Below are 56,255 nucleotides of genomic sequence, written 5' to 3' on the forward strand. Positions count from 1 at the left end.
AGAGTTGTAGATCATCTGGCGACTGACATGCGCCTTCATTCGGATGATTATGTCAGTTGGCTTTGCTCGCGAATCAAAGACATCATCGAAAGCAAAGCGCATAAGAGCGGCACGCCCTCTTGGGTTGGCCTCGGTCATTATTGCATAGCAGAGCTTATTATCGAGAAGCCACTTATGCTCCCGAAAGGCCCGCTTGGCCCTCGCGATATCGTCGAACAATGCGATGATGATTGAAAAGGATGTCGCCTGACTGGAAATGCCCCTGATATTGTCCCGCTCGATTGAGTGAACCTCCACGGGGCCAAATGTCTCATTTACGATTTCCTTGATCCGCGGCGGAAGCCGAGGCCCGATCGTAAGGAACCGCGCATTGGCAACGAGGTCACGCAGAGTAACCTCGCCAGCAGCGATCTCAGGCCTCGCCAAATACTCAGATCCCTGACTGCCATTGACCGCCGGGAAGCGGAACACAGGCGCATCCCGGCCTGCCCGAGCGGGTCGACCGAGGTCATTCGCTGGCTTCCGCCCCTTGGGCGACGCGTCAAAGAGAAGATCCGTCTTAACGAAGCTGCACATGGAGGTTTCACAACTTAAATAAAAGATATAACTTCACGCGCTCAGATATCATATCATCACGGTTACCTTTTACCTCGGTTAATTGTGAATTTACATAAGTGCATTCGCCTATAATATTTAGGTGGTTAACTAAAATTTATATAAACAAGTATCACGGTTTTATTGTCATGAAAGATATCGTTTATTGCCTAATATCTCCGTGTAGATTTATCGAATTTTAGGTTATCAGGCCTTCGATTTTCTTGAAATGTGGGTTTATTGGCTGGCAATTGCCAATACGCCGAGGGCCCGCGTAAGCTCGGCTCTTCGCGTCTCCCGGCTTTGGCATAGCTCACAATCCGCCGCACAATCGCTTGACCACAGCGATCACAGGAGACCACCACTGGGGCATGGGTCTCTTCGTCAATGCAGCGGGTGGCGTAACCACCCCGGTCTGCCTATATCGCCTGCAACCACGAGAATGGGGATACGACCATGAGCCTGCTGACCCGCAACCCCACCGGCGCCGACCTGCTCGCCGAGATCGACCGCCTCCGGAAGGAGCGCAATGCGGTGATCCTCGCGCATTACTACCAGACGCCCGACATTCAGGACATTGCCGACTTCGTGGGGGATTCGCTGGAGCTGTCGCGCAAGGCGGCGGCGACCGATGCCGATGTGATCGCCTTCTGCGGGGTCAAGTTCATGGCCGACACGGCGAAGATCCTCTCCCCCCACAAGACCGTGATCCTGCCCGACATGGACGCCGGGTGCAGCCTGGAAGACAGCTGCCCGCCCGAGAAATTCCGCGCTTTCCGCGAGGCCCACCCCGATCACATCGCGCTGACCTACATCAACTGTTCGACCGAGGTGAAGGCGCTGTCGGACGTGATCGTGACGTCCTCCAGCGCCGAGACGATCCTCGCCCAGATCCCGCCGGAGCAGAAGATCATCTTCGGCCCCGACCGGCACCTCGGCGGATACCTCGCCCGCAAGTTTAATCGCGAGATGCTGCTGTGGCCCGGCGTGTGCATCGTCCACGAGGCGTTCAGCGAGACCGAACTGCTCAAGCTGAAAGAGCAATACCCCGGCGCGCCCATCGCCGCGCACCCCGAATGCCCGCCGACGATCATCGACCACGCGGACTATGTCGGCTCGACCAGCGGCATCCTCAAATTCGCGCAGGAATTCGAAGGCGACACCCTGATCGTCGCCACCGAGCCGCACATCATCCACCAGATGGAAAAGGCACTGCCCGAGAAGACCTTCATCGGTGCGCCCGGCGCGGACGGGAACTGTTCGTGCAACATCTGCCCCTACATGGCGCTCAACACGATGGAGAAGCTGTATGTCGCCCTGCGCGATTTGCAGCCGCAGATCGAAATCGAGGAAGGCATCCGCCTGAAGGCGAAGCGCAGCCTCGACCGCATGCTCGAAATGGCGAGCGGGACTGTGGGCATGGGGGACCTGGGGAAGGTTCGCTTCAGCGTGGATTGAGTGGCTTAGGCCTTCGCCCGCGACACCGCCAGCGCCGCGCCCACCAGCACCATCCCGACAATATCCAGCCCGCTCAGCACCTCGCCGAAGGCCAGCCAGCCGTAGAGCGAGGCCACGGCAGGCTGGGTCAGCAGCGCCAATCCCACCACCAGCGGGGGGAAGTATCTGAGCGCGAAGACCATCAGCCCCTGCCCCACCAGCTGGCTCAGCACGAACAAACCCACCACCGGCCCCCACGCCTGCGGCCACACCGGCTCGCCCAGCAGCAAGGCGATCACCAGCAGCACCGGCGCGCCGAACAGGCTCACCCAGACGAGCAGGCTCCATGATCCGAACGCGCCCCGCGCGCCCTGCAAGGTCAGCAGGTACACCGCGTAGAGCAGACCCGCTGCCACGCTGAACAGGTCGCCGATCAGCGTCTCGTCCGAGATCTCCAGACTGCGCCCCATCAGGATCGCCGCGCCCGTCAGCGCGAAGATGATCGCCAGCCATTCCAGCCGTCCCGGCAGCGTGCGCGCGATGATGAAGCCCCAGAACAGCAGCACGATCGACCCGGCATTGCCGAACAGGGTCGCATTCCCCAGCCGCGTCATGCCGATGCCGATGTGCCAGCTGGCAAGATCGAGTGCGAAGGTCACCGCCCCCAGCGCCACCAGCGCGAGGGTCTTGACCGGAATGCCCGTCAGCCGTTGGCCGCTCGCTCGCGCCAGCAGCACGAGGAAGGGCAGCGCGAGGAACAGCCGCCAGAACCCGGCCGCTACCGGCCCCGTGTCCGCAACCCGCACGAACCACGGGCCTATCGCCAGCGCGACATTGCCGGCGAGCAGCGCCGCCAGCAGCGCGATGCTGCGGGGGCGCGCCAGCGCGGCGACAACTTGTGCTTGGGGCGCACCCTCATTTTCCATCCTTGCGCAGTAGCTCTGGTGGGGCCAAGTGAATAGCCAATCGAAACTGGTTCACGAGGATTACCCACATATGCACGATGCCCTGTTCCAGCCGCTCCAGATGGGCGCGCTCCATGCCAAGAACCGCATCCACATGGCCCCGCTCACCCGTGGCCGCGCCGCCGACCCGATGTTCGTCCCCAACGAGCTGATGGCGCTCTACTATCGCCAGCGCGCGGGCGCGGGGATGATCCTGACCGAAGCGACCGGCATCAGCCGCGAGGGCCTCGGCTGGCCCTCCGCGCCGGGCATCTGGAGCGATGAACAGACCGAAGCGTGGAAAGCCACCACCAAGGCGGTTCACGAGGAAGGCGGCCTGATCGTCATGCAGCTGTGGCACATGGGCCGCATCGTCCACCCCTATTTCCTCGATGGCGAGCCGCCCTTCTCGGCGAGCGCCACCACCGCGCCGGGCGAAGCGCATACGCCGATCGGCAAGCAGGCTTACGCGCAGGCGCGCGAGATGACCCATGAGGACATCAAGCGCACCATCGCCGACTATCGCCGCGCGGCTGAAAACGCCAAGAAGGCGGGCTTTGACGGGGTGCAACTGCACAGCGCGAACGGCTATCTGGTTGACCAGTTCCTGCGCGACAAGACTAACCTGCGCACCGACGAATACGGCGGCACCCCCGAAAACCGCACCCGCTTCATGCGTGAAGTGCTCGAAGCGCTGATCGACGTGTGGGGCGCGGACCGCGTCGGCATCCGCCTGTCGCCAAACGGCGATTCGCAAGGCACCGACGACAGCAACCCGCCCGCGACCTTCGGCGCTGCCGCCAAGGTGTGCGAGGAGCTGGGCCTTGCCTTCGTCGAACTGCGCGAGCCCGGGCCGGAGGGCACCTTCGGCCAGACCGACGTGCCCAAGCAAAGCCCGCTGATCCGCCAGATCTACACCGGCAAGCTGATCCTCAATTCGGACTACACGGCCGAGCAGGCCGAGGCCGACGTCACCAGCGGCAAGTGCGACGCGGTGAGCTTTGGCCGCCCCTATATCTCCAACCCCGATCTCGAAAAGCGCATCGCGGCCGGTGCGCACTGGAACCCCAACAAGGACGTGCCCAAGAGCTGGTACTTCCCGATTCCGGAAGGCTACGTCGATTACCCGACGCTTGAGGAAGAACAGGCCGAGGCGGCGGAGTAAGCCGCGCCTATTCGGAAGGTTCGGGGGCCGGGGCGGTAAAGGCTGCTTCGCCCCCCTGGCTTGTGCTAGGATCGTTGATCCCCGGCATCGGGGTGACTTCAGGTTGCTCGGCGTCGATATCAGCCGGACGCGGGCCTTGGCGCGGAGCGAGCGGGGCCTGCGATTCGAGCTGTTCGAGCGGGATCATTGCATCCGAGATCGACCCGGCAAGCACCTCTCCAGAAGCTCTCCCCCCTCGCTCGGCAGGCGCAGCAGCCTGATCCTCGCAAGCAGCAAGAGCAAAGCACAGGGCGGCAAGGAAAACAGCGCGTGTCATCGGCACGCCCTTTTGGCGGCAGCATCCAAGGCGTCAAGGAAATCATCGCTGGTCGCTGTCAGCGCTTCGTCCCATTGATCGGGAGAGACGGTCAGGCCCAGCCGCGCAAGACTGGTGACGCCATATTCGGCAATCCCGCAAGGCACGATCCCACCGAAGTGGCTGAGGTCGGGATCGAGGTTGACTGAAAAGCCGTGCATCGTCACCCAGCGCCGCACGCGCACGCCGATTGCTCCGATCTTGGCCTCCGACCCGTCAATGTCGCGCGTCCATATCCCGACGCGGCCCTCGGCGCGCCAGCTTTCGACCCCAAGGGTCGCGAGCGTGGCGATCACCCAGCCTTCGATCGCATGAACGAAGCAGCGCACATCCTTGCCGCGCTTCGTCAGGTCGAGCACCAGATAGCCCACCCGCTGTCCCGGCCCATGATAGGTGTAGCGCCCGCCGCGCCCAGCCTCGACCACCTCGAAGCGCGGATCGACAAGTTCGGACGGATCCGCGCTGGTGCCGGCGGTGTATACAGGGGGATGTTCGAGCAGCCAGATCAATTCGGCGGCCTCGCCTGCATGAACGCCAGCATTGCGCGCTTCCATTTCGGCCAGAGCCTGCGCGTATGGCACCTGCGCGCTGTCGCGCCGCCACTCGATGGGGAATGCGTGGCCAGAGGCCTGAGCAGTGCTTGCCATGCCGCACCGGTGGGGGCATTGAGCGCCGAGATCAAGAGGCGATTGCGGAGCAATGCGCCGGGCATCAGAAAGGGATCGTGCATGGCAAACCGCAAGCTCGACATGGGGCTGGCCTGGACACAGGCGACAGGAACCGTCGGCGCGAACCGCGATCTGGTCAGCGTATTGGCCGGGTTGTTCCTGTTTATCCCGATGTTCGTGCTGGTGCTGGCACTCGTAGGCAGCGGGATCGATTTCGGCGATGCGGGGAGCGAACCCGATCCCGAACGCATCGCCGAGCAAGTCAACGCCCTGTTGCTGAGTAATTGGTGGGCGCTGCTGCTGGTGGTTGTTGGTCAGCTGTGCGGCAGTATCGCGATCCTTGCTCTACTTGGTGATCGCAGCCGGCCCACTGTACGCGAGGTGCTGGGCATGGTGCCGCGCCTTATCCTGCCGATGCTCGGTGCGCAGCTGCTGGTGGGGCTACTGACCCAGCTGCCCTCAATCGTTTCCGGTATGCTGCCCGAAGCGGCAGGAGCGCTGTTGAGCCTCGTGTCGTTTCCGATCACGCTCTACCTGTCAGTCAAGTTCTCGCTGGCAAGCGCCGCGATCGTTCTGGGTCACCGTCGCAATCCGGTTGATGCGATGCGCCAGTCATGGGCGCTGACCAAGGGCAACTCTTTCCGACTATTCATGTTCTTCGTGATGTTGGTGGTGCTAGGCATGGTGATCGGACTACTGCTGATGCTCGTCATCGGGCTTGTACTAGCGGCAATGGGTGACCGGGTTGCGCTGATCGGCAATTCCGCCTTCGTCGCTGTGCTGGTGGCCGTGTTCTACACCTTGTCATACGCGCTCACTGCTTCGATCTACCGCCAGCTCTCGCCACCTGCGCCGGGCGATGACGCGGATCTTTTCGCGTAAGACGCACGCAACGCATCATGGCCGAGACCGACCGACAGGCAAAGCTCTCCCGACCGGGTGGCTCGGGTGCCAGTACGATCCCGGCGGGGCGCATGGCCCTGCTGTTCATGGTCATGCTTGTCACGGCAGCGGGCAATACCGCGATGCAATCGGTCATGCCTTCGATCGGCACGGCACTGGGTGTCGCCGACGTGTGGATCAGCCTCGCCTATAGCTGGTCGGCGCTTTTGTGGGTCGTATGCGCACCATTCTGGGCGCGGCGTTCGGACAAGCGCGGTCGCAAGGCGATGATGGCGCTTGGCCTTGTGGGCTTCATTACTTCTTTCGTGCTGTGCGGCGCGGCCCTTTGGGCAGGTCTGGCAGGGTGGATGACCGCGTTCTGGACGCTGATCGCCTTTGCCGCCGCACGGAGCCTCTATGGCGGGTTCGGCAGTGCAGCCCCCCCGGCGGTGCAGGCCTATGTCGCCGCCCGAACGCCGCGGTCGGAGCGCACGCAGGCGCTTTCGCTGATCGCATCGAGCTTCGGGCTCGGAACCGTGATCGGCCCGGCACTGGCACCGTTGATGGTGCTGCCCTTCCTAGGGATCGGGCTGACGGGGCCATTCCTGTGCTTTGCCGCAATCGGTGTTGTCGCGCTGGTGCTGCTGCGCTTGCGCCTGCCCGATGACGAACCGCAATTCGCGGCCAGAGGCGAGGCGGTGGCCTATTCATCGAGCGGCTCGGGCGCGCCGGTCGATCCGCAGGACACCTCGGAAAGCGAGGACACGGGCGCGCCCCAAGGCGAGTTGCCGCGCCTGTCATGGCGCGATCCTCGCCTGCGCCCGTGGGTCTTCGCAGGATTATTCGGTGGCCATGCGCAGGCTATGGTTCTGGGCATAGCAGGCTTTCTGGTGCTTGACCGTCTTGGACTGCGCGGCACGCCGACAGAGGGCGCAGGACCAGTCGGGCTGGTGTTGATGAGCGGGGCAATCGCGACGCTGCTGGCACAATGGGGCTTGATCCCGCGCTTCAATCTGGGTCCGCGCGCAGCAACCTTGTGGGGCATCACGGCGGCGGCGTTCGGCACGGTGCTGCTGGCGGTGGCGGGCGATTTGCACCTCATAGCCCTGGGATACGCCATCGCGTCGCTGGGCTTTGGCCTGTTCCGGCCTGGCACCACGGCAGGCACATCGCTTGCCGTCACCCGCAGCGAACAGGGGCAGGCATCAGGCATCGTCGCCAGCCTTGCGGGGGCGAGCTACATTTATGCCCCGGCGCTCGGCGTGTGGCTCTACGGCCATTCGGAGTGGCTAGGGTTCGGTTTGATCGTGGTGCTTTGCCTCGCCGTGCTGGTGCATGGGTGGTTCAAGTTGCAGGCGGACCGTGATCTCACGCGGGAGCGGGCCTAGTTCCCTCACGGTGACGGGCGACCGGGACGCCGCAAGGCGCGACCGCGCGCGCCGTGGGCGCTCAAGCCCGCAGGGTTTGAAACCCACGGAGGATATCCCCGAGGACGCGGCCACGCTAAACTAGAGGATCTCCAGCACAACATCCTGCGGGCGACACAGGCGAACGCCCTTGTCGGTTTCCACCAGCGGACGTTCGATCAGGATCGGGTCAGCCACCATAGCGGCCAGTACAGCCGCATCATCTGCATCAGGCAGGCCGCGTTCCGCTGCATCGGTGCCGCGGAGGCGCAGCCCCTGCTGGGGCCTGATCCCGGCATCACGGTAGAGTTGGGCTAGTTTTTCGGCCGTCGGCGGGGTCTTGAGATACTCTACGACCGTTACATCGACGCGACTGAGGTTCTCGAGGATCGCAAGCGTCTTCCTCGATGTACCACAAGCGGGGTTGTGCCAGATCGTCGCTTTCATTCTCGCCCTCCTCTGATGGCCTAGCGCCACCGCCGATAGATAAGCCGTGGCCCGAATACCACAGTTTGATGATTATCAATTTCAAGGCCTAGCAGAGCTTGCAGATGCGAATTGTTTGCAATAGCCGGTCGCCCAGCTTGTCCAAAAGGCCTCTTCATATGATTCTCGATTTGTCGCGTACCACCTTGCTGCTCAGCTGCGCCAGCATCGCCTTCCCGGCCCTTGCTGAAAGTACCGCGCTTGCGGACGTAAACGAGGCGGCGACCGTAACTTCTGATGCAAGTTCGGATGATGGTGACCAACGCCTGCCGAACATCGTCGTCACCGGCGATGTGCTCTATGCCAACCAGATGAACGCGACGCGCACGCCCACGCCGATCATCGACGTGCCGCAATCGCTCAGCATCACCACCGCTGACCAGATCGTGCGGCAAGGCTTCGATTCCGTCGGCGACATCGTGCTCTACACCCCCGGCGTTACAAATTCCCAGGGTGAAGGCCACCGCGATTCCGTGGTGTTTCGCGGTGTGCGCTCGACCGCCGATTTCTTCGTCGATGGGGTACGCGATGATGTCGAGTATTACCGCGGGCTGTACAACCTCGAACAGGTCGAAATCCTGCGCGGGCCCAACGCGCTGCTGTTCGGACGCGGCGGCACCGGCGGCATTCTCAACCGCGTCGCCAAGAAGGGTGTGGTAGGCGAAACCTTCACCGGCGTGCGTGCCTCAGTCGACACTTTCGGTGCTTTCGACATCTGGGCCGACCTCAACCTTGCAACGAGCGGATCCTCGGCCCTCCGGGTCAACGCAGCCTATGAAAGCCTCAAGAATCACCGTGATCTTTACGATGGTGAACAGATCAGCGTGAACCCCACTTTCCGGGCTGAACTTGGAACGGCGACAACAATCGACCTGTCCTATGAATACCTCAACCACGAACGTTTCATTGATCGTGGCATCCCCACCGACGACAATGGCGATCCGGTACGCGCACTGCGGCGCATTACCTTCGCAGATCCGCAGAACAATTACGCGACCTTCGAAGCTCACGTCCTGCGCGGCACGTTGCAGCACAACTTCTCCGACAACCTGAAGGCCAATTTCACTGCCTCCTGGGGCGACTACGACAAGACCTACGCCAACTACTTTCCCGTCGGCTATAACCCGGCGACCAATGTGGTAGCGATGGATGGGTACATCGACAACGGCCAGCGCCAGAACCTTGTCATGTCTGGCAATCTTATCGGGGAATTCGACACGGGCGAGATCGGTCACACGTTGATCCTCGGTGCCGAATTCATCGACACGAGCAACAACAATGACCGCCTCAACGCCGTTTTCGACACCGCTGTGAGCGATGGCCGTCGGGCCGATGTCGAATTCTTCAACGCCACGCGTCCGCTCGCGATGCGCGGCGGTGTCGGCACGCTGGCGGACGGGCGGACCACACGCTTCGGCTTCACTTCATTGAATGATGATACTGAGGCCGATCTCACCGTGATTTCGGCCTATATCCAGGACGAGGTGAAGGTGGCAGACTGGCTGCGTCTGGTGCTGGGTGCTCGCTTCGATTCCTTCGAGATCACAGTGCTGGATAATCGGACCGGCACGGTGCGCACGCGCAAGGACGAAGAAATTACCCCGCGCCTCGGGCTGATCCTCAAGCCGCAGGAAAACCTCTCACTTTACACCAGCTATTCCGAAACCTTCCTGCCACGGTCGGGCGATCAGTTCGCCGATATCAATCCCCCCAATGACGCGCTCGACCCGGACACCTTCTCCAATCTTGAAGCCGGCGTGAAATGGGACATCCGCCCAGGCCTCGCGCTGACAGCGGCTGCTTTCCAGATTGAGCAGTCATCGCCTCAGCCGGCAGACAACAACCCCGACACGCTCGATGTGATCGACAGCAAGATCCGCGGGTTCGAAGCCCAGCTTCAGGGCCAGGTAACCCCAGGCTGGTTCCTGTCGGCGGGTTACTCCTACCTCGATGGCGAACAGCAGAGCCGCACCGGCCCGACGGGCCGCCGGGTGCGTGAACTGCCAGAGCATATGTTCTCGATCTGGAACAATTTCCAGGCAACCGACAGGCTCGGCATCGGCATCGGCCTGACGGCTCAGGATGAAACCTTCGCCGACAACGGGAATACCGCCACCCTGCCCGCCTATGCCCGTGTCGACCTAGCCGTGTCCTATCAGCTGAACGACAGCCTGCGCCTGCAGGTCAATGTCGAAAACCTGTTCGACGAACTCTACTTCCCCAATGCGCATTCGGCGGATGAACTCACAGTGGCTCCGCCGCTGAACGCGCGGTTCACGATCGTGGGTCGGTTCTGACACATTATTCCGGTGCCGGCTCTGCCACGCGCAGGGCCGGAACGGCTTTGGCGGCGTCTTCGGCACTGATCCCCGGAGCAGGGGCCGCGCTGATGCGCTCTTGCCGCCGGATCACGCGCCCTGCCTGTTCCACCGCCTTGACCAGCCGCGGATAGACCCCGCACCGGCAGATATTCGGCAACGCTGCGTCGATGTCCTCACGCGTGGGCGCGGGGTTGCGCTGAAGCAGTGCAGCGGCCGCAATGACGATCCCTGGCGTGCAATAGCCGCACTGGATCGCTTGCTGTGCCACCATCGCCTGCTGCACTGGGTGAGAGCGATCACGGCTGAGGCCCTCGATTGTGGTGATGATCCGCCCCTCAGCCTCGGCCAGCGTGATCTTGCACGATCTGAGCGCCACCCCGTCGACCAGTACCATGCAGGCGCCGCCGCACTCGCCCCCGCCACACGCCTTGGTGCCGGTGAGGTTCATCGCCTCACGCAGCGCATAGAGCAGCGGCATCCGCGGATCGAGATCAAACTCGACCGGCCGCTCGTTGACGGTCATGCGGGACATCGAAGCGTCCTAGCGGCTTACTGGCGCCAGCTGTCGTCGATCCTGTCGATCTTGCGCTTCCACGCCTCGAAATCGAACAGGCCCGCGCCGCCCTGCCCGCTCATCACCGAAAGATCGCGCTGGTGAACGTCGACCACCTCCTGCGGGACGAGGTTCGGATTGCCCATCGAGAGCGTCGCCACCTGGATCTCGCAGGCGCGCTGCAAGGCCCACATCTTGACGAACATGCCGGGGATGGTGCGGTCCATCACAACCGGGCCGTGATTGCGCAGCATCAGGATCGAATGATTGCCAAGGTTCTGGACCAGCCGCTCGCCCTCCTCGGCGCGCACGGTTACACCCTCGAAATCATGATAGCCGATCTGGCCCTGGAAATTGCAGGCGTAGAAATTGGTCGGCAGCAGCCCATCCTTGTGGCTGCACACCGCCATCGTCGCAGTGGTGTGGACGTGGCAGATCGCCGCCGCCTTGTCGCCCAGATGCTTGTGGAAATAGGCATGCTGCGTGAAGCCCGCCTTGTTCACCATGTAGGGCGAACCGCCGACATTGTTGCCCTCGACATCGATCTTGACGAGGTTGCTCGCCGTCACCTCGTCATAAAGCAGGCCGAAGGGATTGATGAGGAACGTATCCTCCTCCCCCGGCACCTTGACCGAAATGTGGTTGTAGATCGATTCCGACCAGCCGAGGTGGTCGAAGATGCGGTAACAGGCCGCTAGATCCAGGCGCGCCTGCCACTCTTCCTTGCTGCATTCAATTGTGGGCTTGAGCTGGGTGGCCATGAGGTGTCCTCTCCGTCTGTCCTTGCTCGTCCTATCGCACGCTCAGGGAATGCTTTGCAAGCAGCGCGCCCCGCGCTAGGCGTTGGTCGGAATGAACGCGCCCGGCTCATCCTCCGCCCGTCTCGTCAGCGGCAGCATCCCCGGGCATCTTGTCAGCCAGACCTTGCCTGCGGTGATCGGCGTGGCCGCGATCATGTCGATCGGGATTGTCGACGCCTATTTCATCGGTCAGCTCGGCAGCGCGCCGCTCGCCGCGATCAGCTTCATTTTTCCCGTCGCGGTCGCCAGCACCTCGCTGGGCGTGGGGGTGATGGTGGGGATCAATTCGGTGGTCGCCCGTGCGCTGGGTGAAGACGATTTTGAACGCGCCGCGCGGCGCGCCAATTTCGGGATTGTCTTTGCCATTGCCTGCGGCGTGCTGATGGGCCTCTCGCTCTGGCTCGCGATCGACCCGATCTTCACCGCGATGAACGCGCCGGACGCACTGATGCCGCTGATCCGCGCCTATATGACGCCCTATGCCTGCGGTTTCCCGCTGAGCCTTGCGATCATGGGTTTCAACGGCGTGCTGCGCGGTCAGGGGGAGGCCAAGCGCACCAGCACAGTCAGCATTGCCTATGCCGCCGCCAACATGGTGCTCAACCCCATCCTGATCACCGGAGCCTTTGGTTTCAAGGGCTTCGGCATTGCCGGATCGGCCTATGCCACGCTGATCGGCTGGAGCGTAGGCGTCCTGACCGCGCTGTGGCTGCTGCGTGGCACGAGCCTGCCGCTCGACCTTGGTGCCTTGCGCAATTGCAATCTGCTTGATTCCGCCAAGGCGATCACCCGCGTCGGCCTGCCGGCTGCTTTCTCCAATGCCATCAACCCCTTGGGCCTGTCGATCCTGACCGCGCTGGTCGCGCTGGAGGGCGAGGCGGCGGTCGCCGGCTTCGGGGCGGCGGGGCGCTTGCAGAGCTTTGTCATTGTCCCGCTGCTTGGCCTTTCGGGCGCAATCGGGGCGATTGTCGGGCAGAACTGGGGCGCAGGCAGGTTCGACCGAGCGCGCGAGGCGACCCTTTATGCGGGGGGTTTCTGCATCGCCTGGGGCCTGCTGGTGGCCCTTGCCATGATGGCTGGCGGAGCCACGCTCGCGCAGATTTTCACAAGCGATCACAAGGTAATAGCCGAATTCGACCTGTACCTCAAAATCGCTGCATGGGGCTATGCGGGGTTCGGCCTACTGATCGTCGGCAACGGAATCATGAACGCGGTCGACAAGGCCGCCTTTGCGCTGCTGCAATCGGTCGCGCGGGTGTTTCTGGTGATGCTGCCGGTGGCGCTGGTGCTCCAGCCGGGCATGGGGAGCGCGGGCATCTTCACCGCCGAACTCGCGGCCAACCTGTTTGGCGCGGTTTCGGCCGTGGTGCTGGTGCGCCATATTTTCATTGCCAAGACCCCGGCATGGGTCGCGCGCTAGGCGGTTATTAACCAACCCCTGTGCATGAAGCGTCCCGAACGGCAAAAGGGCGCGCAACCTGATGGACGATCTGCTGGCGGAATTCATCGCCGAGACCCGTGAAATGTTGGAAGCCTCCAGCGGCGAACTCGTCGCCTGGGAGACCGATCCAACCGATCGTGCGCGCCTTGATGCGATCTTCCGCTTTGTCCACACGGTGAAGGGCAATTGCGGCTTCTTCGACTTCCCGCGCCTTGCCGCCCTGTCCCACGCTGCCGAGGATGCACTGGCCGATTGCCGCGCTGGCAGGCGCGAGCCGGACAGCGCGCTGGTCACCGCGGTGCTTGCCATCATCGACCGGATCGCGGCGATGGTTGATGCCATCGAGGCGGGCGAGACCTTGCCCGAAGGCGATGATGAAAGCCTGATCGCACGGCTCGATGTTTCACATGAAACACCCGCGAAAACGGGGTACGAAGGGGGGGCTGACGGGGGTCAAGAGGGGGGCAAGCAGCCACCTGACCCCGATCTGACGCCCGCCAAACCCGCGCAAGCCGCCACCAGTGACGATCACGCCGCGCCCACCCGCCGCAGCGATCCCGCCGCCCAGCATGCCTCCGGCCAGCGCACCATCCGGCTGCCGGTGGAGTTGCTCGACCGGGTCATGAGCGGCGTGTCCGACATGGTGCTGGCCCGCAACGATCTTGCCCACCGGCTGCGGCAGGCGGGCAACCAGCCGACCATCGACGGCCCCTTCGAGCGGCTCACCACCATCCTGTCCGACGTGCGCGACGCGATCACCCGGATGCGGATGCAGCGGATCGAAACCCTGATGGGCGTCCTGCCCCGGCTGGTGCGCGATCTGGCCACCGACCTCGGCAAGCAGGTCATCGTCGATCTTGACGGCGGCGAGGTGGAGCTTGACCGCGAGATGATCGAGACCGTCCGCGATCCGCTCACCCACATCATACGCAACGCCATCGACCACGGGATCGAAACCCCGGCAGCCCGCCTTGCTGCGGGCAAGCACGAAATCGGCCTGCTGGCGATTTCGGCGCGCCAGTCGGGCAACACGATTGCGATCGCCATTTCCGATGACGGGCGCGGGCTGGACGAGGAACGCATCGCCGCCAAGGCCATCGCCACCGGCCTCATCACGCCGGCAGAACGCGCCGCGATGAGCCGCGACCGCGTGCTGAACCTCATATTCGAACCCGGCTTCTCCACCGCTGAGACAGTCAGCAATGTCTCGGGCAGAGGCGTCGGGCTCGATGTGGTGCGCCAGAATCTCGAAAAGGTCGGCGGCAGCATCAAGGTGGCAAGCACGCCGGGCAATGGCACCGTGTTCACGCTCCAGATTCCGCTCACGCTCAGCATCATCGCCGGGCTGACGGTCGAAGTCGCCGGACACCGTTTTGCCATCCCGCAATCCTATGTCGAGGAAATCGTCCAGGCCTCGGCCAAGGCGCTCGACATGACCCGCATGGGGGAAACCGCGCTCGTCACCTTCCGGGGCGAACGCGTGCCGTGCCTGATGCTGGGCGAGGTGCTGGGGCTTGCCGCAGACGAATCCGCCGCTGCCGAACCAACCCTCGTGATGCTGCGCCTTGCCAGCGGCGATCTGTTCGCGCTGGCGGTGGAGGGCATCCACAATCACGGCGATCTGGTGGTCAAGCCGCTGGCGCCTGCCGTGATGCGGTCGGGCCTTTATGCCGGATCGACGCTGCTCGATGATGGCCAGCCGGTGCTGCTGCTCGATGTCACCAATATCGCCGCGCAGCATCATCTGCTGAGCGAAAACCGCGCAAGGGTGATCGGCCCGCAGGATGCCGACGCCGACGCCATCGCCGCTGACGCGCCGCGCGCGATGCTGTTCACCGATTTCGCCGGGCGCCGCTGCGCCGTCCGACTTGAGCTGGTGCAACGCATCGAGACCGCACCGACCAGCGCGATCGACCGTTCCGCCGCGCGCCCGCGGGTGGTGATCGACGGGCTGATCCTGCCGCTGATCGGCCTGCCCGAAGGCCCGCTTTCCAACCACCGCGTGCGCCTGCTGCGCCTCAGCGACGGGGCGTGCGAACTGCTCCATGCGGTGCGTGAGGTGGAAGACGCGGTCGAACTGACCGAGGCGCTGACCCCGGTGCCGGAAGATCCGCTGGCCGAGGCGATGACGCTGATCGGCGGCCAGCCGGTGACGCTGATCGACGCGCACGCGCTGTTCGCCCGCCATGGCGAGCCACCGGTTGCAACCGAACGCCCGGCCTGCATCCTGCCGGAAGGCGACTGGGCGCGCACCATCCTTGCCCCGCTGGTGAAGGCTGCAGGCTATGAGGCCGTGACCGCGGATGCCGCAAGGAGCGGCGCGGTGACGATCATGTTCGAAGAAATGTGGGAGGTTGCCGAGGCGCTGGGGCGCAGTATCGAAGGCCCGGTGATCCGCCTGCGCGATCAGCCCGATGCCCCGAAAGGCAGCCCGACGATATACCGCTATGATCGCGACGGGCTGCTCGCCGCGTTGGCCGCAGTCAGCCGAGGCACCGGCACATCCCGGCGTCGATCAGGCCGATCAGGAGGCAAGCCATGACCGGAGAACTTCTCGTCATCGCCCGCATCGCCGGACGCAGCTGCGCGCTGTCGGCGCTGGAGGTGAAATCGGTGATCGAGATCGGTGCCGTCACGCCGATCCCGCGCGCCCCCGCATGGATTGCGGGTATCACCGCGCTGCGCTCTCAGGCGCTGACCGTGATCGATTGCCGCCGCGCGCTGGGGCTGGAGGCGACGATCTGGGCGACCGATCATCGTGCGGTGGTGGTCGCCGAAAGCGGCCATTCCTATGCCCTTATGGTCGACGGAATCGACGACATCACCACCGCAGTCGGCGAAGTCGGCCAAATTCCCGGCGGGTTCGGGGCGGAATGGTCGCGCGTTGCCACGGGCATGATCGAGACCATGGCAGGCCCTGCCCTGCTGCTTGATCTGCCCGCGCTGCTGGCCGGGCCGGACAGCCCGCACCGCGACAAGGAAGCGGCATGACCGTAACCGATCGTGCGCGGCTTTAATCCTATGCTTACCAGATCGACCTAGGTTCAGAGCTCAAACCGCAGGAACCGCCATGAAAACGTGCCTCGTCGTCGATGATTCCCGGGTGATCCGCAAGGTTTCGAGGCATATCCTCGAAACTCTCGGCTTTGCCGTGGAGGAAGCCGAAAACGGCAAGCTGGCGCTGGATGCCTGCGATGCGGCGATGCCCGATGTGGTGCTGCTCGATTGGAATATGCCGGTGATGACGGGGATCGAATTCCTCGGCCATCTGCGCCAGCGTCCCGGCGGCGATCAGCCCAAGGTGGTGTTCTGCACCACCGAGAATGATGTCGCGCACATCCGTCAGGCGATCAGCGCAGGGGCCGACGAATATGTAATGAAGCCCTTCGATCACGAAACCTTGCAGATCAAGTTGCAGCTTGTCGGGTTTGCGTGAGCGCTCCGACCTCTCCTTCGCGCCTGCCTCCGGCTCCGGATGGCAGCGCCCGGCGCGTCCCTGACAGAAGCGGCGGCGCACTACCCGCGATCCGGGTGATGATCGTCGATGATTCGCTGACCGTCCGCACGATCTTCAAGCGCATGGTGGAAAGCGACGCGGCGATGGTGATCGCCGGCACGGCCAGCAGCGCAGAAGGCGCGCTGGCACAGCTGGCCGCTACGCCCGCCGACGTGGTGCTGCTTGATCTGGAAATGCCCGGCATGGGCGGGCTTGGCGCTCTGCCTGCGATCCTCGCAACGCCCGGTCGCCCGCAGGTGCTGGTGGTGTCGTCGCTGACGATGGACGGGGCGGAACACACGCTCGCTGCGCTGGGGATGGGGGCGGCGGACACGCTGCTGAAGCCGCGACCGGGCGGGTTCACCGATGAATATCGCACCCAGTTGCTCGGCAAGATTCGCGCGCTCGGCTGGCACCATGCCGAAACGGCTGCCGCCAGCCCGGGCGGGGGTCAGACCATGCGCCAGACACCGCAGACCGGCGCACCGAGCTTCGTGCGGCCTGGGATTGCCGCGTGCGGCCGCCGGCCTGACGTGATCGCGATCGGCGCTTCGACCGGCGGGATCCACGCGCTCGGCCTGATGCTGCGCCAGATGGGGCCGGGGTTCGATCTGCCGATCCTTATCACCCAGCACCTGCCCGGTTCCTTCATGCCGGTGTTCGCGAGGCAGATCGAAACTGCGTGCGGTCGTCCGGCAGAGATCGCTGCGGATGCAATGGTGCTGACGCCGGGGCGCATCCTGATCGCGCCGGGCCACGGTCACCTCACCCTGCGTCGCAAGGGGGCGGAGCTGGTCACCCGGATCTGCACCGAACCCTCCCCCAGCGGCTGCATGCCCTCGGTCGACCCTATGCTCGCCAGTCTCGCCGACGCCTGCGAAGGGCGCGCGCTTGGCGTGATCCTGTCGGGCATGGGCCGCGACGGGGCGCTGGGCGCGCAGGCGCTGGTCGATGCAGGCGGCGCGATCTTTGCGCAGGATGCCGATACCAGCGCAGTATGGGGCATGCCGGGCGCGGTGGCGCGGGCCGGGCTCGCCAGCCTGATCGCTCCGCCGGACCGGCTTGGCGATGCTGTCATGGCGCGCACCGGTGCAGCACCCGCCCCCACCGCTGCGGCGCTGCGCTAAGGCCCGGACGCGATGGACGCCAGCGAAGCCTCCCACCAGATCATAGCCGATCTGCTCGAAGCCCGCACCGGTCAGCACCTGACCGAGAGCCGGCGCTGGCGCGTCAATTCGGCGCTCGCCGGGATTTTCCGCGCGCATGGCATCAGCAATGTCGATCAGCTCGTCTGCCTGCTCGCTGATCCCGGCACCGCCGACCTTGCACAGGAAGTGGTCGAGGCGCTGCTCAACAACGAGACCTATTTCTTCCGCGACAAGCCGACCTTCGACCAGCTCCCCGCCGAAATCCTGCCCGAACTGGCCGAACGCCGCCGCGACGTGCGCCGCCTGTCGATCTGGTCGGCAGGCTGTTCGACCGGGCAGGAGGTCTATTCGCTGGCGATGATCTTTGCCGAACAGAAGGAACGCTGGCAGGGTTGGACCATCGACATCATCGGCACCGATGTCTCGCACCGCGCGATCAACGCCGCGCGCAGCGGCATCTACAGCCAGTTCGAAGTCCAGCGCGGGCTGGGCGTGACACAGATGCTCCGCCATTTCGAGGAGACCCCGCGCGGCTGGCAAGTGCGGCAGGAGGCCCGCGCGATGGTGCGCTTTGTCCAGCACAACATGCTCGGCCCGCACCCCGGACGGATCCCGTTCGACCTCGTGCTGTGCCGCAACGTGCTGCTCTATTTCGATCGCGCCACCCGCACCGAAGCCTTTGCCCGCCTGTCCGGTGCGGTGATGCCCGATGGCTTCCTGATGCTGGGCGCGGGCGAGACAGTGGTTGGCCAGACCGACCGCTTCGTGCCCACCTCACGCCGCGCAAGCTTCTTTGAACCAGCCTGCGCGCAACCCACCGTAACATTGCGCAAAACGGCCTGAAACGCCGCTTTTCCGGGATTTTCTGCGATCCCGCGTGGCCCGTGCTTTACGCTTCGTTAGCCGCTTATCTTTAGGACAATCGGTTGGCAGCGTGCTCTGACCGGCGCGCGTTTCGGGAAAACCGTTCGTGTTCAAGGCGAAACAACCCCTGCACCTGACGCCCACCGGCCTGGTGGCGATCCCGATCGCGGTGGCCTGTGTCATGACCGGAGCGCTGATGCTGGCGGTCAGCCTATCGGATCGCTGGGTCATCGGATCGCATGGCGCACTGCTGATTTCGGCGATCCTGATCTATGCAGCGGCACTTTTCTTTCTCGGCCGAAGCGGCATTGCCAATGTGCGCGGGCTGGAAAAGCGCGCGATCACCGATCCCCTCACCAATCTTCCCAACCGCCATGCCTTGCACGAAGATGTGCAGCAATTGTCCGAAACTGGCGAGGAAGTCGCGCTTGCGATCATTGATCTCGACAGCTTCAAGCAGGTCAATGATCACTATGGCCACGCTGTCGGCGACCAACTGATCGAAAGATGCGCGCAAATGCTCAGTGCTGTCTGCGGCGATGAAGCGCGCGCCTACCGGCTGGGCGGTGACGAATTCGCGGCCGTGATGGGTGGCAAGGTGGCCGGCACCATCCTTGAAGGGATCTGCCGCACCCTGCTCGATCAGCTCGGCGCGCCGGTCACGCTCGGCCATCGCCATATTGCCGTAGGTGCCAGTATCGGACTTGCCCGGTCGACCCCCGATTGCCGGGTGCCGTCTTCGGAAATGCTGCGCCGCGCCGATGTTGCCATGTCGATGTCGAAGCGTGGCGGGAAGATGCGCTGCACCTGGTTCAACGAAAGCTTCGACCGTCGCCGCGAGCGCATGCGCGAGATCGAGGACGAAATCCGCACCGGCATTGCTGCGGGCGAATTCAGCCTTGCCTATCAGCCGCTGGTCAGCACCGAAGATACGCGCATCGTCGCCGTCGAAGCACTGCTGCGCTGGGACCGGGGGGAACGCGACCCGCTCGGTCCCAATATCTTCATTCCGGTGGCGGAGGAATCGGGGCTTATCAATCCGCTCGGCATCTGGGTGCTGCGTCAGGCCGTGTGCGACGCGCTGCGCTGGGGCGACATCACGCTGTCGGTCAATATTTCGGCCGCACAGCTGCGCAATGCCGAATTCCCGATCAAGCTGGGCGAAGTGCTGGAAGAAACCGACTTCCCCCCGCACCGGTTGGAACTGGAAGTGACCGAGACCTGCCTTGTGCTTGATCCGGTGGTGGCCGAACGCACGCTGGACGTGATCCGCAGCTTCGGCGTGCGCATTGCGCTCGATGATTTCGGCACCGGCTATGCCTCGATCGGCTTCCTGCGGCGCTTCCGGTTCGAAAAGCTCAAGCTGGACCGCAGCCTTGTCGAACTGGCGGGCGTGGATGATGGCAGCCGGGCGATGATGCTGTCCTCGATCGCGCTTGCCCGCGCGCTCGACATGGGGGTGACAGCCGAGGGTGTCGAAACCGAAGAACAGGCCGAACTCGTCCGTCTTGCCGGGTGCGACCAGATTCAGGGCTGGCTTTACTACCGCGCACTGCCTGCGGCCGAGATCGACCGGCTGATCGCGGCGCAGGACGCCGCAACTGCTGCCGGCGCCGCCGGGCAGAGCCGCAAGGGCGGGCAAGCGGCATGAGCGCGCTGCAGGATATCGCTCTCAATCTCGAAGCCGAAGCGGCGGAAAGTCTCGCGGCGGCTCCCGCTGGGCAGGCCACCCGCAGCGGCCGCTTGCGGCGCGGGTTCGATGCGCTGTCGATCGGCAGCAAGATCACGCTGTTCTTCAGCGTCAACCTAGGCCTTGCATTGCTGGCTGGACTGTTCGTGGTCGGCGGCTATGTCGAACTCGGCCAGCGGGCCGAACGCAGCCGGATCACACATGATCAGGCGCTCAAGGCCGAACGCCTGCTGGTGCAGCTGAGCGAAAGCCAGCGCCATGCCGAAATGCTGGTTGTGGATGGTAACATTGCCCGCGCCCGTGCTGCGCGCGAGGCGCTCGACCGCGCCGGTGTCACCGCTGCGGCACTGACCGATGATGCACGCAGCACCAGCATCATCGCCGATGACCGCCTCGTCCAGATCCGCCAGGGTATCGTCGACCTCAACCGTCAGGTGACAGCATTCGACCCGGAAACCGGCGATAGCGCGAGCCGTCGCCGCGATGCTGCCGCCATTGCCGCGGCCAGCGGCGCGGTGCTGGAAACGGCCCGCACTATGACCGCCACGCTGGGCGAGCAGGCGGCCACAATGGCTGATGACGGCGCTGCGCTGATTTCCAACCTTTTGGCCATGTGGATCGCTCTGGCGACAGTTCTGACGCTTATCACTCTGTTCGCGCAGCGCTATTTCAACCGCAATGTCGGGATGACACTGACCGAGATGGCACGCCAAATGTCGGCCATTGCGGCAGGACAGCGCGATATCGCGATCATCGGCAAGGACCGGCTCGACGAAATCGGCGCAATGGCGCGCGCCACCGAAGTGTTCCACCGCGCCGGCGTGCGGCTGGAAAAGCTCAGCCGTGAACGCGCCGACCGCGCCCGCGCCGAGCTTGACGAACAGGCGCGAATGCAGGTCATCGCCGAAGAGGCGCGGCTTGAACGCGACCGGGTGCTGCAAGGCATCGCTGAGCAGTTCGAACGCACCGTTGGCGAAGTCGTCACCGGTGTCGTCGCCGCCTCTAGCCAGCTGCAATCGACCGCCAGCCTGATGGCGAGCACCGCCGAAAGCACCAGCCGCGGCACGGGCGAGGTCTCTGCCTCAATGGAGGAAGCAACGCTCGGCGCAACCGCAGCAGCCGCCGCCAGCGATGAATTCGCCATGTCGATCGGCGAGATCAGCCGTCAGGCCGCCTCATCCGCGACGCTGGCGCGCGAAGCCAGCCTGTCGGCGCGGCAGGCAGACAGCACCATCGGCGCCTTGTCGGCATCGGCTGAGGAAGTGGGGCAGATCGTCGAGCTGATCCGCACCATCGCCCAGCGCACCAATCTGCTCGCCCTCAACGCCAGTATCGAAGCCGCACGCGGGGGCGAGGCCGGGCGCGGCTTTGCGGTCGTCGCCAGCGAGGTCAAGGAACTCGCCAACCAGACGTCCCGCGCGACCGAGAAGGTTTCCGAACAGATCCGCGCGATGCAGGACACCACCGACGCCAGCGTCACCGCGCTGCGCACTATCGCCGCTCAGATCGAAAGCCTTGAGACGACCGCTGTCTCGATCGCGGCTGCTGTCGATCAGCAGTCGGTCGCCGGGCATGATCTGGCGCGCAGCATCGATCTGGCCGCGCGCGGGACTGAAAAGGTCGCCGGTCATATCGACAGCGTGCGCGAGATGGCGCTTTCGACCGGTGCAGCGGCAAGTCAGGTGCTGCTCAGCGCCACCAGTCTGGAAACCCAGGCCGCCAGACTGCGCGGCGAGGTGCAGGACTTCCTTGCAAGGGTGCGCGCCGGCTGATCCGCAAATTCCCGTAATCCGCCGGGCCAGAATCAAGCATTTGGAAAGGAATATCCTTCACAAATGCTTGCAACAGAGCCCCGGGGGATTGCGGCATGAACATGATGAGCTGGCAGGAGCACCGCGAGGAACAGGCCGTTCCCGAATTCGTGCGTGACCTGCGTGTCGATCTCGAACGTCAGGATGGCCCCGGCGGGGTGGGCGGGGGTGCTGCTGCACAGCGCACCACGCTGCTCGAACGGCTCGCATGGTTCCGCAACCTCTCGCTGGCACGCAAGATCAACACGATCTTCGGCACATTCTTCGCCGTCGGCCTGCTGATGACGCTGGTGCTCGGCCTCGGTCTGACCGAATTGTGGAACCGCTACAATGCTTCGGCCCGCGTGCAGGAAACGCTGGTCGCCGCCGGGCAGCTGCAATCGGGTGCGGGGGAACTGCGTTATCATTCGGTGCGCGTGCTGTATGATCGCAGCGGCGCTCTGCGCGAGGCCCAGCGCAGCAGTGCGAGCGCCGTGCTGAGCCAGATCACTGCAATCGAGGCCGCTGTCGGCAAGGATCTGCCCGAACTCTCCACCGGGGTCGCCGACGTGCGCGAAGAGCTCGTCAGCTTCGCAACAACCTTTGACGCCGCCAGTGACAGCGTGCGCGCCGGGGGGAGCGCGAATGCCGCTGCGGCCGATGTCTCGCAGCAGGGCAGCGCCGTGATGGCCGCCAGCGACCGCCTCGCCGCCGCCATCGCCGCGCGCGGCGAAGCGCAGGAAGCCCGCGGGATCGCCTATTTCTTCAACATGATCGTGATACTCGCCATCCTCGCCGCGATCGGTGCGGTGGTGCTGATGCTCGGCCTTGCCTATCTGTCGCGCGATTTTTCGCGCAAGATCGTCGAAATCGCGGGCGGGATGAACCAGCTGGCCGAGGGTGACCGCCACTTCACCGTCGAAGGGGCCGATCGCGAGGACGAAGTGGGCCAGATGGTCCGCGCACTCGACCTGTTCAAGAAGGCGAACAAGTGGATGGAAGACCGCGCCCGCGAACGCTCGGAGCGCGCAGAGCAGGAATTGCAGCTGCAACAGGAACGCGAGCGTGAGCGGGCCGAAGCCGAAGCCAAGCGCGCAGCGCTGCTCGATGATGTCGCCCGCCAGTTCGAACGCACCGTCGGCGATGTGGTAAGCGGCGTTGCGGCCGCTTCCAGCCAGCTCCACACCACCGCCAGCCGCATGGCCCAAAGCGCAGAGGAAGCCAGTCGCCGCACTGGCGAAGTCGCCGCCTCGATGGAAGAAGCCAACGCTGGTGCCACTGCCGCTGCTGCCGCCAGTGATGAATTCGCCTTATCGATCAGCGAGATCAGCCGTCAGGCCGCCTCCTCCAGCGAATTGGCACGGCTTGCCACAGTCGCGACCGGCGAAGCGGACGAAACCATCTCGGCTTTGGCAGCATCGGCCGAGGAAGTCGGCCAGATCGTTGAGCTGATCCAGACCATCGCCCAGCGCACCAACCTCCTCGCCCTCAACGCCAGCATCGAAGCAGCGCGCGGCGGCGAGGCAGGGCGCGGGTTCGCGGTTGTCGCCAGCGAGGTCAAGGAGCTCGCCATGCAGACCAGTCGCGCGACCGAAAAGGTCGCCGACCAGATCCGCGCCATGCAGACCACCACCGGTGCCAGCGTCAAGGCGCTGCGGGCGATTGCAGGCCAGGTGCGCGATCTCGAATCCACTGCTGTCTCCATCGCAACCGCAGTCGACCAGCAATCGGTCGCAGGCCGCGATCTGGCGCAGAGCATCGACCTCGCGGCGCGCGGAACCGAGAAGGTCAGTGCGCATATCGAGGATGTGCGCCAGCTGTCACTGTCCACGGGCGCGGCGGCTTCTCAGGTGCTGTTGAGCGCCAACGAGCTGGAAGCGCAGGCGGCGCATCTGGGCGATCAGGTGCGCGGTTTCCTGCGGACGGTGCGGGCGGGGTAGCGACGCTGCCTTCGTTTCGGCGATAGGCCTCGCGGATCTGTAATGGACGTGAGCACAACCTAGAGCGTGCTTAGTCGGGACGCTTCATGGCCTTTCTGATGGCCCGGACAGCGCTCTTACGCACAGGCTCCCAATGGGGCGGCAAAGGCGGACAGGCCGAAATCAATCCTAGCGAAGTCTCGTCGCCGAAGAACCTTAGGGCGCACAGCAGGGAAGCCCACTGATCTTCGCTCGCCGGGCGCGCCGATGCTGCATGCAGAAAATCCCGGCCAACCACGCGGTCCGGTTCGGTCGGGCCACCGGTCGGGCTATTCATCGCAGCAAGGTTGAGGGCATTGACGATCGCTCCTGTCTGCTGAGGGTCAGCCCGACCGGCAATTTCGTCACTCGCTGCAATTCGCACGACCGTAGCCAGTGCCTCATCAGTTTTCAGCGCCTCGAGGAGGCCGAGGACAAAGGGGAGCAAGTGGGGGTGACCTGCCCCCCGCTGGCTCCCTCGATTTGATGTAGAGTCTGCCCTGATCGAAGGAGCAGATGAATGAGGAAGAGTCGTTTTACCGAGGAGCAGATCATCGGCATGATCAAGGAGCAGGAGGCTGGGCTGCCGACTGCCGAGGTTTGCCGGAAGCATGGATTGAGCCCTGCCACCTTCTACAAGCTGAAGGCCAAGTATGGCGGTTTGGAGGTATCGGAGGCGCGGCGTCTGCGACTGCTCGAGGAGGAGAACAGCAAGCTCAAGCGGCTGCTGGCCGAAAGTGTGTTGGACAATGCGATCCTCAAGGACCTCTTGGGAAAAGTCTGACGACGTCAGGCCAGCGACGGGACGTAGCGCTCGGCGTGATGCGAGATTACACCAGATCTCACAGCGCCGGGCCTGCGGGCTGGTTGGCGTCGACCCCAAGACGGTCAGGCGAGAACGTCCGCCTGACCATGCCGAGATCCGCGAGGAGATGCGCGAGATCGCCGCTCAGCGCCGTCGGTTTGGATACCGGCGTGTGGGCGTCATGCTCGAACGCAAGGGGCATGTGATGAACCACAAGAAGCTCTACAGACTCTATCGCGAAGAAGGCTTGTCGGTGCGGCGACGGCGCGGTCGCAAACGGGTACGCGGCAGTCGGACGCCGATGCCAGTGCCGCTGCGGCCGAACGATCGCTGGTCGATGGACTTTGTGGCAGACACCTTCGGCGCTTCCCGCAGGCTGCGTATCCTGGCCATCAACGATGACGCCTGCCGGGAGAACCTGTGCCTGCTGGGGGACACCAGCATCTCGGGCGCTCGGGTCGCACGTGAACTCGACACGCTGGTGCGGCTCTATGGCAAACCGGCTTGCATCGTCAGCGATAACGGGACGGAGTTTACGAGCCGGGCGATCCTGAAGTGGGCGAGCGAGAACCGGGTCGAGTGGCACTACATCGATCCGGGCAAGCCGCAGCAGAATGCGTTCATTGAATCGTTCAACGGGTCGCTGCGCGACGAGCTGCTCAATGAGGAGCTCTTCGACAGCCTCGCCGATGCCCGGCGCAAGCTGGCGGTCTGGCGCTACGATTACAACAACGTCAGGCCGCACTCATCCCTGGGGAACCGAACGCCGGCACAAGCGCGCCGGGCGTTCCTGCAAGATGGAAGCATCACACCCGGCGCGCTTGTGCCGGCGGGCGAGCACGAATATCAAAACGGCGGACTCTCGTTATGAACGCGGGACCAACGGGGGGCAGGTCAGGATGCGTTGCTGCTTGCAGGAGGTGCTCGACTTCCAAACTGCCTTTCGCTGCCATCCGCGCGAGCGCTAGGATCGAAGGGTGGGTCATCGGTGAGCGTTCCTCATTTTGCCGCGTGAGCGAACCAAGCCGCGCTTTGGTCAGCGCGGGCCCGCGTGCTTGAGCCGATATCCCATAGCTTGCTGACTGCAAATCCGACGCACGTTGGCTGCCCATTCAACGCTGGCCGGGCCGAGAGAGCGCAAACGTCGATTGCGCCCGGCAGCAGGGCTGCGGGCGTGATCTTGCGGTGTTGTTCCGGGTTTCAAACGGTGGTTGCGGGAGTTGGATTTGAACCAACGACCTTCAGGTTATGAGCCTGACGAGCTACCGGGCTGCTCCATCCCGCGATACCGTTTTTCTCTGGCGATCCTCGCTCTCACGACCTGCGGTCGCGTCGCTGCGGGCGGCCAGTCGGCCTTGCGACTCCTGCGGAGCCGGTTGGCCTGCTTCCTCACCGTTAGGATAAGGAAGCGCGCCTGCAGTGCCATAGGCACCATAGACGCCAAAAGGGCCGCCCTTGCGGGTCAGCCCTGTTGACTTGTGAATGGGTCAAACCCGCTCCCACTGGTCGCAATGCCTGGCGACGACCTACTCTTCCAACGCTTGAGCGTTAGTACCATCGGCGCTGTCTGGTTTCACGGCCGAGTTCGAGATGGGATCGGGTGGGTCACAGACGCTATGGCCACCAAGCAATGGGACCAGTGGATGCGGGTCTTAAATCGATGCACACTCACTTTGGGTGAGTGGTAAAGGGCGTATCTGGCTGGAGACACTCTCCACCAACGCGCTCTGCACGAGGCAGGGCTGACGTTGATAGTGCAGACTCTCAAGCGCGATATGAACTATTAGGACCGGTTAGCTCCATACATTACTGCACTTCCACACCCGGCCTATCAACGTGATGGTCTATCACGGTTCAAAGATACCTAATCTCAAGGGAGGCTTCCCGCTTAGATGCTTTCAGCGGTTATCCCGTCCGTACATAGCTACCCTGCGGCACTCTTGGCAGAATGACAGGTACACCAGAGGTACGTTCACCCCGGTCCTCTCGTACTAGGGGCAACTCCTTTCAAGTATCGACGCCCACGGCAGATAGGGACCAAACTGTCTCGCGACGTTCTGAACCCAGCTCACGTACCACTTTAATTGGCGAACAGCCAAACCCTTGGGACCTGCTCCAGCCCCAGGATGTGATGAGCCGACATCGAGGTGCCAAACGATTCCGTCGATATGAGCTCTTGGGAATCATCAGCCTGTTATCCCCGGCGTACCTTTTATCCGTTGAGCGATGGCCCTTCCACGAGGGACCACCGGATCACTATGACCGACTTTCGTCTCTGCTCGACTCGTCAGTCTCGCAGTCAGGCAGGCTTATGCCATTGCACTCTAACAGACGGTTTCCAACCGTCCTGAGCCTACCATCGCGCGCCTCCGTTACTCTTTAGGAGGCGACCGCCCCAGTCAAACTACCCGCCACAGAGGGTCCCAACACCGGATAACGGTGCGTGGTTAGACATCAGAAAACAGCAGGGTGGTATTTCACCTATGGCTCCACACCAGCTGGCGCCGGTGCTTCAAAGCCTCCCACCTATGCTACACAACTCTTTCCTAATGCCACTCTGAAGCTGCAGTAAAGGTGCACGGGGTCTTTCCGTCTAACCGCGGGTACTCCGCATCTTCACGGAGAATTCAATTTCGCTGAGCATATCCTGGAGACAGTGGGGAAGTCGTTACGCCATTCGTGCAGGTCGGAACTTACCCGACAAGGAATTTCGCTACCTTAGGACCGTTATAGTTACGGCCGCCGTTTACTGGGGCTTCAATTCGGAGCTTGCACTCCTCCTCTTAACCTTCCAGCACCGGGCAGGCGTCAGACCCTATACGTCGTCTTGAAGCCGACTTAGCAGAGTCCTGTGTTTTTGATAAACAGTCGCTACCCCCTGGCCTGTGCCCCCCACCAAAAGTTGCCTTAAGATGGGGCCTCCTTCTTCCGAAGGTACGGAGGCAATTTGCCGAGTTCCTTCAGGATACTTCTCTCAAGCGCCTTGGTATACTCTACCTGACCACCTGTGTCGGTTTCGGGTACGGTCTATACGGTGGGGCTATTTCCTGGAACCTCTTCACTGCCCAACCAATCCAATAAGGAAGGACAATTTACGAGATCCGTCACACACCACCAGGCCCACGAATATTAACGTGGTTCCCATCGACTACCCCCTTCGGGCTCGTCTTAGGGGCCGGCTCACCCTACGCTGATTAGCATTGCGTAGGAACCCTTGGTCTTTCGGCGACAGGGTATCTCACCCTGTTTGTCGCTACTCATGTCAGCATTCGCACTTCCGATACGTCCAGAGTCGGTTACCCTCCTCCTTCGCTCGCTTACGGAACGCTCCGCTACCGCTGCAGTAAACTGCAACCCTAAGCTTCGGTGCGTATCTTTAGCCCCGTTACATCTTCGCCGCAGGAACCCTTATTTAGACCAGTGAGCTGTTACGCTTTCTTTAAAGGATGGCTGCTTCTAAGCCAACCTCCTGGTTGTTTTGGGATTCCCACATGCTTTCCCACTTAGATACGACTTGGGGACCTTAGCTGTAGGTTAGGGCTGTTTCCCTTTTGACGACGGACCTTAGCACCCGCCGTCTGTCTGCCAGACAAGACTCGATGGTATTCGGAGTTTGGTTAGGTTTGGTACCGCTCGCGCAGCCCTAGCCCATCCAGTGCTCTACCCCCATCGGCATACATCTGACGCTCTACCTCAATAGATTTCGCGGAGAACCAGCTATTTCCCGGCTTGATTGGCCTTTCACCCCTAAACACAAGTCATCCGAGCATTTTTCAACATGCAACGGTTCGATCCTCCAGTGCGTGTTACCGCACCTTCAATCTGCTCATGCCTAGATCGCCGGGTTTCGGGTCTAATCCAACATACTCAGTCGCCCTATTCAGACTCGCTTTCGCTTCGCCTACACCTAACGGCTTAAGCTCGCATGCTAGATTAAGTCACTGACCCATTATGCAAGAGGTACGCTGTCACTCCCTATGGAGCTCCAACTGCTTGTAAGCATTCGGTTTCAGGTACTGTTTCACTCCCCTAATCGGGGTGCTTTTCACCTTTCCCTCACGGTACTGTGTTCGCTATCGGTCATGTACGAGTATTTAGGCTTAGAGGGTGGTCCCCCTATGTTCAGACAGGATTTCACGTGTCCCGCCCTACTCAAGTCCTTCATCATCACTTTCGCATACGGGACTGTCACCCGCTGTGGTCACACTTTCCAGAGTGTTCTGCTAGTTGAAATGAAGGCACTGGCCTGGTCCCGGTTCGCTCGCCACTACTACGGGAATCTCTGTTGATGTCTTTTCCTCCGGGTACTGAGATGTTTCAGTTCCCCGGGTTCGCTTCACCAAGCCTATATATTCAGCTCGGTGATACCTTATCCACCTCGCCCAGGCAGCCCGAAAGCCAACTGGAAGAAATGGTGAAGGTGGGTTTCCCCATTCGGAAATCGCCGGATCAAAGTTTGCTCACAACTCCCCGACGCTTATCGCAGCGTGCCACGTCCTTCATCGCCTGTACATGCCAAGGCATCCACCAAATGCTCTTACCTCACGCTTGAGAATCCACACCATCAACGTCAGGCCTGCATAAAAGCCTGAGCGCTTGAAGATGGTGGGAGAATTATCTCAGCCAGATAATCAATTTGATTGATTTGTGATGCACGATCGTCGCCACAAGGCGAACCCTGTCCGTTACAATCCATGCGCCACGGCATCGATTTAAAAACCCATTCACAATGTCAAAGATCGGCGACGCTGACTAATCAGCACGATCGCCTGACCTGCCGAAGCAGGATCTGGTTTCGTTTCATCTATCGGAATGTGATGTACCTGGTGGAGCCTATCGGGATCGAACCGATGACCCCCTGCTTGCAAAGCAGGTGCTCTCCCAGCTGAGCTAAGGCCCCTTGAGGTAATGGTGGGCCTGAGAGGATTTGAACCTCTGACCTCACCCTTATCAGGGGTGCGCTCTAACCAACTGAGCTACAGGCCCACACCACCGTATCCGGCTGCCATTCCCGAAGGAACAGGCTGCCGCATGGGCGTGAGCCGGCTCAGGCACACAGCGCAACGCCAAGTAACCTTGGGGCGCGCTGTATTCCGATTGATGAAAGGACATGAGGACGACGGCAATGTTCTTTGGAAGACCGCGAAGCACTTCCGATGGCTGGCATCGGCGCTTTCGCAAGTATCCTTAGAAAGGAGGTGATCCAGCCGCAGGTTCCCCTACGGCTACCTTGTTACGACTTCACCCCAGTCGCTGAACCCACCGTGGTCAGCTGCCTCCTTGCGGTTAGCGCACTGCCTTCGGGTGAATCCAACTCCCATGGTGTGACGGGCGGTGTGTACAAGGCCTGGGAACGTATTCACCGCGGCATGCTGATCCGCGATTACTAGCGATTCCGCCTTCATGCCCTCGAGTTGCAGAGGACAATCCGAACTGAGACATCTTTTGGAGATTAGCGCATCCTTGCGGAATAGCTGCCCACTGTAGATGCCATTGTAGCACGTGTGTAGCCCAGCCTGTAAGGGCCATGAGGACTTGACGTCATCCCCACCTTCCTCCGGCTTATCACCGGCAGTTTCCTTAAAGTGCCCAACTTAATGATGGCAACTAAGGACGAGGGTTGCGCTCGTTGCGGGACTTAACCCAACATCTCACGACACGAGCTGACGACAGCCATGCAGCACCTGTCACTAGGTCCCCGAAGGGAAGAAATCTGTCTCCAGAAGTCGTCCTAGGATGTCAAAGGCTGGTAAGGTTCTGCGCGTTGCTTCGAATTAAACCACATGCTCCACCGCTTGTGCAGGCCCCCGTCAATTCCTTTGAGTTTTAATCTTGCGACCGTACTCCCCAGGCGGATAACTTAATGCGTTAGCTGCGCCACCCAAGTTCTATGAACCCGGACAGCTAGTTATCATCGTTTACGGCGTGGACTACCAGGGTATCTAATCCTGTTTGCTCCCCACGCTTTCGCACCTCAGCGTCAATACTTGTCCAGCGAGTCGCCTTCGCCACTGGTGTTCTTCCGAATATCTACGAATTTCACCTCTACACTCGGAATTCCACTCGCCTCTCCAAGATTCTAGCTTCCCAGTTTCAAGGGCAGTTCCGAGGTTGAGCCCCGGGATTTCACCCCTGACTTAAAAAGCCGCCTACGTGCGCTTTACGCCCAGTAATTCCGAACAACGCTAGCTCCCTCCGTATTACCGCGGCTGCTGGCACGGAGTTAGCCGGAGCTTATTCTCCAGGTACTGTCATTATCATCCCTGGTAAAAGAGCTTTACAACCCTAAGGCCTTCATCACTCACGCGGCATTGCTGGATCAGGCTTTCGCCCATTGTCCAATATTCCCCACTGCTGCCTCCCGTAGGAGTCTGGGCCGTGTCTCAGTCCCAGTGTGGCTGATCATCCTCTCAGACCAGCTATGGATCGTCGCCTTGGTAGGCCTTTACCCCACCAACTAGCTAATCCAACGCGGGCCCATCCAAAGGCGATAAATCTTTGGTCCGAAGACATTATCCGGTATTAGCTCAAATTTCTCTGAGTTATTCCGAACCTAAGGGCAGGTTCCCACGCGTTACGCACCCGTGCGCCACTAGACCCGAAGGTCTCGTTCGACTTGCATGTGTTAGGCATGCCGCCAGCGTTCGTTCTGAGCCAGGATCAAACTCTCAAGTTGTGTCACACACCAATCAGGCATGGGGAAAACCCCATCCGCCAGACTGGCATGAGCTGCAAGGAGCCGATACCTGCACTGTCAAACGTAATGGATACGAATGAACATGCTTGCCATCCGGGCAGGCGTGGAGCCTGCGATCGGATGTGGCGATCGGCTTGAGTTAACCGGTTACCGGAGCCTTGAGGTCCCCGGACCGGGCGCCGTCGCCCACATGTCCCTTCATCAAAAACCAACGATGTCAAAGAGCCGCCAGACAGAAATGGCGGACAGCGCTTGGTTCCCCGATTTACACCGGGGGACCGGCTATCCGAATTTGTTGGCGACCGAGCGTTGCGGTGGCGGTGGAAGCCGTCAGCGCCGCGTCGGTGGAGCCCATCTATGAGCGCTTCCTGATTCGGTCAACGGCTTTTTGCAATTTTATTTCACGAGCCTCAAAAAACGGCAGATTTTCGCCATTTTTTGTCCTACATTTTGGCTGTTCGAAGCCCATTTTGGCCGCCTGGATCGTGCCATTAGCCCGGCGAATCTGGGTGAATCACGGCTCTGAAGCGCTCTCCAGCCTCTCTTTACCCTCCGTCAGACGCGCATTTGGCCCTTGCTGGTGCGATTCACGCGCAGGCTTTCCGCGATTCCCGATTCCACACACAGCGGCTTGGTGTTGGGAACTGCCTTCTCCAGTGGTAGGATCGCTATCGTGGACGAACCGACACGGGTTCCGCCGCATGGGAGAGAACAATGCTTGCGCGACCGATCGTTCCGCTTCTCGCTTTGTGGGCTGCACTGCCCGCCGCCGCAGAGAGCCCCGTGCCTCCGCCCGATCAAGCAGCAGGCGCTGCCGGACTGGTCAATCCAGCGGCAGAAACCCTGTCGCTTGACCAGGAACGCCACAACCGCCTTACCCTGCCAGTTATGGTCGAAGGTGTCGGTCCGTTCGCCTTCATGATCGACACCGGCAGTCAGGCTACTGCGGTGACCCATGAGATCCGCACCATCGCTCGCCTGCCTTCAGCCGGCAAGGCAGTTCTGGTCGGCATGGCCAGCCGCCGCGAGGTCGAGCTGGTTGATGTCCGCCGCCTCGAGTTCGGTACCAACAGCTTCACCAATTTCTCCGCCCCCGTGCTTGCCCGCGAACATGTTGGCGCGGACGGCATCATCGGGCTCGACGCGCTGCAGGACTTCCGGGTGCTGATCGATTTCCGCAAGCAGACCATCGCGCTTGAGGATACGGATACGAGAAAAGGCCGCAGCGGGTTCGAGATCGTGGTGCGCGCGCATCAGAGGCTGGGCCAATTGCTCATCACCGATGCTCTAGTGGAAGGCGTCCGCGCAACGGTGATCATCGACACCGGCGCGCAGGCGAGCCTGGGCAATACCGCCTTGCGCGAGCGAATTCGCGCCAAGCGCGCGGAGGATGTGATCACCAGAGACGTCAATGGTGTCGATCTGGTCGGCGAACTTGCCGTGGTGCGCTCCCTTTCGATCGAGGGACTGACGATGAGCGATGTCCCGCTGACCTTTGCCGATACCCCAGCCTTTGCTGCGCTGGGCCTTGCCGACGAACCGGTAATCTCGGTCGGCATGCAGCACCTTGCCCTGTTTGACCGGGTGGCGATCGATTTCAGTCGCCAGCGAATCATGTTCGACCTGCCAAGCGATGTCGCCCGCGCACTTCGTCATGCGCGGCAGATGGGGAACTACCGGCTCTCCTTCTAGGCGACACCGCCTTGCGGTTGGCGTCGGCTGCGCCCACATGACAAGGCGAGATGCCGCCAGAAGCCACAGCCCCCGCCGATCCCGCCGCTGCCAATAAGAAGACTCGCGCGCGCGACGTCGAAAGCTGGCCGACGCTCAAGCGGTTCCTGCCCTATCTCTGGCCCAAGGATGATCCGGCCCTGCGCCTGCGCATCGCGCTGGCAATGGGACTGGTGCTGGCGGCCAAGGGCGTGACCCTCGCCCTGCCCTTCGCCTACAAGGGCGCGGTCGATGCGATGTCGGGTGCCAAGGCCGAACAGGTCGACGAAGGACTTATGGTCGCGCTGGCGCTGGTCGCAGCCTATGCGCTGGGCCGCTTCACTTCTGTCGCATTCGACAACCTGCGCAATATCGCCTTCGAGCGCGTCGGTCAGGTCGCCACCCTGCATCTGGCCGAGGACGTGTTCCACCGGCTCCACCGCCTGTCGCTGCGTTTCCACCTTGCCCGGCGCACCGGCGAGGTCACCAAGATCATCGAGCGCGGCACCAAGAGCATCGACCAGATGCTCTACTTCCTCCTGTTCAACATCGCGCCGACCATCGTCGAGCTGATCGCGGTCGGGGTTATCTTCTACATCAATTTCGGGATAGAGCTGGTCGCGGCCACAGCCGTTACCGTGGTCGCCTATGTCTGGGTGACCCGCGCGATCACCGAGTGGCGCACCAAGCTGCGGCGCGAGATGAACGATCTCGACGGCAAGGCGCTGCACCGCGCGGTCGATTCGCTGCTGAACTACGAGACGGTGAAATATTTCGGCGCCGAAAAGCGCGAGGAGGCCCGCTACGCGCAGGCCGCCCGCGCCTACGCCGAGGCCGCGATCAGGTCAGAAAATTCAGTCGGCCTGCTCAATATGACGCAATCGGTCATAACCAATGCGCTGGTGGGGGCGGCGATGGCCTATACGGTGTGGGGCTGGAGCACCGGGGCGATGACGGTCGGCGACCTGGTGCTGGTGAACTCCCTGCTGATCCAGCTGTTCCGTCCGCTCGATGTGCTGGGCTGGGTCTATCGCACGATCCGGCAGGGCCTGATCGACATGGCCGAGATGTTCCGCCTGATCGACACCGATATCGAAGTAAAGGACGCACCCGGCGCGCCCGCGCTGATCGTGCGCACGCCGACGGTCGTGTTCGACAACGTGACCTTCGGCTATGATCCGGGGCGCACGATCCTCAACGGCCTATCGTTCGAGGTGCCTGCCGGTTCCACCACCGCGATCGTCGGGCCTTCGGGGGCGGGCAAAAGCACGATCGGGCGGCTGCTGTTCCGCTTTTACGATCCGCAAGCAGGCCGCGTGCTGGTCGGAGGCGAGGACATCGCCAAGGTCACGCAGGACAGCGTACGCGCCGCCATCGGCATCGTCCCGCAGGATTCGGTGCTGTTCAACGAAAGCCTGGCCTATAACATCGCTTACGGGGCAGAAAATGCCGACGAGGCCATGATCGAGCAGGCCGCGCGCGATGCGGCGCTGACCCCGCTGATCGAACGCCTCCCCGAACGCTATGCCACGATGGTAGGCGAACGCGGACTCAAGCTTTCAGGCGGAGAAAAGCAGCGTGTCGCTATCGCCCGCACGCTGGTGAAGAACCCGCCGATCCTGCTGCTGGACGAGGCGACCAGCGCGCTGGATACGCGCACCGAACAGGAAATTCTCGGAACCTTGAAGCGACTGGAGGAAGGACGCACCACCATCGCCATCGCTCACCGGCTTTCGACCATCGCCGATTCCGACAACATCCTCGTGCTCGATCACGGGCGGCTGGTGGAAAGCGGCGATCATGCCGGGCTGCTGCGGCGCGGCGGGCTCTATGCCGAAATGTGGGCGCGGCAGGCGAACGAACAGGGCGCCGATGATCCCGCTGCCACCGAGGCCGCCGAATAACGGCAGGATTGCCGCGCCGCCGGGCGCTCGCTACCTCTCTTTGCCTTCCCCCGCGCGCTGCGGGACAAAATGTTGAAGAGAGACCCCTGACATGCGTCATGCCCGTTTGCTTGCCCTGCTGCTTGCCACCACGATTACAGCGCCGATCGCCGCGCAAGACAGCGCCGCGCCCACGCCTGCTGTCCCGATCCCGGCCGCGCTGACTGCCGAGGATATGCCCAACGTCCCGCTGGCGCTGGCCGAAGACGTGCGTCCCTATCTGGAAGCACGCGGTGCCGGTTTTGCAGGCTGGGACCCGAACGCCCGCGCCGTGCTGATTTCCACCCGCTTTGCCAACGTCAACCAGTTGCACCGGGTCGAGACGCCGATGGGCGCTCGCACCCAGATCAGCTTCGAGGCCGAGCCGGTGCGCGGCTCCTTTGCGCCGATCAAGGGCGATGTGATCGTCGTCAGCAAGGATCGCGGCGGGGATGAGTATTTCCAGCTCCACACCCTGAAAGACGGGCGCCTCACCCTGCTGACCGACGGACAGAGCCGTAATCAGATCAACGCCTGGAGCACCGACGGGGAACTGATCGGCTTCAGTTCGACCCGCCGCAACGGGGTGGATTCCGATCTCTATGTCATGAACCCGCGCGATCCCTCATCAACCCGGATGGTGCATGAAAGCAAGGGCGGCGGCTGGGCGCTGACCGCCTTCGCGCCCGACAAGAAGACTGCCTATGTGGTCGATTACAATTCGGTGCAGGATGTCGATGTCTATCGCCTCGATCTGGCAACCGGCGCGATGACGCCGATCGGCGATCCGGCGGCCGAGATTTCCTACAGCGGACTGAAGGTCGCCCCCGATGGCACGCTGTGGGTGACGAGCGATGCAGGCTCGGACTTCAAGCAGCTCGGACGGCTCGATCCGGCCACCGGCAGCTTTACCCCCGTCTCGCGCGAGGCATGGGACGTCAATGGCTTCGACATCTCGGCCGACGGCAAGACCATCGTCTACGAAGTCAACGAGGCAGGGTCTGACAGGATGCGCATCCTCGATGTCGCCAGCGGCAAGGTGACAAAGGTCGATGTTCTGCCCGCAGGCCAGATCGGCGGTCTGGAAATCGCGCCATGGGGCGAAATCGGCTTTTCCTTCTCCAGCGCCAAAAGCGCCGCCGACGTGTGGTCGCTCGACCCGAAGACCATGAAGCTAACCCGCTGGACCCGCAGCGAGACCGGCGGGCTCGATACCGAGGTAAATGTCGAACCGCGCATCGTGACTACCAAAAGCTTTGACGGGCTGGAGGTCACCGGCCTGCTCTATCTGCCCGATCCCGCGAAATTTCCGGGCAAGCGCCCGCTGATCGTGTCCGTCCACGGCGGCCCTGAGGGGCAGAGCACGGCGGGCTTCATCGGGCGCAACAACTACTACCTCAATGAGCTGGGCATCGGCGTTTTCTACCCCAACGTCCGCGGCTCGACCGGGTTCGGCAAGACCTTTGTCAGCCTCGACAACGGCCCGTTCAAGCGCGAGGATTCGGTGCGCGACATGGAGGCGCTGGTGGATGCGGTGCGCGCCGATCCTGCGGTTGATGCTGATAAGGTCGGCCTCACCGGCGGGTCATACGGCGGCTATATGTGCTATGCTGCCGCAGTGCAGTTGAAAGCCAAGATCGCGGCGACCCAGTGCACCGTGGCGATCAGCAATTTCGTCAGCTTCCTCGAAAACACCAATCCTTACCGGCAGGATCTGCGCCGGGTCGAATACGGCGACGAACGCGATCCGGTGCAGCGCGCCAAGCTGACCGAAATCAGCCCGCTCACCCGTGTGGCCGAAATCGAAAAGCCGATGTTCGTCATCACCGGTGCCAACGATCCGCGCGTGCCAAAGTCAGAAGCCGACCAGATGGTCGCCGCGATCCGCGCAAACGGGGGTGAGGCATGGCATCTCGTCGCCGCCGATGAAGGCCACGGCTTCGCCAAGAAGGCCAATTCGGACTATGCCTTCCTGTCGCAGCTGGTGTTCTGGAAGAAGCACCTTTTGTCCGAGTGATCCGCTGACGCGGATCACAGACCCCCCCGCCCTGCCTCCCCACCCGGCCACCACAGGATAGTGGTACTCTTGGTGGCCGGGTGGGGAGGCGGGGCGGGGGGTCTGCGCAGCTAAAGCGCGAGGCGCTGGAGAATGACCAGCGCCTCGTCACGCCGGTCCCACGGCACGAACAGATGATCGTGGTGGAAGCCCGCCACGACATTGCAGGCAATCGCCCCCTCGGCAAGCGCGCCCGCGACCGCCGCGGTCAGCCCCACACCCTCCAGCGCGGAATGCACCATCAAAGTGATGCGCGCAAAGCCGCCGCCCTCGGCGGGACGAATGACTGTCAGGCCTTCATCCTCGCGGATCAGCGCGAAGGCATCGGCAGGAGGATCGCCCTCTCCGACCTCGAAATTCCACGCCCGTGCATCCAGCACCGGCGCCATGCCAGACAGCATCGCCGACAGATCGCTGACCGGGCCGGACGCGCTCACAGGATGTACTTGGACAGGTCGCTGTTGCCCGCCAGACCGGCGAGCCGCTGTTTGACATAGGCGGCATCGATGGTGATCGTTTCGCCCGTGTGATCCTCGGCCTCGAAGCTGATCTCTTCCAGCAGCCGCTCCATCACCGTTTGCAGCCGCCGCGCGCCGATATTCTCGACCGTCGCGTTGACCTGCGCAGCGATGGACGCAATGGCGGGGATCGCATCATCGGTGAAGTCCAGCGTCACCTGCTCCGTCCCCAGCAGTGCTTTGTACTGGGCCACCAGATTGGCGCGGGTTTCGGACAGGATCCGCACGAAATCGCCTTCGGTCAGGGCGCGCAGCTCGACCCGGATCGGCAGGCGGCCCTGCAATTCGGGGAGCATGTCCGAAGGCTTGGCGACATGGAACGCGCCGCTGGCGATGAACAGCACGTGGTCGGTTTTCATCGGGCCGTATTTGGTGGCGACCGTGGTGCCTTCGATCAACGGGAGCAGGTCACGCTGCACGCCTTCACGGCTGACGCTGCCGCCGCGCACATCGCTGACCGCGATCTTGTCGATCTCGTCGAGGAACACGATCCCGTTGGTCTCGGCGTTCTGGAGCGCTGCGCGCGCGACATCGTCCTGATCGAGGCGCTTGTCAGCCTCCTCGTCCACCAGCTTGTCCCAGGCATCCGGCACCCGAAGCTTCTGGCGGCGGGTGGGTTTGCGGCCCAGCGCCTTGCCCATCATGTCGGAGAGGTCGATCATCCCGATCTGCCCGCCCATATTGCCCATGTCGAAAGGCGTGGCTGGCGTATCCCTTACCTCGATCTCGACCTCGACATCATTCATCGCGTTCTGGACGATGCGCTGGCGAAAGCTTTCGCGAGTCGCTTCTGACGCGTTTTCACCTACCAGTGCATTGAGCAGCCGGTCCATCGCCGCCTGCGAGGCAGCCTCGCGCACGGCCTCGCGGCGACGTTCCTTCTCCAGCCGGATCGACTCCTCAACCAGATCACGCGCGATCTGTTCGACATCGCGCCCGACATAGCCGACTTCGGTGAACTTGGTCGCTTCAACCTTGATGAAGGGGGCTTCGGCGAGCTTCGCCAGACGCCGACTGATCTCGGTCTTCCCGCAACCGGTCGGCCCGATCATCAGGATGTTCTTGGGGCTGACCTCATCGCGCAGATCTGCGCCCAGCCGCTGGCGCCGCCAGCGATTGCGCAGCGCCACAGCCACTGCGCGCTTGGCGTCCTGCTGGCCGATGATGTGTTCGTCGAGTGCGGCGACAATCGCCTTGGGAGTGAGGTTGTCCATGCTGTGTCCGGGGAGAAGGGGAGAAGATCAGACCGTCTCGACAGTCAGATTGCCGTTGGTGAAGACGCAGATGTCGGCCGCAACAGCCATCGCTTTGCGCGCGATGGTTTCGGCGTCGGCCTCGTAATCGGCCAGCGCGCGGGCGGCGGCGAGGGCGAAATTGCCGCCTGATCCGATCGCAGCAATTTCGCCAATCGGTTCCAGCACATCGCCATTGCCGGTCAGCACCAGCAGCGTGTCCTTGTCGGCAACGATCATCAGCGCTTCGAGATTGCGCAGATACTTGTCGGTGCGCCAGTCCTTGGCCAGTTCCACACTGGCGCGCATCAGCTGCCCGGAATATTGTTCAAGCTTCTTTTCCAGCCGTTCGAACAGGGTGAAAGCGTCCGCCGTCGCCCCGGCAAAGCCCGCGATGACACTGCCATCGCCAATGCGGCGAACCTTGCGGGCATTGGGCTTCATCACGGTATTGCCCATCGACACCTGCCCGTCGCCAGCGATAACGGTCTTGCCGCCGCGCCTGACGCCGATGATCGTGGTACCGTGCCACTGAATGAGCCCATGGGCCGAAGGATCGTGTGTCATGCGCGTCAATATGGCGCGCAGACCGGCAGGTTCAAGCAGCCTTACTGCCCGTTCGGACCACCGCCCGGCGCCCCGCCCGGCAAGCCGCCACCGCCAACCTGGCCGATATTGCCGAACAGGTCTTCAAGGAAGCCGCGCTCACGCCCGAGGGTCGGGGTCTTGTTGCCGTTGGGATCGAGGAACACGACCTTTTCGATCCCGCTGCGGCTGACATCGACAACGCGCCCGTTCTCGTCGAACTGCACCGCAAGGACGTTGTGAACGCGGATTCGCGGCCGGTTGAAAGGGCGCTGTCCGGTGATGCTCGAGACGTAATACCAGGTCGGCTTCCCGAACTGGCTGGTGAAGGTCGGCCGGCCGAGCGTGCCTTCGACCGATTGCTGGTTGTCAATGCGCGGCTGGATCGCGTCGGTCAGCACCGGATCGACGATATAGCCCCGCGATTCGCGGATCGCCGAGCAGCCGGGCAGCAGCACTGTCACAGCCGCAACCAGCACTGCCGCGCGCAACCTGTTCGAGCCGGAATTTTTCACGCCTGCCTTCGTCATTTGCGCCAAACCGTGTCCGTCCCGTCCTATGGTGCGCGCAGCCGCGCTCTTGTCCCTTGGGCGTGGTGCTTTAAGGGGCTAGTCGCAAGCTTGCAACGCACCATGTGCCAAACCGGTGGGCGAGGCGGGTTGAACCGCGCTTGAACGCATCCGGGCTTCGTGCGTTGGCGTATCGAGGGCGGGGCTTCCAGCCCATGATGAACACAGCTATTCTGCAACACGCGCAAAAGGGTTTGCACGCCATGTCCTTCCTCTCCCGCCTGCTCGGCACCGCCCCTGATCCGCGTGAGGCGGTGCGCCCGCTGTGGCACCGGGTGATCGAGCTTGCCCGTGACCGGGATTACTACACCCAGTGCGGCGTGGCGGATTCGATCGCGGGCCGGTTCGACATGATCACCGCCGTGCTGAGCGCGGTGATGGTGCGCATCGAAGCCTCTGAAATGCGGGCAGAAAGTGCGTTGCTGGCGGAGCTGTTCGTCGAGGACATGGACGGGCAACTCAGGGAATTCGGCGTCAATGACGTGGTTGTGGGCAAGCGTATCGGCAAGCTGATGAGCGTGCTGGGCGGAAGGCTCGGCGCCTATCGCAGCGCGCTCAACACAGGCGATCTCGACAAGCTGACCGTTGCGGTCTCGCGCAATGTCACTTTTGCCGAGGGCGCAGACGAGGCCGCCAGCGCGAGCGCAGTGGCTGAGCGATTGCTCAAGCTGTTCGAGCGGTTGGGCCGCTTTTCCGACGCGGAAATGCTGAAAGCGAGCGCGATCTGGTGACCAGCAGCCCCCTTCCCCCTTCCGAACTCACCCGGATGGTCAAGACCCGCCCGCTGCCCGCCGGGCCGGTCATCATCGAGGCGAGCGAGGCCGAGCGCGCCGCACTGGCCGCACGATTCGGGCTGGGCGCGATCGCCAGCCTGCGGGCCGCAATCGAGCTTGAACAGAAACCCCGCGCGATCCGCGCCACCGGACGCCTCAGCGCGCAGATCATGCAGCCCTGCGCGGTTTCGGGCGAAGACTTCCCGGTGACGATCGACGAGCCGGTAGACCTCAGGTTTATCGAGGAACAACAGCATATTGCCTCAGAGGATGAGGAGTTGGAGCTCGAAGCTGACGATTGCGACGAGATCGAGTTTTCCGGGGAGATGTTCGACCTCGGCGAGGCCGTGGCGCAGACGCTCGGACTTGCGATCGACCCCTATGCCGAAGGGCCGAACGCCGATGCCGCGCGCAAGGCTGCGGGGATCGTGCAGGAGGGCGAACAGGACGGCCCGCTCGCGGCGCTGCTTGCGGGGTTGAAGCGGGATTGAGGCCATCGCCCCGCCGCTGTTTCACGTGAAACCCCCTCGCAAGCCATAGTCAAACAGGGGTCGAAGGGAGGCTGAAGGGGGGCTAAGGGCGGTCTGATCCGAACCTGACCCCAGTCTGAAACGGCCTAGGCCGGATCCGCCGTGCCTGGCTCGTCCTCCCCGCTCTCCTTCGAACGGAGGCGAAAGATCACACGGTCAATGCAGCCCTTGAGCCCGGTTTCGAGCGGTTTGAAGCGCGCGTTCCTGATCACGTTGACGGCCGCCTCGCCGAATTCGCTGCTCGGTTGCGCGTCCAGCACTTCGATCGCCCCGATCTCGCCCCAGGGCGCCACATCATAGCGCAGGATCGCCCAGCCTTCGATCGCGCGCCGCTGGTAGCTGGGCGGGAAGACAAGGCGCGGCTCCCGGTCCCACTGGTCCTTGATCTCGCAGGCCGGATTGCCCTTGGTATCTTCCTTGGGCGGGATCGGCGGGGCGGGAATCGTCTCTGCCCCCGACCACCATGCCTGCAGGCAGCCGGTGCGTGGTCCGCCGGCATAGCGCCCTGCCGCCACCGCCGCACGCGCCTCTGCATCCAGCGCGGCATCACCCGTGGTGAACGGCGTGGCGAGGTTGACCGGCACCCCGTCACTGTCGATGTCATAGGTGACATAGGTCCAGTGACGATCGCCTTCGCGGCGGGTCAGCTTGCGGAAATCGGGATAGCTGCGCGTCAAGGGTGCCAGCCGAGGCTTGTCGCGGCAATCGCCGGGCGACATCCGCTCCCACACCGGTTTGCCCAATCGCAGGCGCTGGGCAACGCCGAGCGCGGCGAGCGTTTCCAGAGGTGCCTCGGCGATGCTCTGCGTCTGCGCGGTGTAACGGATGGTGCAGTCGGTTTGCGGTGCGGCGACAGCAAAGCGGCTGGCACGCAGCGAAGGCATGAAATCGCGCAGCAGCATTCGCGACCTCGGCTCGACCACCGCCGTCATGCCGAAGGCGCGGCCATCGGCGTCGATCGCGAAGCGGATTGTGACCTCGTCGGGGGCATTGGCCAGCCGCGTGACCAGTGGCTGCGGATCGGGCGCGACAAATCGTGCGGGCGCGATGCGGACACCCTTGCCGCAGGTGACGCCTGACGCCTGCCAGGTCAGCACGTGCGGGTCGCGCGGGGTTGCGCCCGGAACGACATCAATGGCCGGAGGCGGCGGCGGCGGAACGGCAAGCGCGGGCGAACCCAGCGCGAGAGCAAGAACCGAAAATCGCGCCAGCATCGCCTGTCTCCCGCCGGAAAGCCCGACGGGGGCCAGCTTAACCGTCAAACAAATGCTTGTGTCAAAACGGAATATCGTCGTCAAGATCGTCGTAGCCGCCGCCACCGCCACCGCCAGAGGGGCCGCCGCCGAACCCGCCACTGCCAGAGCCGCCGCTGCTGCCGCCGCCCTGATCCCAGCCGCCGCCACCGCCGCCGCCATAACCGCCCGACCGGCCACCGCCGCCGCCGCCGCCGCCGCCGCCGCCGCCGGGTGCGCCGTCAAGCATGGTCATCACCGAGTTGGGCCCGCGCAGCACCACTTCGGTGGTGTAACGATCCTGCCCGTTCTGGTCGGTCCACTTGCGGGTCTGGAGCTGGCCTTCGATATAGACCTTGCTGCCCTTCTTCAGATAGCGTTCGGCCACGCCCGCCAGACCTTCGTTGAAGATCGCGACATTGTGCCATTCGGTCTTTTCCTGCCGTTCGCCGGTATTGCGATCCTTCCAGGTTTCCGAGGTCGCGATCGAGAAATTGCAGACCTTGCCGCCGTTCTGGAAGGTCCGCACTTCGGGGTCCTTGCCCAGATTGCCAATCAGCATGACCTTGTTGAGCGAACCCGCCATCGAATAACCCTTCCCGTCAATTACTTAACCCCGGCATCCAGAATGCGCCGCGAATCTGTCCGAGACAATAGGCAAGGTTAGCCCGAGGCGCATCATCGCCCCGCGGTTAATCCACGGCTCGGATGTGTTTTCGTTGCCTACCGCTTCGCTGCTTGAGGCGGGGTTACCGCGCCGGATAGCGCAGCCGGCCGAGGAAGCGCGTCAGGCTCGGCAGTTCGCGGTCCTTGTTCAGGAACTGCGCCTTGACCTTCTCGAACTTCATCACCCCGTCGATGCGGCGTTCGAGGAAGGCGTGGGTATCGGCCTTGCCTTCCGAATCGTCGTTGACGAACACCGCCAGCGTCGCCGAGTAGATGCCAGCCAGAATCGCGCGCTTGGTGTAGTGGTTGTAATCGGTCGCGGTGTCGCCCGCGAGCCGCCACATGATGTCCGCCGAGCGCCAGCCCAGCTTCAGCGCGCGGCGCACATTCTGCGGCTGGGCCATCACCGCCAGCGCGCGGCGCACCGCTTCGTCGATATGCGCGACCGCTTCCAGCCGGAAGGCGACCAGCGTGCGGATGCGTTCGCGGATCTTCAGGCTGGCGAGACGTTCGGCGGGCCATTCGGCCTCCATCGCCTGATCGACCGAGGTGATCCACGCTTCGATCATGTCCATCGGCCTTGCCCCCGGAAAGGCAAGCCTTGCCACATCGACATCGCAGCCCGCCATTTCGGCAGCGGCAATCAGCGCCGTCTCGTTCCAGCCATCGAAAATCGCCGAGGCGGCAATATCGGGGGCCAGCGCGACGCGCAGTTCGTCCAGCGTCAGGTCAGCGAAATCGGTTGTGGTCATGGTCATGTCAGAAGGAAGGCCCGTAATCTTTCTTGGTTCCCGCTTCGGCGCGTTTCTTGTCGGCGTTGATGAATTCCTGCTTCATCAGCGAATTGCCGCTCATCAGCTCCATGTAATCGCGGGCCGAGCGGCCGGAATTGTCGTTGCGGTCAGGATCGCCGCCCTTGTCGAGCAGCAGGCGCACCAGCCCGACATTGCGGGCATGGACAGCCGCGATCAGCGGCGTTTCGCCCGTCTGGTCGGAGACATTGATGCTGGCGCCCCGCTTGATCAGCTCCTCGACCCCTTCGATGAAGCCGCGCTGGGTGGCCAGCTGCAAGGGCGTGATGCCGCGCTTGTTGCGGATGTTGGGATCGGCCCCGCGCTGCAGCAGGAACCGCACCCACAGCGCATCGTCGCGTGCGACGGCGATATGCAGGCCCGTATCCCCACTGGTGATGTCGCGGCTGTTGATCAGCTGATTGCCCGGCTTGTTGAGCATGTCGGTCGCCTCGTCCCCCTTGCGATCCTTGACCGCTTCGAGGAACTTGTAACCCTCGGACTGGAACTGCGCGGCGGCCGGGGCAGTCAGCCCCAGCGCCAAGGCTGCAAGGATCGCACTGGCAATCCCGGAGCGAAGCCCTAATTTGCGCAAAACATCGCAGGACACGGTTTGATCCTTTCGCATTACCTGTCACACCATCGGCCCGTTGGGCCATCGGCAGATATCGGGCGCACGGGCAAGCCTGACGCGCCACTCGCAAGAAGTCAGTTAGCAGAGCATGAACCGCATCAACAAGCCTTCCGCCGCATTCACCTTCGCAATCCTTGGCGCGCTGACGCTGGCCGGGTGCGATTCCGCCGCGCCCATGCCCGAACCGCCGCTGGCGGGCGCGGCCATCGGCGGTGACTTTGCGCTGACGAACAGCAAGGGCGAAACCGTGCGCTGGGACGATTTTGCGGGCCGGTACCGGGTGGTCTATTTCGGCTATGCCTTTTGCCCCGACATCTGCCCCACCGACATGCAGCGCGTGGCACAGGGGCTGAAGGCGCTGAAGGCGAGCGATCCCGACAAGGCCGCGCGAATTGTCCCGATCTTCATCACCATCGACCCCGAACGCGACAATCAGCAGGTGGTCGGCGAATTTGCCGCCGCCTTCTCGCCCGATATCATCGGCCTGACCGGCACGCCCGAACAGATCGCCGCCACAGCCAGGGCATTCAAGGTCTACTACGCCAAGGGCGAAGACGTGGAGGGTGGCGGCTATCTGGTCGATCACTCCAACGTCACCTACCTGTTCGGCCCGCAAGGCGAGCCGATCGCCACCCTGCCCACAGACAAGGGCGGCGAGGCCGTGGCGGCGGAACTGGCGCGATGGGTGAACTGAGGACGCGCTTCTGGGAGCTGCCGCTGGGCGAGCTGACCCGGCCCGAGTGGGAGGCGCTGTGCGACGGCTGCGGGCGCTGCTGCCTGCACAAGCTGGAAGACGAGGACACCGGCGAGATCGTCGATACCAACATCGCCTGCCGGTTGCTCGACACGCGCACCGCGCAATGCAGTGACTATCGCAACCGCAAGGCCTTCGTGCCCGATTGCCTGCGCCTGACCTTGCGGATCGTCGAGCAGGTCAGCTGGTTGCCCTCGACCTGCGCCTATCGCCTACGGGCCGATGGGCGGCCGTTGCCGGGCTGGCATTACCTGATTTGCGGTGATCGCGATGCGGTGCGCCGCGCGGGGTGTCCGTGATCGGCCGGGTCGTCAGCGAGACGGATGCCGGGCCGATGGAACACCATATCACCGAATGGCCCGCGCCCCGCGCTTGGAACCCGGCGTCGCTGGCGGGGGAAGGAGAGGAGGCATGATCGACTGGCTGCGCCGACAGCCGCTCGACCCCGAGATCGAGCTGGGGGGCAAGCGCCTGCCGATCAGGCTCAAGCGGCTGCACAACGCCCGGCGGTTGACCTTGCGGCTGGCGCCCGATGGTTCGGAAGTGCGGATCACTCTGCCCGCTTGGGCCGAGGGGCGTGAGGCGATTGCCTTTGCCCATGCCCGCCAAGGCTGGCTGGCCGGACAGCTCGCCAAGATGCCGCCCCGCGCCGCGCCCGAACCGGGGGGCGAGATTCGCTATCGCGGTGCGCCGCTGCGGCTGGCGTGGGAACCGCGCGCCCCGCGCACTCCGGTGGTGCAGGGAGACAGTCTGCACATCGGCGGGCCGCAGAGCGGGCTGGAAGGGCGTCTGCGTCGCTGGCTTGAGGCCGAAGCCCTGCGCCTGGCCGAAGCCGACATGCGCGACTACTGCGCCGCTGCCGAGCTCGATCCGGTGCCGATCGGCCTCACCCGCGCCCAGCGCCGCTGGGGATCATGTTCGGACAAGAACCGCATCCGCATCAACTGGCGGCTGGTGCAGGCCCCCGATCACGTGCGCCGATCCGTAGTCGCGCACGAGGTCGCGCATCTCGTCCACTTCGACCATTCGCCCGCCTTCCACGCCCTGCTCGCCCGGATCTTCGAGGGCGAGATCGCACTGGCCGACCGCTGGCTGAAGGAACACGGGCGCACGCTCTACGCCAGCTTCGGCTGACGCGGCGGTTGGCCTCTGCGCCCGCAGCGCCTATATTGCCGCCATGGCCTTCAAGTCGCTTTCAAAGTCGCGCTTCAACCCGGTCGGCGGTTTCGCCGATTTCTGGAACGAATTCCGCCGCCCCAACCCCTATCGCTGGCCGATCCTCGCGGCCTCGGTGCTGCCGGTGGCGGGGATCCTCTACTGGGCGCTCGATCAGCAATTCTACGGCGAGCCGGAACGCCCGCGCATCACCTATATCACCACGCTTGAGGAAGGCCGCAGCGATGCCGAGATCATGGCCGAACTCGTCGCCAATCAGGAAGTGAAGGACCTGCGCGCCGCCGAGGAAGCCCGCATCGCCGCGCGCAAGAAGGATATGTACAAGGCGCTCGGCCGGGCGGCGGGGATGGATGTCGAGGAAATCGAGCGCAAGGCCGAGGCCGAGCGGGCCGCTGAGAAAGCCGCCGCAGACAGGCGCCGCGAGGAGGCGGCAAATGCCAGCACCAATGCCAGCGCGGCTCCCGTTCAGGAAAGTGCCGAGCAATAGCCGCAACCCTGCCCCCCGATGATCACGCGTGGATGGCCGCCGCCGCACGGCTGGCGCTGCGTGCGCGTCCGCTTGCCCGCCCCAATCCGGGTGTCGCGGCGCTGGTCGTCCATTCGGGCCGGGTGATCGGACGCGGCTGGACTCAGCCCGGTGGTCGCCCTCATGCCGAGGCCGAGGCGCTGGCGGGCCTCACCTCCGAACAGCTTGCAGCCGCAACGCTCTACGTCACGCTCGAACCCTGCGCGCACCAGTCAGAACGCGGGCCAGCCTGTGCCGACCTGATCGTGGCCGCACGGCCTGCGCGGGTCGTCATCGGCCAGCACGATTCCGATCCGCGTACCAGCGGGCAAGGTATCGCCCGGCTGGAAGCGGCGGGAATCGTCACGCGCTTGCTGGATGATCCCGCCTCTGCCGCCAGCCTTGCCGGTTTTCTCACCCGCCAGCGCGCGGGCCGCCCGTGGGTGACGCTCAAGCTGGCGACCTCGCTTGATGGCTGTATCGCGCTGGCCGACGGCACCAGCCGCTGGATCACCGGCGAGGCTGCCCGCGCCCATGTCCATGCCCGCCGCGCCCAGCATGATGCGATCCTGGTGGGCGGCGGCACCTGGCGGGCTGACGCGCCGCGGCTCGATGTGCGCCTGCCGGGACTGGAGAGCCGCTCGCCGCAAAGGGTCGTGCTGACAGGCGGGACACCCCCCGAAGGCACCACCGCGCTCGCTTCGCCGCAGGCCATCGCCGGGCTGGAGGGCGTGCACCATCTCTATGTCGAAGGCGGGGCCGCAACCGCGGCCGCCTTCCTCGCCGCCGATCTGGTGGACGAATTGCACCTCTACACCGCGCCGATCCTGATCGGTGACGGACGCCGCGCACTGGCCGCTCTGGGCCTTGCCAGCCTCGCCGCTGCGCATGACCGCTGGCAACTGGCCGAGCGCCGTCAGCTTGGCAGCGACCAGTTCACCGCCTATTGGCGCACCCGCAACTAACAAGGATCCCCGCCCCATGTTCACCGGCATCGTCACCGCCATCGGCACCATCGCCAGAGCCGACCAGCGCGGCGACATGCGGCTGCGCATCAGCGCCCCGCTCGATCCGGCGCGGATCGACATCGGCGCCTCGATTGCGTGCTCGGGCGTGTGCCTGACCGTGGTCGAGCGTGGCGGGTCGGCTGGCGATGCGTGGTTCGATGTCGATCTGTCGAGCGAGACGGTCAGCCGCACCGTGCCGGGCATGTGGGAAGCGGGCGCGCAGCTCAATATCGAACCGTCCCTGCGGCTCGGCGACGAGCTTGGCGGGCATATCGTCACCGGCCATGTCGATTCGGTCGGTGAGGTGGTGATGGTCGCGCGTGACGGCGACAGCTGGAAGATCGCGATCAGAGCGCGCGCGGAGATGGCACCCTTCATCGCCGAGAAGGGCTCGATCACGGTCAATGGTGTGTCGCTGACCGTCAACGACGTGCGCGACCGGCCTGACGGCACCTGCGACTTCCTGCTCAACATCATCCCCCACACCGCCGCTGTCACCACGCTCGGGGCGCTGGCGGAAGGCGACCGGGTCAATCTCGAGATCGACGTGCTGGCGCGCTATCTGAAGCGCATGCAGAGCCTTGCGGCGGCGGCGCGCTAGGCCAGCGGCCCTATCGCAAAGCTTTCGCGCGTGATGACATAGGTGAGGTGCGAGATGATCGTGCCGCCCGCCATGATCCGCTCCTCGTGCCGGTCGGTCAGGCGCGCACCGATGTTCTCCAGCGCGCGGCGCGAGCGGGTGTTGCCCTCGCCCACCAGAAACCGCACTTCGGCGACGCCGAAAGGTTCAGGGGCGAGCGCATGGGCCAGCATCAGGCGTTTCATTTCACGGTTGTAAGTGCCGCCCCAGTGCGAGCGTGCCAGAAACGTCCAGCCGATCTCCACCGATCCGCCGCCTGCCTCATTGGGCGCCTCTTCCAGCCCATGAAAGCGCGTGGAGCCGATGACCGCGCCGGTCCTGGCATCCAGCGCCACCAGCGCGCCCCTGTTCGCCAGCGCATCATCGAAGAAGGCGCGAAACACCGGTTCGCGCCAGCGGTCATGCGCGGGATGCTGAGCCCAGATCAGCGGATCGGAGGCGACTGCGAACAGCGCGTCCCAATCCTCGGCGCGCAGCGGGCGCAAGCGAATATGCTCGTCCTCCAGCACCGGCTGGCGGTCGAGCATGAGCGCGCGCCTATTGTGCCACCGCCGCCAGTGCGGCGATGAATTTCGGCAGGTTGGCTTTCGTCAGTCCGGCGATGTTGATGCGGCCGGATGCGGCCATGTAGATGCCGTGATCTTCGCGCAGCTTCGCGACCTCGTCCTTGGTGACCGGCAGCATCGCGAACAGCCCGTTCTGGGTGCCGAGCGGCGTCAGGTCGATCCGCCCGGCCGTCCCGGCACCGGCAAGTGCATCGCGCACGCCGCGCATCCGGGCGCGCATGTCATCGAGTTCGGCAAGCCACTGCTTCGTCATGTCGGGATCGCGCAGGATGATTCGCACTGCCGCGCCGCCGTGATCGGGCGGCATCGACCACGCCGCGCGGGCCAGCGCATTGGCGTTGGAAAAGGCGGTGTCGAGCTGCCCGGCCTCACGCGCCAGCACATAGAACGCGCCGACCCGGTCGCGGTACTGGCCGAAGTTCTTGTCGCAGGAATAGGCGATGAAGGCTTCCGGCACTGCGGCCAGCACGGCGCGCATCCCGGCAGCGTCTTCCTCCATGCCCTGGCCCAGCCCCTGATAGGCCGAATCGATGATCGGGAAGGTGCCGCTGGCGGCGAAGGCCTCGGCAATCGCGGCCCATTGATCCGCAGTGTAATCGATCCCGGTGGGGTTGTGGCAGCAGGCGTGGAGCAGCACCGCTTCGTCCGCACCCGCACCGTTGATCGCAGCCAGCACGGCGTCGAGATTGGCCGTGCCGTCGGGGTTGGCGTGATCGAACGGTGCCAGTTCCATGCCCAGATCGGCGAGGATCTGCGCGTGGTTCGGCCAGCTCGGCACGCCCATGTGGACGCGCTTCACACCCGCCTTCTGCGCCAGCGCCAGCGCAAGGCGCACCGCACCCGTGCCGCCCGGGGTCTGCATCCCCTGAATGCGCCCGCCCATCGTCGGGTCAGCGCCGAAGATATAGGGCATCAGTGCGTTGACGAAGCCCATGTCGCCTTCCGGGCCGAGGTACGACTTGGAATCCTGCGTATCGACCAGCGCCTGTTCCGCCGCCTTGATTGCGGCAAACACCGGGGTCGCGCCGTCCTCTGTCCGGTAGACGCCCACGCCAAGGTCAATCTTGTCCTCGCGCGGGTCGGCATTGTGGAGGCGGATCAGGGCGAGCAGCGCGTCGGGCGCCTGGGGGCTGAGTCGGTCAAGCATCATGGCCGCGGCCATGGCGCGTCACTCGGCGTATCGCAACCGGGTTTTCGCGCAATTTCCTAGAACGGCAACCAGCGCTGCTTCTTCGAAAACTTCATGTAACCGGCATTGACCCCGAGACGCAGCCCCGCGCCGACCCGGATCGGGATCAGCACGATATCGCCGCGCCTGAGGTAGCTGGCGTGCAGTCCGCCGACGAAATAGGCCTGCCCCTCACCTGCCGGGAAGCGTTTGAACAGGTCTTCGGTGTCGTAGAGGTTGTAGACCAGCACGAAGGTGTTGGCGGCATTGGCCCCCGCATCGAAGCCCACCGAAGGCCCGGTCCAGTAGACCTTCTGTTCGCCTTCGATCTTGTGATGCAGCGTGCCCGAACCATAGCGCGCGCCGACGATGAACGCCCCGCCCGCCTCACGCCCGACGATGTAGCCATTGGGTTCGCCCTGCTTCTTCAGCAGATCCTCGATCAGTTTGGCGAGCCCTTCCGCGCCCTTGCCGAACACGCCCTCGGCTGCACCGATCAGGTCATCCTCGCCATAGGTCGCAGCACCTGCCGAGGCGGTGGTGGCAACCGGCGCTGCGGCGGCACCCTGCTCCGGCAGCGGCGCGACATCGCCAGCGGGCGGCGCGGCATAGTCTTCAAAGGCGCTGTCGACCGATGGCTCATCGGGCAATTGTGCAGGAGCCGGGGCCGGAGCCGGTTGAGCCTGCGGGTTCATCAGATCGCCGTCGATCCCGCTGTCCTGCGCGTTATAGGCGGCATCCGGATCGAAGGTTTCCAGATCCTGCGCCGTCGCCGGAACGGCAAACGCCAGGCCCGCCAGCGCCGCAACGGCAAGCGCCGAAAACCGGCGACGAAGATCGGGGAAACGGGCGGTCATCATGCGCATCAGTCAGCCTTTCGCAAGCTCGTGTCAGCCCCCGGTTCTCTACGCACCGCACGAGAATCGCTTCCCGGCCCATACGCAACCGCCCGTCGCCGGAGCGAATCGGATTTGCGACGAGTGGTTAACGCGGCGCTAACCCGGCAAGGCTGAACGCCTGCCGAACCAGATGCTTGCGCAGGTTTCCGCCAGACCGCACCCGGCATGGGCAAGGGCAGATGCCTTTTTTGTCCAAGCCACCTTGCCGCTGGCCCAAGGGCCGATTATAGCGCCGCCCCTACAGCCCAAGCTGTTGCCCGGAGACGTGGGTGAGTGGCTGAAACCAGTTCCCTGCTAAGGAACCGTACTCTATCAGGGTACCGAGGGTTCGAATCCCTCCGTCTCCGCCACTTTCATCCGCAAGATCGCGCCTTCCCCACCCTTTGGGGAACTACCCCGGAAACCGGCGCCGATGTTTCATGTGAAACAGTGCTGACGCGGCGCAAAAGAGCGGCGAGGCAAGGCAAGCGGGGGGCTACACCCGGTCGAGGCCTGCTCTAGCCGCGCTTGAGGATCAGGTAGAGCGCGCCTTCCCCGCCGTGCCGCACATGCGCGCGGCGCACCGCCGTGATCGCGCCCGCATGACGGCTTGCAGCCAGCCAATCGAGCAGCTTGGCGCGGATCGCCCCGCGTTTCGCCATCCGGTCGGCCGGATCGACCGGGCGTTCCCTGCCCGCTACCACCAGCACCACCCGCGCGCCCATGCTGCGCGCCTGATCGAGCGCGCTCATCACCCGGTCATAGGCGGTATCAAGCGTATGGCCGTGCAGGTCGAGCGTCAGGTCAGGTTCCAGCCGCCCGGACTTCACCCGCCGGTCCCAGTGCGAATCGAGTCCCGGATGGGGCGGCGGCGCAGGCACGGGCGGCGACGGGCGGACGCCGCCGGCCTTCGGGCGTCGCGCACCCACCCCCGGCACCTCCTTCACGGATGGGGAGGAAACGGGCGCAGGCTTGGCCCTGGTCTCAGCCATGGCGGGCGGCGCAGGCCGGGCCTTGCCGGGCAGCGGCTTCACGCTTGCGGCGAGATGCGCCCATGCGGCCTGTTCCCCGACCGAAAGCCCGCGGGGGGTTCTCATCGGCGTTCTTCGATATTCCGCATCGCGGCGGCTCTGGGGATCAGCACATAGGCTTTACCGCGCCCGCTCATCCCGCCTGCGATTACCCTTGCATCTTGCCCTGCGCCCCAGAAGGTGTCGAAGCGGTTCGCCCCCTTGATCGCCCCGCCAGTATCCTGCGCGATCCACAGGCCATTGGCCTCGCGCCGGTCAAGATCGAGCCACACCGGCGCGCCCAGCGGCACGAAGGCCGGGTCCGCTGCCACCGAGCTTTCGCGCCGCACCGGCACGCCAAGCGCGCCCAGCGGGCCATCGCCCTGCAATTCAGTGAAGAAGATCCAGCTCTTGTTGAGCCGCATCAGATCACGCCCCTCGCGCGGGTTTTCGCGGATATAGGTCATGATCCCCTGCATCGAGCCCGCATACTTGCCCGGCCCCTCGCCCAGCAGACCGCGCTCGCGCATGACGCTGCCGATGCCGACATATTCGCGGCCGTTCTGCCCGGCATAGCCGATGCGGATCACCTCGCCTTCCGGCGTGATCAGCCGCCCAGAGCCCTGTATCTGGAGGAAGAAGAACTCGACCGGATCGGCAGCCCAGGCAATCACCGGGACACGGCCCATCAGCGCCCCATCCTCAATCGCGGCGCGGTCATGATAGAGCACGAATCGGCCCTGTTCGTCATAGCGGCCCAAGGGCGGGCGACCGGTGCGTTCGGCGGGTTTCACATCGTCGGGCCAGTCGCGCACCAGATCGCCGGGCAAGGCATAGACCGGCACCTCGTATCCCGGGCGGCGGGTGCGGCTGCCAGCGATCTCGGGCTCGAAATAGCCGGTGGCGAAGGCCTTGCCGTCGCCAATTTGCACCGGGGTGAAGTGTTCGGCAAAGAAAGCCCGCGCGCGCTCAGGCGCTGTCGCGCGGGCCGCATTGCAGGCCCCGCGCCACTCATCGGGCCGGGTAAGGCCGCTGGCATCCTCGCGAGCGATCAGGCGCGGACATGATTCGACGAAACTCGCCAGCGCGCCGCGCGCATCGGTGTCGCTGACCGAAAGAGCGGGAAAGGACGGGCCTAGCGCCACCCCAGCCAACACCGCGCTCGCAGCCACCGGCGAAGTGACTGCCGGGGGCGGCACGCTGCCCTGCGGAATGATCCGTCCGCAGCCCGCCAGCGCCAGCATCACGGCCAGAGCCAGCACCCCGCGCATCGACAACTCCTGTGTAGCAAGCGGGCCGCAGCCCCCGAAAATCAACCCTCGTCGGTCTCGTCGAGCAGCCAGTTGGGATCGCGCGCAGTGACATTGCGCGAGAAGGTCCACACGTCGCGGCTCTCGATCGCATCGTCGAGCGAACCGGCGATGACGTTGCCATCCTTGTCGCGCGTCACGGCGGCGATGTCGGCGACGAACAGCAGCGCGATGCGCGCCATGCGTCCGTCGAGCGAGGCGGAGTGGATGCGGGTTTCCTCGATCCGGATCAGGGTGTTGTCCATCGTTTCACCCGCGGCCTCGCGTTCGTCGATGGCGGCGATGAAGCCCGCGTAGACGTCATCATCGCACAGATCGCGCAGGGTTTCGCGGTCGCCCTGCCAGAACGCTTCGAGCACCATGCGATAGGCGCCGCGTGCGCCATCGAGGAACTGGCCGATATTGAAGTTGCCATCGGCTGCCGCGATGTCGCGCAGGCCGCGTTCGACCGCAGGCATCACGCCTTCCAGTTCAACCGGACGGGCCGGGGCCACCGGCTGCGGCATGGCAGCGCGGGCGATCGCGGGCTTGTCGTCCGATTCGAACCGCTGCACCGCCGGCTCCTCTTCCTGCTCGGCACGGCGTCCGAGCACCGAATAGAGGCGCAGGCCGAGAAAAGCGGCCACCATGGCGAGGAGAACGATTTCGAGCACTGTATCACTTTCCGATCTTCGATCAGGGCCGGGGCACGAGTTACGGCGCATCCTGGCCCAAGGACGCCTACCCTGCCTTAAATGGGTACTTATTACAATTCGCCAACGCCCGATAGGTTGCTGCACAGGTCGAACAGGGTGCACGTGTGGCCGCAGTTGCGGGCGCGGGCTGCCCCTGCTAGGCGCGCGGCTACGATGTCCTTGGCATGATCGCGTGCACCGGACGCACATCCTGTTACCCAATTTGAAAGACACACCCAGCCATGGCCGACGAAGAAGGCGTCCTTACCGATCTCGACAACACGAACAGCGGCGAGCCCAAGCCCAATGGCGCGGACACCATGCCGACGGCGGGGATCATCACGCAATATGTGAAGGATCTTTCGGTCGAGAATCCGGCCGCGCCGGAGGTGTTCCAGTGGCAGGAACCGCCGCAGATCGACGTGCAGTTCAGCATCGGGGCCGAAAATGTCAGCGCCGATGTGCATGAGGTGATGCTGAAGCTGACCCTCACCGCCACCTCGCAGCGCGGCACGATGTACATTGTCGACCTCGCTTATTGTGGTCTGGTGGGGATGCGCAACGTGCCTGAAGATCAGGCCCACGCCTTTCTCTATGCCGAAGCGCCGCGCCTGCTGTTCCCCTTCGCCCGCCGGGTGGTGGCCGATGCGGTGCGCGATGCGGGCTTCCCGCCGCTGATGGTCGATCCGGTGGACTTCAACGGCCTCTATGCCCAGCAGCTTGCCGCGCGCCGCGCCGAGGAAGCCGCGGGCGGCGCGCCGATCGCGCCGGTCACGGGCAACGCCTGATTGACCGGACGGGGCGGCCCACCAGTCATGAGCCTCCTCAAGCCATGAGCCTGCTGAAGCCATGAGCCTGCTGAAAAACGTCGGCACGATCGGCGGGCTTACGCTGGTGAGCCGGGTGTTCGGCTTTGCCCGGGACATTCTGCTCGCCCGCGTCATGGGCGCAGGGGGCGCGGCTGACGCGTGGCAGCTCGCCTTCCAGCTCCCCAACCTGTTCCGCCGCCTGTTTGCCGAGGGCGCCTTTGCGAGCGCCTTCGTCCCGCTGTTCAACCGCCACATGGCCGCAGACGAAAACGCCGCGCGACGCTTTGCTGGTGAGGTGCTTGCCGTTCTCCTGCCGATCCTCGTGGTGTTCGGTGCGGTGATGATGCTGGCGATGCCGTGGGTCTTGTGGGCATTCGCCAATGAAGACCTGCGCGGCAATCCGCAGACCTATGAACTCGCGGTGCTGATGGGGCGAATTGCGTTCCCCTATCTCATGTTCATGAGCCTTGCGACGCTGGTGGCAGCGATCCTCAATTCGCTGTCGCGCTTCGCCGCTGCGGCGGCTGCGCCGATCCTTCTCAACATCTGCCTTTTAACGGCGCTGGTGTGGGGCGCGTTGCAGTCACCCGGAGAGGCGACGCGGGCGGCAACCGGCATCGGCCTTGCGATTGCCGTGTCGGTCAGCGGGATGCTGCAACTGCTGTGGCTTTACTGGTTCATGCGCCGCGCAGGGTTTCGAATCCCGCGCCTCACCCCCAAGGTCACTGCCCGCGTCAAGGAGATGGGGGTGCTGATCGTGCCGGCCGTGTTCGGTGCGGGAGTTTATCAGATCAGCCGTTTCATCGATCTCGCCTTTATCCGCGGACTTCCTGACGGGAGCCTCACCTACATGGCGATGGCCGACCGCTGGAACCAGTTGCCGCTGGGCATTATCGGCATTGCACTGGGAACGGCGATCCTGCCCGCCCTGTCGCGCTATATCTCGAAGTCCGAGGACGAGGAGGCGGTGCGCCTTCAGGCCAATGCGGTGGAACTCGCGATGCTGCTGACCCTGCCCTGCGCAGTGGCGCTGTTCATCA

Annotated in this window: 48 protein-coding genes, 4 tRNA genes, 3 rRNA genes and 2 pseudogenes (2 of these 57 only partly in view); 29 read left to right on the forward strand and 28 right to left on the reverse strand. The window is 63.8% G+C overall.

Annotated features, from left to right (window positions below; translation table 11 throughout):
• Positions 1-471, reverse strand: the 5' portion of a protein-coding gene (locus CHX26_RS15200; RefSeq protein WP_172449862.1) for a helix-turn-helix domain-containing protein. Its footprint begins 273 nt before the window's first position; the window shows 471 of its 744 coding nt (coding positions 1-471); it begins with the start codon at positions 469-471; the stop codon falls past the left edge of the window.
• Positions 472-1,050: 579 nt separating this feature from the next.
• Here CHX26_RS15200 and nadA point away from each other — a divergent pair.
• Positions 1,051-2,052, forward strand: a complete 1,002-nt coding sequence (gene nadA, locus CHX26_RS15205; protein WP_104943101.1) for a quinolinate synthase NadA — start codon at positions 1,051-1,053, stop codon at positions 2,050-2,052.
• A gap of 5 nt (positions 2,053-2,057) precedes the next feature.
• On the opposite strand, the gene CHX26_RS15210 is transcribed toward nadA, so the two are convergent.
• Positions 2,058-2,957 carry a DMT family transporter gene (locus CHX26_RS15210; RefSeq protein WP_104943102.1) on the reverse strand — a complete coding sequence of 300 codons (900 nt, stop codon included), beginning with the start codon at positions 2,955-2,957 and terminating at the stop codon, positions 2,058-2,060.
• Positions 2,958-3,027: 70 nt separating this feature from the next.
• On the opposite strand from CHX26_RS15210, the gene CHX26_RS15215 reads away from it, so the two are divergent.
• Positions 3,028-4,140 (forward strand): alkene reductase, encoded by a 1,113-nt coding sequence (locus CHX26_RS15215; protein ID WP_104943103.1) that lies wholly within the window; start codon positions 3,028-3,030, stop codon positions 4,138-4,140.
• Positions 4,141-4,147: 7 nt separating this feature from the next.
• Here CHX26_RS15215 and CHX26_RS15775 read toward each other — a convergent pair whose 3' ends face one another.
• Together CHX26_RS15775 and lipB are read right to left on the reverse strand one after the other, a co-directional pair.
• A complete protein-coding gene (locus tag CHX26_RS15775) occupies positions 4,148-4,456 on the reverse strand; it encodes a hypothetical protein (protein WP_146107754.1) in 309 nt (102 codons plus the stop codon).
• Entirely contained in the window at positions 4,453-5,142 is a 690-nt protein-coding gene (gene lipB / locus CHX26_RS15225; RefSeq protein ID WP_104943105.1) for a lipoyl(octanoyl) transferase LipB, read from the reverse strand. Before lipB ends, CHX26_RS15775 begins: the two co-directional genes overlap by 4 nt.
• 81 nt (positions 5,143-5,223) lie before the next feature.
• Here lipB and CHX26_RS15230 point away from each other — a divergent pair, with 81 nt between their 5' ends.
• The gene (locus tag CHX26_RS15230) at positions 5,224-6,045 is read left to right on the forward strand and encodes a glycerophosphoryl diester phosphodiesterase membrane domain-containing protein (protein WP_104943106.1); all 822 of its coding nucleotides are present in this window, start codon (positions 5,224-5,226) and stop codon (positions 6,043-6,045) included.
• A gap of 17 nt (positions 6,046-6,062) precedes the next feature.
• Complete coding sequence (locus tag CHX26_RS15235) at positions 6,063-7,433, forward strand: MFS transporter (protein WP_104943107.1); 1,371 nt, start codon at positions 6,063-6,065, stop codon at positions 7,431-7,433.
• Positions 7,434-7,553: 120 nt separating this feature from the next.
• Here CHX26_RS15235 and CHX26_RS15240 read toward each other — a convergent pair whose 3' ends face one another.
• Positions 7,554-7,898: an ArsC/Spx/MgsR family protein gene (locus CHX26_RS15240; protein ID WP_104943108.1), complete on the reverse strand. Its 345-nt coding sequence runs from the start codon at positions 7,896-7,898 to the stop codon at positions 7,554-7,556.
• 158 nt (positions 7,899-8,056) lie between these two features.
• Here CHX26_RS15240 and CHX26_RS15245 point away from each other — a divergent pair, with 158 nt between their 5' ends.
• Positions 8,057-10,234: a TonB-dependent receptor gene (locus CHX26_RS15245; protein WP_104943109.1), complete on the forward strand. Its 2,178-nt coding sequence runs from the start codon at positions 8,057-8,059 to the stop codon at positions 10,232-10,234.
• A 4-nt stretch (positions 10,235-10,238) separates the two neighbouring features.
• Here CHX26_RS15245 and CHX26_RS15250 read toward each other — a convergent pair whose 3' ends face one another.
• Positions 10,239-10,790: a (2Fe-2S)-binding protein gene (locus CHX26_RS15250; protein WP_104943110.1), complete on the reverse strand. Its 552-nt coding sequence runs from the start codon at positions 10,788-10,790 to the stop codon at positions 10,239-10,241.
• A gap of 17 nt (positions 10,791-10,807) precedes the next feature.
• A complete protein-coding gene (locus CHX26_RS15255; RefSeq protein WP_104943111.1) occupies positions 10,808-11,572 on the reverse strand; it encodes a class II aldolase/adducin family protein in 765 nt (254 codons plus the stop codon).
• A 91-nt stretch (positions 11,573-11,663) separates the two neighbouring features.
• Between CHX26_RS15255 and CHX26_RS15260 the strand changes: the two genes are divergently transcribed.
• From CHX26_RS15260 to CHX26_RS15300, 9 genes are all read left to right on the forward strand, one after another.
• A complete protein-coding gene (locus tag CHX26_RS15260) occupies positions 11,664-13,031 on the forward strand; it encodes an MATE family efflux transporter (RefSeq protein WP_104943112.1) in 1,368 nt (455 codons plus the stop codon).
• A 61-nt stretch (positions 13,032-13,092) separates the two neighbouring features.
• Positions 13,093-15,594 (forward strand): chemotaxis protein CheA, encoded by a 2,502-nt coding sequence (locus CHX26_RS15265; RefSeq protein ID WP_104943113.1) that lies wholly within the window; start codon positions 13,093-13,095, stop codon positions 15,592-15,594.
• A complete protein-coding gene (locus tag CHX26_RS15270) occupies positions 15,591-16,043 on the forward strand; it encodes a chemotaxis protein CheW (RefSeq protein WP_104943114.1) in 453 nt (150 codons plus the stop codon). Before CHX26_RS15265 ends, CHX26_RS15270 begins: the two co-directional genes overlap by 4 nt.
• 79 nt (positions 16,044-16,122) lie before the next feature.
• Positions 16,123-16,488, forward strand: a complete 366-nt coding sequence (locus tag CHX26_RS15275; RefSeq protein WP_104943115.1) for a response regulator — start codon at positions 16,123-16,125, stop codon at positions 16,486-16,488.
• Entirely contained in the window at positions 16,485-17,675 is a 1,191-nt protein-coding gene (cheB, locus tag CHX26_RS15280; protein ID WP_233997195.1) for a chemotaxis-specific protein-glutamate methyltransferase CheB, read from the forward strand. The genes CHX26_RS15275 and cheB overlap by 4 nt, the downstream gene beginning before the upstream one ends.
• Positions 17,676-17,687: 12 nt before the next feature.
• A complete protein-coding gene (locus CHX26_RS15285) occupies positions 17,688-18,539 on the forward strand; it encodes a CheR family methyltransferase (protein WP_104943117.1) in 852 nt (283 codons plus the stop codon).
• A 127-nt stretch (positions 18,540-18,666) separates the two neighbouring features.
• Entirely contained in the window at positions 18,667-20,211 is a 1,545-nt protein-coding gene (locus tag CHX26_RS15290; RefSeq protein ID WP_233997196.1) for a putative bifunctional diguanylate cyclase/phosphodiesterase, read from the forward strand.
• On the forward strand, positions 20,208-22,022 hold the full coding sequence (locus CHX26_RS15295) for a methyl-accepting chemotaxis protein (protein WP_233997197.1): 1,815 nt from the start codon (positions 20,208-20,210) through the stop codon (positions 22,020-22,022). Before CHX26_RS15290 ends, CHX26_RS15295 begins: the two co-directional genes overlap by 4 nt.
• Before the next feature lie 95 nt (positions 22,023-22,117).
• Positions 22,118-23,980: a methyl-accepting chemotaxis protein gene (locus CHX26_RS15300; protein ID WP_104943118.1), complete on the forward strand. Its 1,863-nt coding sequence runs from the start codon at positions 22,118-22,120 to the stop codon at positions 23,978-23,980.
• A gap of 70 nt (positions 23,981-24,050) precedes the next feature.
• On the opposite strand, the gene CHX26_RS15780 is transcribed toward CHX26_RS15300, so the two are convergent.
• Positions 24,051-24,446, reverse strand: a complete 396-nt coding sequence (locus tag CHX26_RS15780; protein ID WP_146107755.1) for a hypothetical protein — start codon at positions 24,444-24,446, stop codon at positions 24,051-24,053.
• A gap of 72 nt (positions 24,447-24,518) precedes the next feature.
• Between CHX26_RS15780 and CHX26_RS15310 the strand changes: the two are divergent.
• Positions 24,519-25,674: pseudogene (locus CHX26_RS15310) on the forward strand (IS3 family transposase).
• Positions 25,675-26,011: 337 nt separating this feature from the next.
• Here CHX26_RS15310 and CHX26_RS15315 read toward each other — a convergent pair.
• From CHX26_RS15315 to CHX26_RS15340, 6 genes are all read right to left on the reverse strand, one after another.
• A tRNA-Met gene (locus CHX26_RS15315) sits at positions 26,012-26,088 on the reverse strand.
• Between the two features lie 228 nt (positions 26,089-26,316).
• Positions 26,317-26,431: ribosomal RNA gene (rrf, locus tag CHX26_RS15320) — 5S ribosomal RNA — on the reverse strand.
• 135 nt (positions 26,432-26,566) lie between these two features.
• Positions 26,567-29,354 (reverse strand): 23S ribosomal RNA (locus CHX26_RS15325).
• 273 nt (positions 29,355-29,627) lie between these two features.
• Positions 29,628-29,703: transfer RNA gene (locus tag CHX26_RS15330), tRNA-Ala, on the reverse strand.
• 9 nt (positions 29,704-29,712) lie between these two features.
• Positions 29,713-29,789: transfer RNA gene (locus tag CHX26_RS15335), tRNA-Ile, on the reverse strand.
• A 205-nt stretch (positions 29,790-29,994) separates the two neighbouring features.
• Positions 29,995-31,479 (reverse strand): 16S ribosomal RNA (locus tag CHX26_RS15340).
• The 16S, 23S and 5S rRNA genes sit together here with 3 tRNA genes alongside, the layout of an rRNA operon.
• A 735-nt stretch (positions 31,480-32,214) precedes the next feature.
• Here CHX26_RS15340 and CHX26_RS15345 point away from each other — a divergent pair.
• From CHX26_RS15345 to CHX26_RS15355, 3 genes are all read left to right on the forward strand, one after another.
• Positions 32,215-33,192: a retroviral-like aspartic protease family protein gene (locus CHX26_RS15345; protein ID WP_104943120.1), complete on the forward strand. Its 978-nt coding sequence runs from the start codon at positions 32,215-32,217 to the stop codon at positions 33,190-33,192.
• A gap of 50 nt (positions 33,193-33,242) precedes the next feature.
• On the forward strand, positions 33,243-35,114 hold the full coding sequence (locus CHX26_RS15350; protein ID WP_104943121.1) for an ABCB family ABC transporter ATP-binding protein/permease: 1,872 nt from the start codon (positions 33,243-33,245) through the stop codon (positions 35,112-35,114).
• Between the two features lie 91 nt (positions 35,115-35,205).
• Positions 35,206-37,149, forward strand: coding sequence for a S9 family peptidase (locus CHX26_RS15355; protein ID WP_104943122.1), 1,944 nt, complete (start codon positions 35,206-35,208; stop codon positions 37,147-37,149).
• 110 nt (positions 37,150-37,259) lie between these two features.
• On the opposite strand, the gene CHX26_RS15360 is transcribed toward CHX26_RS15355, so the two are convergent.
• The 4 genes from CHX26_RS15360 to CHX26_RS15375 are packed head-to-tail and all read right to left on the reverse strand — an operon-like array spanning position 37,260 to position 40,053.
• Positions 37,260-37,625, reverse strand: a complete 366-nt coding sequence (locus CHX26_RS15360) for an ACT domain-containing protein (protein ID WP_233997198.1) — start codon at positions 37,623-37,625, stop codon at positions 37,260-37,262.
• The gene (hslU, locus tag CHX26_RS15365; RefSeq protein WP_104943123.1) at positions 37,622-38,920 is read right to left on the reverse strand and encodes an ATP-dependent protease ATPase subunit HslU; all 1,299 of its coding nucleotides are present in this window, start codon (positions 38,918-38,920) and stop codon (positions 37,622-37,624) included. The genes CHX26_RS15360 and hslU overlap by 4 nt, the downstream gene beginning before the upstream one ends.
• Before the next feature lie 27 nt (positions 38,921-38,947).
• Complete coding sequence (hslV, locus tag CHX26_RS15370) at positions 38,948-39,505, reverse strand: ATP-dependent protease subunit HslV (protein ID WP_104943124.1); 558 nt, start codon at positions 39,503-39,505, stop codon at positions 38,948-38,950.
• 41 nt (positions 39,506-39,546) lie between these two features.
• Positions 39,547-40,053 (reverse strand): outer membrane protein assembly factor BamE, encoded by a 507-nt coding sequence (locus tag CHX26_RS15375; protein ID WP_104943125.1) that lies wholly within the window; start codon positions 40,051-40,053, stop codon positions 39,547-39,549.
• Positions 40,054-40,295: 242 nt separating this feature from the next.
• On the opposite strand from CHX26_RS15375, the gene CHX26_RS15380 reads away from it, so the two are divergent.
• Both CHX26_RS15380 and CHX26_RS15385 read left to right on the forward strand, forming a co-directional pair.
• Positions 40,296-40,823, forward strand: coding sequence for a ubiquinol-cytochrome C chaperone family protein (locus tag CHX26_RS15380; RefSeq protein ID WP_104943126.1), 528 nt, complete (start codon positions 40,296-40,298; stop codon positions 40,821-40,823).
• A 35-nt stretch (positions 40,824-40,858) separates the two neighbouring features.
• Positions 40,859-41,356 carry a YceD family protein gene (locus tag CHX26_RS15385; protein WP_104943486.1) on the forward strand — a complete coding sequence of 166 codons (498 nt, stop codon included), beginning with the start codon at positions 40,859-40,861 and terminating at the stop codon, positions 41,354-41,356.
• Positions 41,357-41,481: 125 nt separating this feature from the next.
• Here the strand turns inward: CHX26_RS15385 and CHX26_RS15390 are convergent, their stop codons facing one another.
• From CHX26_RS15390 to CHX26_RS15405, 4 genes are all read right to left on the reverse strand, one after another.
• Positions 41,482-42,609, reverse strand: a complete 1,128-nt coding sequence (locus CHX26_RS15390) for an energy transducer TonB (protein ID WP_104943127.1) — start codon at positions 42,607-42,609, stop codon at positions 41,482-41,484.
• Between the two features lie 61 nt (positions 42,610-42,670).
• Positions 42,671-43,213, reverse strand: coding sequence for a single-stranded DNA-binding protein (gene ssb, locus CHX26_RS15395; RefSeq protein WP_104943128.1), 543 nt, complete (start codon positions 43,211-43,213; stop codon positions 42,671-42,673).
• A gap of 163 nt (positions 43,214-43,376) precedes the next feature.
• Complete coding sequence (locus CHX26_RS15400) at positions 43,377-44,051, reverse strand: COQ9 family protein (RefSeq protein ID WP_104943129.1); 675 nt, start codon at positions 44,049-44,051, stop codon at positions 43,377-43,379.
• Position 44,052: 1 nt separating this feature from the next.
• Positions 44,053-44,694, reverse strand: coding sequence for an ankyrin repeat domain-containing protein (locus tag CHX26_RS15405; RefSeq protein WP_233997201.1), 642 nt, complete (start codon positions 44,692-44,694; stop codon positions 44,053-44,055).
• A 112-nt stretch (positions 44,695-44,806) separates the two neighbouring features.
• Between CHX26_RS15405 and CHX26_RS15410 the strand changes: the two genes are divergently transcribed.
• The 6 genes and pseudogenes from CHX26_RS15410 to CHX26_RS15435 all read left to right on the forward strand — a co-directional run bounded on the left by CHX26_RS15410 (position 44,807) and on the right by CHX26_RS15435 (position 48,761).
• Positions 44,807-45,412, forward strand: coding sequence for an SCO family protein (locus tag CHX26_RS15410; RefSeq protein ID WP_104943130.1), 606 nt, complete (start codon positions 44,807-44,809; stop codon positions 45,410-45,412).
• Positions 45,400-45,887, forward strand: a pseudogene (locus tag CHX26_RS15415) (YcgN family cysteine cluster protein). Before CHX26_RS15410 ends, CHX26_RS15415 begins: the two are co-directional and overlap by 13 nt.
• On the forward strand, positions 45,884-46,606 hold the full coding sequence (locus CHX26_RS15420; protein WP_104943131.1) for a M48 family metallopeptidase: 723 nt from the start codon (positions 45,884-45,886) through the stop codon (positions 46,604-46,606). Before CHX26_RS15415 ends, CHX26_RS15420 begins: the two are co-directional and overlap by 4 nt.
• A 43-nt stretch (positions 46,607-46,649) precedes the next feature.
• Positions 46,650-47,135 (forward strand): hypothetical protein, encoded by a 486-nt coding sequence (locus CHX26_RS15425; RefSeq protein ID WP_104943132.1) that lies wholly within the window; start codon positions 46,650-46,652, stop codon positions 47,133-47,135.
• 8 nt (positions 47,136-47,143) lie between these two features.
• Positions 47,144-48,118 carry a bifunctional diaminohydroxyphosphoribosylaminopyrimidine deaminase/5-amino-6-(5-phosphoribosylamino)uracil reductase RibD gene (gene ribD, locus CHX26_RS15430; protein ID WP_335682327.1) on the forward strand — a complete coding sequence of 325 codons (975 nt, stop codon included), beginning with the start codon at positions 47,144-47,146 and terminating at the stop codon, positions 48,116-48,118.
• 16 nt (positions 48,119-48,134) lie between these two features.
• Positions 48,135-48,761: a riboflavin synthase gene (locus CHX26_RS15435; RefSeq protein WP_104943134.1), complete on the forward strand. Its 627-nt coding sequence runs from the start codon at positions 48,135-48,137 to the stop codon at positions 48,759-48,761.
• Here the strand turns inward: CHX26_RS15435 and CHX26_RS15440 are convergent.
• From CHX26_RS15440 to CHX26_RS15450, 3 genes are read right to left on the reverse strand one after another with little or no spacing between them, the layout of a single operon-like run.
• Entirely contained in the window at positions 48,758-49,327 is a 570-nt protein-coding gene (locus CHX26_RS15440; RefSeq protein ID WP_104943135.1) for a GNAT family N-acetyltransferase, read from the reverse strand. The genes CHX26_RS15435 and CHX26_RS15440 overlap by 4 nt on opposite strands.
• Positions 49,328-49,337: 10 nt before the next feature.
• Positions 49,338-50,513, reverse strand: a complete 1,176-nt coding sequence (locus CHX26_RS15445; RefSeq protein ID WP_104943488.1) for an amino acid aminotransferase — start codon at positions 50,511-50,513, stop codon at positions 49,338-49,340.
• 59 nt (positions 50,514-50,572) lie between these two features.
• Positions 50,573-51,400 carry a DUF1134 domain-containing protein gene (locus CHX26_RS15450; RefSeq protein WP_104943136.1) on the reverse strand — a complete coding sequence of 276 codons (828 nt, stop codon included), beginning with the start codon at positions 51,398-51,400 and terminating at the stop codon, positions 50,573-50,575.
• Positions 51,401-51,692: 292 nt separating this feature from the next.
• Here CHX26_RS15450 and CHX26_RS15455 point away from each other — a divergent pair.
• Positions 51,693-51,783, forward strand: a tRNA-Ser gene (locus tag CHX26_RS15455).
• Positions 51,784-51,930: 147 nt separating this feature from the next.
• Here the strand turns inward: CHX26_RS15455 and CHX26_RS15460 are convergent.
• Genes CHX26_RS15460 through CHX26_RS15470 form a run of 3 tightly spaced genes read right to left on the reverse strand, consistent with a single transcriptional unit; the run spans position 51,931 to position 54,436 of the window.
• Complete coding sequence (locus tag CHX26_RS15460; RefSeq protein ID WP_104943137.1) at positions 51,931-52,509, reverse strand: Smr/MutS family protein; 579 nt, start codon at positions 52,507-52,509, stop codon at positions 51,931-51,933.
• On the reverse strand, positions 52,506-53,693 hold the full coding sequence (gene mltA, locus CHX26_RS15465) for a murein transglycosylase A (RefSeq protein WP_104943138.1): 1,188 nt from the start codon (positions 53,691-53,693) through the stop codon (positions 52,506-52,508). Before mltA ends, CHX26_RS15460 begins: the two co-directional genes overlap by 4 nt.
• A gap of 41 nt (positions 53,694-53,734) precedes the next feature.
• Positions 53,735-54,436 carry a Tim44/TimA family putative adaptor protein gene (locus CHX26_RS15470; RefSeq protein ID WP_146107756.1) on the reverse strand — a complete coding sequence of 234 codons (702 nt, stop codon included), beginning with the start codon at positions 54,434-54,436 and terminating at the stop codon, positions 53,735-53,737.
• 212 nt (positions 54,437-54,648) lie between these two features.
• Between CHX26_RS15470 and secB the strand changes: the two genes are divergently transcribed.
• Entirely contained in the window at positions 54,649-55,194 is a 546-nt protein-coding gene (gene secB, locus CHX26_RS15475; RefSeq protein ID WP_104943139.1) for a protein-export chaperone SecB, read from the forward strand.
• Positions 55,195-55,255: 61 nt separating this feature from the next.
• On the forward strand, positions 55,256-56,255 hold the 5' portion of the coding sequence (gene murJ / locus CHX26_RS15480) for a murein biosynthesis integral membrane protein MurJ (protein ID WP_104943140.1). It continues 566 nt past the right edge of the window; the window shows 1,000 of its 1,566 coding nt (coding positions 1-1,000); it begins with the start codon at positions 55,256-55,258; its stop codon lies beyond the right edge, outside the window.

Origin of the sequence: Porphyrobacter sp. HT-58-2 (assembly GCF_002952215.1) — a bacterium.
GTDB lineage: Bacteria > Pseudomonadota > Alphaproteobacteria > Sphingomonadales > Sphingomonadaceae > Erythrobacter.

Excerpts from the sequence above, each read along its gene's own strand:
- nadA (WP_104943101.1), top strand. The coding sequence starts at position 1,051 with ATGAGCCTGCTGACCCGCAACCCCACCGGCGCCGACCTGCTCGCCGAG.
- CHX26_RS15210 (WP_104943102.1), bottom strand. The coding sequence starts at position 2,957 with ATGGAAAATGAGGGTGCGCCCCAAGCACAAGTTGTCGCCGCGCTGGCG.
- CHX26_RS15215 (WP_104943103.1), top strand. The coding sequence starts at position 3,028 with ATGCACGATGCCCTGTTCCAGCCGCTCCAGATGGGCGCGCTCCATGCC.
- CHX26_RS15775 (WP_146107754.1), bottom strand. The coding sequence starts at position 4,456 with ATGACACGCGCTGTTTTCCTTGCCGCCCTGTGCTTTGCTCTTGCTGCT.
- lipB (WP_104943105.1), bottom strand. The coding sequence starts at position 5,142 with ATGGCAAGCACTGCTCAGGCCTCTGGCCACGCATTCCCCATCGAGTGG.
- CHX26_RS15230 (WP_104943106.1), top strand. The coding sequence starts at position 5,224 with ATGGCAAACCGCAAGCTCGACATGGGGCTGGCCTGGACACAGGCGACA.
- CHX26_RS15235 (WP_104943107.1), top strand. The coding sequence starts at position 6,063 with ATGGCCGAGACCGACCGACAGGCAAAGCTCTCCCGACCGGGTGGCTCG.
- CHX26_RS15240 (WP_104943108.1), bottom strand. The coding sequence starts at position 7,898 with ATGAAAGCGACGATCTGGCACAACCCCGCTTGTGGTACATCGAGGAAG.
- CHX26_RS15245 (WP_104943109.1), top strand. The coding sequence starts at position 8,057 with ATGATTCTCGATTTGTCGCGTACCACCTTGCTGCTCAGCTGCGCCAGC.
- CHX26_RS15250 (WP_104943110.1), bottom strand. The coding sequence starts at position 10,790 with ATGTCCCGCATGACCGTCAACGAGCGGCCGGTCGAGTTTGATCTCGAT.
- CHX26_RS15255 (WP_104943111.1), bottom strand. The coding sequence starts at position 11,572 with ATGGCCACCCAGCTCAAGCCCACAATTGAATGCAGCAAGGAAGAGTGG.
- CHX26_RS15260 (WP_104943112.1), top strand. The coding sequence starts at position 11,664 with ATGAACGCGCCCGGCTCATCCTCCGCCCGTCTCGTCAGCGGCAGCATC.
- CHX26_RS15265 (WP_104943113.1), top strand. The coding sequence starts at position 13,093 with ATGGACGATCTGCTGGCGGAATTCATCGCCGAGACCCGTGAAATGTTG.
- CHX26_RS15270 (WP_104943114.1), top strand. The coding sequence starts at position 15,591 with ATGACCGGAGAACTTCTCGTCATCGCCCGCATCGCCGGACGCAGCTGC.
- CHX26_RS15275 (WP_104943115.1), top strand. The coding sequence starts at position 16,123 with ATGAAAACGTGCCTCGTCGTCGATGATTCCCGGGTGATCCGCAAGGTT.
- CHX26_RS15285 (WP_104943117.1), top strand. The coding sequence starts at position 17,688 with ATGGACGCCAGCGAAGCCTCCCACCAGATCATAGCCGATCTGCTCGAA.
- CHX26_RS15295 (WP_233997197.1), top strand. The coding sequence starts at position 20,208 with ATGAGCGCGCTGCAGGATATCGCTCTCAATCTCGAAGCCGAAGCGGCG.
- CHX26_RS15300 (WP_104943118.1), top strand. The coding sequence starts at position 22,118 with ATGAACATGATGAGCTGGCAGGAGCACCGCGAGGAACAGGCCGTTCCC.
- CHX26_RS15345 (WP_104943120.1), top strand. The coding sequence starts at position 32,215 with ATGCTTGCGCGACCGATCGTTCCGCTTCTCGCTTTGTGGGCTGCACTG.
- CHX26_RS15350 (WP_104943121.1), top strand. The coding sequence starts at position 33,243 with ATGCCGCCAGAAGCCACAGCCCCCGCCGATCCCGCCGCTGCCAATAAG.
- CHX26_RS15355 (WP_104943122.1), top strand. The coding sequence starts at position 35,206 with ATGCGTCATGCCCGTTTGCTTGCCCTGCTGCTTGCCACCACGATTACA.
- hslU (WP_104943123.1), bottom strand. The coding sequence starts at position 38,920 with ATGGACAACCTCACTCCCAAGGCGATTGTCGCCGCACTCGACGAACAC.
- hslV (WP_104943124.1), bottom strand. The coding sequence starts at position 39,505 with ATGACACACGATCCTTCGGCCCATGGGCTCATTCAGTGGCACGGTACC.
- CHX26_RS15375 (WP_104943125.1), bottom strand. The coding sequence starts at position 40,053 with ATGACGAAGGCAGGCGTGAAAAATTCCGGCTCGAACAGGTTGCGCGCG.
- CHX26_RS15380 (WP_104943126.1), top strand. The coding sequence starts at position 40,296 with ATGTCCTTCCTCTCCCGCCTGCTCGGCACCGCCCCTGATCCGCGTGAG.
- CHX26_RS15385 (WP_104943486.1), top strand. The coding sequence starts at position 40,859 with ATGGTCAAGACCCGCCCGCTGCCCGCCGGGCCGGTCATCATCGAGGCG.
- CHX26_RS15390 (WP_104943127.1), bottom strand. The coding sequence starts at position 42,609 with ATGCTGGCGCGATTTTCGGTTCTTGCTCTCGCGCTGGGTTCGCCCGCG.
- ssb (WP_104943128.1), bottom strand. The coding sequence starts at position 43,213 with ATGGCGGGTTCGCTCAACAAGGTCATGCTGATTGGCAATCTGGGCAAG.
- CHX26_RS15400 (WP_104943129.1), bottom strand. The coding sequence starts at position 44,051 with ATGACCATGACCACAACCGATTTCGCTGACCTGACGCTGGACGAACTG.
- CHX26_RS15410 (WP_104943130.1), top strand. The coding sequence starts at position 44,807 with ATGAACCGCATCAACAAGCCTTCCGCCGCATTCACCTTCGCAATCCTT.
- CHX26_RS15420 (WP_104943131.1), top strand. The coding sequence starts at position 45,884 with ATGATCGACTGGCTGCGCCGACAGCCGCTCGACCCCGAGATCGAGCTG.
- CHX26_RS15425 (WP_104943132.1), top strand. The coding sequence starts at position 46,650 with ATGGCCTTCAAGTCGCTTTCAAAGTCGCGCTTCAACCCGGTCGGCGGT.
- CHX26_RS15435 (WP_104943134.1), top strand. The coding sequence starts at position 48,135 with ATGTTCACCGGCATCGTCACCGCCATCGGCACCATCGCCAGAGCCGAC.
- CHX26_RS15440 (WP_104943135.1), bottom strand. The coding sequence starts at position 49,327 with ATGCTCGACCGCCAGCCGGTGCTGGAGGACGAGCATATTCGCTTGCGC.
- CHX26_RS15445 (WP_104943488.1), bottom strand. The coding sequence starts at position 50,513 with ATGCTTGACCGACTCAGCCCCCAGGCGCCCGACGCGCTGCTCGCCCTG.
- CHX26_RS15450 (WP_104943136.1), bottom strand. The coding sequence starts at position 51,400 with ATGCGCATGATGACCGCCCGTTTCCCCGATCTTCGTCGCCGGTTTTCG.
- CHX26_RS15460 (WP_104943137.1), bottom strand. The coding sequence starts at position 52,509 with ATGAGAACCCCCCGCGGGCTTTCGGTCGGGGAACAGGCCGCATGGGCG.
- mltA (WP_104943138.1), bottom strand. The coding sequence starts at position 53,693 with ATGCGCGGGGTGCTGGCTCTGGCCGTGATGCTGGCGCTGGCGGGCTGC.
- CHX26_RS15470 (WP_146107756.1), bottom strand. The coding sequence starts at position 54,436 with ATGCGCCGTAACTCGTGCCCCGGCCCTGATCGAAGATCGGAAAGTGAT.
- secB (WP_104943139.1), top strand. The coding sequence starts at position 54,649 with ATGGCCGACGAAGAAGGCGTCCTTACCGATCTCGACAACACGAACAGC.